The 57671-nt window shown below is 32.9% G+C and carries 49 protein-coding genes (1 of these 49 only partly in view); 20 read left to right on the top strand and 29 right to left on the bottom strand.

Annotated elements, in window-relative coordinates; all coding sequences use genetic code 11:
- Both AAFP94_RS02900 and AAFP94_RS02905 read right to left on the bottom strand, forming a co-directional pair.
- Window positions 1-328, bottom strand: the 5' end (the start) of a protein-coding gene (locus AAFP94_RS02900; RefSeq protein ID WP_316660601.1) for a sulfotransferase family protein. 1061 nt of this gene lie to the left of the window's left edge; 328 of the gene's 1389 nt are visible here — the first part of the coding sequence; it begins with the start codon at window positions 326-328; its stop codon lies off the left edge, out of view.
- A gap of 145 nt (window positions 329-473) precedes the next feature.
- The gene (locus tag AAFP94_RS02905; protein ID WP_316660600.1) at window positions 474-1781 is read right to left on the bottom strand and encodes an arylsulfotransferase family protein; all 1308 of its coding nucleotides are present in this window, start codon (window positions 1779-1781) and stop codon (window positions 474-476) included.
- Window positions 1782-2187: 406 nt separating this feature from the next.
- On the opposite strand from AAFP94_RS02905, the gene AAFP94_RS02910 reads away from it, so the two are divergent.
- The 4 genes from AAFP94_RS02910 to AAFP94_RS02925 all read left to right on the top strand — a co-directional run bounded on the left by AAFP94_RS02910 (window position 2188) and on the right by AAFP94_RS02925 (window position 8548).
- The gene (locus AAFP94_RS02910) at window positions 2188-4938 is read left to right on the top strand and encodes a TonB-dependent receptor (protein ID WP_316660598.1); all 2751 of its coding nucleotides are present in this window, start codon (window positions 2188-2190) and stop codon (window positions 4936-4938) included.
- A 4-nt stretch (window positions 4939-4942) separates the two neighbouring features.
- Window positions 4943-6577, top strand: coding sequence for a G-D-S-L family lipolytic protein (locus AAFP94_RS02915; protein WP_316660597.1), 1635 nt, complete (start codon window positions 4943-4945; stop codon window positions 6575-6577).
- Between the two features lie 168 nt (window positions 6578-6745).
- Window positions 6746-8254 carry a F0F1 ATP synthase subunit beta gene (gene atpD / locus AAFP94_RS02920; protein ID WP_316660596.1) on the top strand — a complete coding sequence of 503 codons (1509 nt, stop codon included), beginning with the start codon at window positions 6746-6748 and terminating at the stop codon, window positions 8252-8254.
- Window positions 8255-8266: 12 nt separating this feature from the next.
- The gene (locus tag AAFP94_RS02925) at window positions 8267-8548 is read left to right on the top strand and encodes a F0F1 ATP synthase subunit epsilon (protein WP_316660595.1); all 282 of its coding nucleotides are present in this window, start codon (window positions 8267-8269) and stop codon (window positions 8546-8548) included.
- 56 nt (window positions 8549-8604) lie between these two features.
- On the opposite strand, the gene AAFP94_RS02930 is transcribed toward AAFP94_RS02925, so the two are convergent.
- From AAFP94_RS02930 to AAFP94_RS02960, 7 genes are all read right to left on the bottom strand, one after another.
- Window positions 8605-9339 (bottom strand): MIP/aquaporin family protein, encoded by a 735-nt coding sequence (locus AAFP94_RS02930; RefSeq protein WP_316660594.1) that lies wholly within the window; start codon window positions 9337-9339, stop codon window positions 8605-8607.
- 15 nt (window positions 9340-9354) lie between these two features.
- Complete coding sequence (gene glpK, locus AAFP94_RS02935; protein ID WP_316660593.1) at window positions 9355-10851, bottom strand: glycerol kinase GlpK; 1497 nt, start codon at window positions 10849-10851, stop codon at window positions 9355-9357.
- Window positions 10844-12424 (bottom strand): glycerol-3-phosphate dehydrogenase/oxidase, encoded by a 1581-nt coding sequence (locus tag AAFP94_RS02940; protein ID WP_316661270.1) that lies wholly within the window; start codon window positions 12422-12424, stop codon window positions 10844-10846. Before AAFP94_RS02940 ends, glpK begins: the two co-directional genes overlap by 8 nt.
- 93 nt (window positions 12425-12517) lie before the next feature.
- Complete coding sequence (locus AAFP94_RS02945) at window positions 12518-13600, bottom strand: acyltransferase family protein (RefSeq protein WP_316660592.1); 1083 nt, start codon at window positions 13598-13600, stop codon at window positions 12518-12520.
- A gap of 10 nt (window positions 13601-13610) precedes the next feature.
- Window positions 13611-14939 (bottom strand): sugar MFS transporter, encoded by a 1329-nt coding sequence (locus AAFP94_RS02950; protein WP_316660591.1) that lies wholly within the window; start codon window positions 14937-14939, stop codon window positions 13611-13613.
- 60 nt (window positions 14940-14999) lie between these two features.
- Window positions 15000-15545: a GNAT family N-acetyltransferase gene (locus tag AAFP94_RS02955; protein WP_316660590.1), complete on the bottom strand. Its 546-nt coding sequence runs from the start codon at window positions 15543-15545 to the stop codon at window positions 15000-15002.
- Between the two features lie 9 nt (window positions 15546-15554).
- A complete protein-coding gene (locus tag AAFP94_RS02960; RefSeq protein WP_316660589.1) occupies window positions 15555-16319 on the bottom strand; it encodes an XRE family transcriptional regulator in 765 nt (254 codons plus the stop codon).
- Window positions 16320-16388: 69 nt separating this feature from the next.
- Here AAFP94_RS02960 and AAFP94_RS02965 point away from each other — a divergent pair, with 69 nt between their 5' ends.
- The 4 genes from AAFP94_RS02965 (at window position 16389) to AAFP94_RS02980 (ending at window position 23429) form a co-directional block, all read left to right on the top strand.
- Window positions 16389-19361: a DNA polymerase III subunit alpha gene (locus AAFP94_RS02965; protein ID WP_316660588.1), complete on the top strand. Its 2973-nt coding sequence runs from the start codon at window positions 16389-16391 to the stop codon at window positions 19359-19361.
- Window positions 19358-20578 carry a DNA polymerase IV gene (dinB, locus tag AAFP94_RS02970; RefSeq protein ID WP_316660586.1) on the top strand — a complete coding sequence of 407 codons (1221 nt, stop codon included), beginning with the start codon at window positions 19358-19360 and terminating at the stop codon, window positions 20576-20578. The genes AAFP94_RS02965 and dinB overlap by 4 nt, the downstream gene beginning before the upstream one ends.
- Window positions 20579-20656: 78 nt before the next feature.
- Window positions 20657-22474: a TonB-dependent receptor plug domain-containing protein gene (locus tag AAFP94_RS02975; protein WP_316660585.1), complete on the top strand. Its 1818-nt coding sequence runs from the start codon at window positions 20657-20659 to the stop codon at window positions 22472-22474.
- A gap of 88 nt (window positions 22475-22562) precedes the next feature.
- The gene (locus AAFP94_RS02980) at window positions 22563-23429 is read left to right on the top strand and encodes a cupin-like domain-containing protein (protein ID WP_316660584.1); all 867 of its coding nucleotides are present in this window, start codon (window positions 22563-22565) and stop codon (window positions 23427-23429) included.
- Here the strand turns inward: AAFP94_RS02980 and AAFP94_RS02985 are convergent, their stop codons facing one another.
- On the bottom strand, window positions 23430-23903 hold the full coding sequence (locus AAFP94_RS02985) for a regulatory protein RecX (RefSeq protein ID WP_316660583.1): 474 nt from the start codon (window positions 23901-23903) through the stop codon (window positions 23430-23432).
- 112 nt (window positions 23904-24015) lie between these two features.
- Between AAFP94_RS02985 and AAFP94_RS02990 the strand changes: the two genes are divergently transcribed.
- The gene (locus AAFP94_RS02990; RefSeq protein WP_316660582.1) at window positions 24016-26391 is read left to right on the top strand and encodes a T9SS type A sorting domain-containing protein; all 2376 of its coding nucleotides are present in this window, start codon (window positions 24016-24018) and stop codon (window positions 26389-26391) included.
- A 7-nt stretch (window positions 26392-26398) separates the two neighbouring features.
- Here the strand turns inward: AAFP94_RS02990 and AAFP94_RS02995 are convergent, their stop codons facing one another.
- The 4 genes from AAFP94_RS02995 to gdhA form a co-directional block, all read right to left on the bottom strand.
- Window positions 26399-28810 carry a TonB-dependent receptor plug domain-containing protein gene (locus AAFP94_RS02995; RefSeq protein WP_409628023.1) on the bottom strand — a complete coding sequence of 804 codons (2412 nt, stop codon included), beginning with the start codon at window positions 28808-28810 and terminating at the stop codon, window positions 26399-26401.
- Between the two features lie 19 nt (window positions 28811-28829).
- On the bottom strand, window positions 28830-29549 hold the full coding sequence (gene recO, locus AAFP94_RS03000) for a DNA repair protein RecO (protein WP_316660580.1): 720 nt from the start codon (window positions 29547-29549) through the stop codon (window positions 28830-28832).
- Window positions 29549-31894: a type IX secretion system anionic LPS delivery protein PorZ gene (gene porZ, locus AAFP94_RS03005; RefSeq protein WP_316660579.1), complete on the bottom strand. Its 2346-nt coding sequence runs from the start codon at window positions 31892-31894 to the stop codon at window positions 29549-29551. Before porZ ends, recO begins: the two co-directional genes overlap by 1 nt.
- Before the next feature lie 120 nt (window positions 31895-32014).
- Complete coding sequence (gdhA, locus tag AAFP94_RS03010; RefSeq protein WP_316660578.1) at window positions 32015-33355, bottom strand: NADP-specific glutamate dehydrogenase; 1341 nt, start codon at window positions 33353-33355, stop codon at window positions 32015-32017.
- A gap of 214 nt (window positions 33356-33569) precedes the next feature.
- Here gdhA and AAFP94_RS03015 point away from each other — a divergent pair, with 214 nt between their 5' ends.
- Window positions 33570-34403 (top strand): THC0290_0291 family protein, encoded by an 834-nt coding sequence (locus tag AAFP94_RS03015; RefSeq protein ID WP_316660577.1) that lies wholly within the window; start codon window positions 33570-33572, stop codon window positions 34401-34403.
- Between the two features lie 6 nt (window positions 34404-34409).
- On the opposite strand, the gene AAFP94_RS03020 is transcribed toward AAFP94_RS03015, so the two are convergent.
- Entirely contained in the window at window positions 34410-35549 is a 1140-nt protein-coding gene (locus tag AAFP94_RS03020; protein ID WP_316660575.1) for a cystathionine gamma-synthase, read from the bottom strand.
- A gap of 86 nt (window positions 35550-35635) precedes the next feature.
- Between AAFP94_RS03020 and AAFP94_RS03025 the strand changes: the two genes are divergently transcribed.
- The 6 genes from AAFP94_RS03025 to nadD are packed head-to-tail and all read left to right on the top strand — an operon-like array spanning window position 35636 to window position 39650.
- Window positions 35636-36352, top strand: coding sequence for a DUF3298 and DUF4163 domain-containing protein (locus AAFP94_RS03025; protein ID WP_316660574.1), 717 nt, complete (start codon window positions 35636-35638; stop codon window positions 36350-36352).
- Window positions 36353-36709 carry an arsenate reductase family protein gene (locus tag AAFP94_RS03030; RefSeq protein ID WP_316660573.1) on the top strand — a complete coding sequence of 119 codons (357 nt, stop codon included), beginning with the start codon at window positions 36353-36355 and terminating at the stop codon, window positions 36707-36709. It begins immediately after the preceding gene.
- A complete protein-coding gene (locus tag AAFP94_RS03035) occupies window positions 36699-37592 on the top strand; it encodes a DMT family transporter (RefSeq protein WP_316660572.1) in 894 nt (297 codons plus the stop codon). The genes AAFP94_RS03030 and AAFP94_RS03035 overlap by 11 nt, the downstream gene beginning before the upstream one ends.
- A gap of 33 nt (window positions 37593-37625) precedes the next feature.
- Window positions 37626-38483: a YicC/YloC family endoribonuclease gene (locus AAFP94_RS03040; RefSeq protein ID WP_316660570.1), complete on the top strand. Its 858-nt coding sequence runs from the start codon at window positions 37626-37628 to the stop codon at window positions 38481-38483.
- Window positions 38483-39058, top strand: a complete 576-nt coding sequence (gene gmk / locus AAFP94_RS03045) for a guanylate kinase (protein ID WP_316660569.1) — start codon at window positions 38483-38485, stop codon at window positions 39056-39058. The genes AAFP94_RS03040 and gmk overlap by 1 nt, the downstream gene beginning before the upstream one ends.
- A gap of 10 nt (window positions 39059-39068) precedes the next feature.
- Window positions 39069-39650 carry a nicotinate (nicotinamide) nucleotide adenylyltransferase gene (nadD, locus tag AAFP94_RS03050; RefSeq protein WP_316661269.1) on the top strand — a complete coding sequence of 194 codons (582 nt, stop codon included), beginning with the start codon at window positions 39069-39071 and terminating at the stop codon, window positions 39648-39650.
- A 45-nt stretch (window positions 39651-39695) separates the two neighbouring features.
- Here the strand turns inward: nadD and lysM are convergent, their stop codons facing one another.
- Together lysM and AAFP94_RS03060 are read right to left on the bottom strand one after the other, a co-directional pair.
- The gene (gene lysM, locus AAFP94_RS03055; RefSeq protein WP_316660568.1) at window positions 39696-40181 is read right to left on the bottom strand and encodes a peptidoglycan-binding protein LysM; all 486 of its coding nucleotides are present in this window, start codon (window positions 40179-40181) and stop codon (window positions 39696-39698) included.
- Window positions 40182-40369: 188 nt separating this feature from the next.
- Window positions 40370-41335 carry a nicotinic acid mononucleotide adenyltransferase gene (locus AAFP94_RS03060; protein ID WP_316660567.1) on the bottom strand — a complete coding sequence of 322 codons (966 nt, stop codon included), beginning with the start codon at window positions 41333-41335 and terminating at the stop codon, window positions 40370-40372.
- A gap of 125 nt (window positions 41336-41460) precedes the next feature.
- Here AAFP94_RS03060 and AAFP94_RS03065 point away from each other — a divergent pair, with 125 nt between their 5' ends.
- Both AAFP94_RS03065 and AAFP94_RS03070 read left to right on the top strand, forming a co-directional pair.
- Window positions 41461-42462 carry an NAD(P)H-dependent glycerol-3-phosphate dehydrogenase gene (locus tag AAFP94_RS03065; RefSeq protein WP_316660566.1) on the top strand — a complete coding sequence of 334 codons (1002 nt, stop codon included), beginning with the start codon at window positions 41461-41463 and terminating at the stop codon, window positions 42460-42462.
- Between the two features lie 97 nt (window positions 42463-42559).
- The gene (locus AAFP94_RS03070; RefSeq protein WP_316660565.1) at window positions 42560-43459 is read left to right on the top strand and encodes a metallophosphoesterase family protein; all 900 of its coding nucleotides are present in this window, start codon (window positions 42560-42562) and stop codon (window positions 43457-43459) included.
- A gap of 23 nt (window positions 43460-43482) precedes the next feature.
- Here AAFP94_RS03070 and pheS read toward each other — a convergent pair whose 3' ends face one another.
- Entirely contained in the window at window positions 43483-44502 is a 1020-nt protein-coding gene (pheS, locus tag AAFP94_RS03075; protein WP_316660564.1) for a phenylalanine--tRNA ligase subunit alpha, read from the bottom strand.
- A gap of 37 nt (window positions 44503-44539) precedes the next feature.
- On the bottom strand, window positions 44540-44896 hold the full coding sequence (locus AAFP94_RS03080; RefSeq protein ID WP_316660563.1) for a hypothetical protein: 357 nt from the start codon (window positions 44894-44896) through the stop codon (window positions 44540-44542).
- 77 nt (window positions 44897-44973) lie between these two features.
- Between AAFP94_RS03080 and AAFP94_RS03085 the strand changes: the two genes are divergently transcribed.
- A complete protein-coding gene (locus AAFP94_RS03085; RefSeq protein ID WP_316660562.1) occupies window positions 44974-45489 on the top strand; it encodes a CvpA family protein in 516 nt (171 codons plus the stop codon).
- Between the two features lie 81 nt (window positions 45490-45570).
- Here AAFP94_RS03085 and AAFP94_RS03090 read toward each other — a convergent pair whose 3' ends face one another.
- The 9 genes from AAFP94_RS03090 to AAFP94_RS03130 all read right to left on the bottom strand — a co-directional run bounded on the left by AAFP94_RS03090 (window position 45571) and on the right by AAFP94_RS03130 (window position 55853).
- Complete coding sequence (locus tag AAFP94_RS03090) at window positions 45571-46332, bottom strand: tetratricopeptide repeat protein (RefSeq protein ID WP_316660561.1); 762 nt, start codon at window positions 46330-46332, stop codon at window positions 45571-45573.
- A 16-nt stretch (window positions 46333-46348) separates the two neighbouring features.
- Window positions 46349-48121 carry a BatD family protein gene (locus tag AAFP94_RS03095; protein WP_316660560.1) on the bottom strand — a complete coding sequence of 591 codons (1773 nt, stop codon included), beginning with the start codon at window positions 48119-48121 and terminating at the stop codon, window positions 46349-46351.
- Window positions 48121-48960 (bottom strand): tetratricopeptide repeat protein, encoded by an 840-nt coding sequence (locus AAFP94_RS03100; protein ID WP_316660559.1) that lies wholly within the window; start codon window positions 48958-48960, stop codon window positions 48121-48123. The genes AAFP94_RS03095 and AAFP94_RS03100 overlap by 1 nt, the downstream gene beginning before the upstream one ends.
- A gap of 50 nt (window positions 48961-49010) precedes the next feature.
- Window positions 49011-50048: a VWA domain-containing protein gene (locus AAFP94_RS03105; RefSeq protein ID WP_316660558.1), complete on the bottom strand. Its 1038-nt coding sequence runs from the start codon at window positions 50046-50048 to the stop codon at window positions 49011-49013.
- Window positions 50049-50050: 2 nt separating this feature from the next.
- Entirely contained in the window at window positions 50051-51055 is a 1005-nt protein-coding gene (locus AAFP94_RS03110; RefSeq protein WP_316660557.1) for a vWA domain-containing protein, read from the bottom strand.
- On the bottom strand, window positions 51055-52713 hold the full coding sequence (locus AAFP94_RS03115; RefSeq protein ID WP_316660556.1) for a hypothetical protein: 1659 nt from the start codon (window positions 52711-52713) through the stop codon (window positions 51055-51057). Before AAFP94_RS03115 ends, AAFP94_RS03110 begins: the two co-directional genes overlap by 1 nt.
- 2 nt (window positions 52714-52715) lie before the next feature.
- Window positions 52716-53582: a DUF58 domain-containing protein gene (locus AAFP94_RS03120; RefSeq protein WP_316660555.1), complete on the bottom strand. Its 867-nt coding sequence runs from the start codon at window positions 53580-53582 to the stop codon at window positions 52716-52718.
- Between the two features lie 49 nt (window positions 53583-53631).
- Window positions 53632-54633: an AAA family ATPase gene (locus AAFP94_RS03125; protein ID WP_316661268.1), complete on the bottom strand. Its 1002-nt coding sequence runs from the start codon at window positions 54631-54633 to the stop codon at window positions 53632-53634.
- A 152-nt stretch (window positions 54634-54785) separates the two neighbouring features.
- Window positions 54786-55853, bottom strand: a complete 1068-nt coding sequence (locus tag AAFP94_RS03130; RefSeq protein WP_316660554.1) for a DUF4382 domain-containing protein — start codon at window positions 55851-55853, stop codon at window positions 54786-54788.
- Between the two features lie 258 nt (window positions 55854-56111).
- Here AAFP94_RS03130 and AAFP94_RS03135 point away from each other — a divergent pair, with 258 nt between their 5' ends.
- Window positions 56112-57245 carry an ATP-binding protein gene (locus AAFP94_RS03135; RefSeq protein WP_316660553.1) on the top strand — a complete coding sequence of 378 codons (1134 nt, stop codon included), beginning with the start codon at window positions 56112-56114 and terminating at the stop codon, window positions 57243-57245.
- Here AAFP94_RS03135 and AAFP94_RS03140 read toward each other — a convergent pair.
- Window positions 57242-57607, bottom strand: coding sequence for a hypothetical protein (locus AAFP94_RS03140; RefSeq protein WP_316660552.1), 366 nt, complete (start codon window positions 57605-57607; stop codon window positions 57242-57244). The genes AAFP94_RS03135 and AAFP94_RS03140 overlap by 4 nt on opposite strands.
- Window positions 57608-57671 lie beyond the last annotated feature (64 nt).

The raw sequence follows: 57671 nt of genomic DNA on the forward strand, positions 1-57671 counted from the left end.
TTCCAATAGATAGAAACAAAACAAAACCAACAGAATTAAAATCTAGATACCCATAAGGTATCTTATTAATTTTTGCGAAAAGAGCAATAGGTAAAGTTGTTACAAAAATTACAAGCCCAATAATAACTAATGAAAAGATTAATGAAATCAACATTTTTTTTAATGCCTGTATTAATCGTTTCTGCTTTACTAATTCTACTTCATCAGAAAGTACAGCATTAGATAATGCCAGTGTTGTTTCTAACGTTTTGAAAAAATGCCTTCTGAAATATATAAGCAATGCAGAAAAAATTACACCTGAAATTCCTGCAAGCAAAAAGTAAGTCATTACTGTTTTTTGAAAATTCTTCTAAATAAACGTTTAATCGGAATCCAAAGCACAACGCCAAAAGAAAATATAACTAATAGAATGATAAATAGAATAATTAAAAGTGTTCCAACACCTAATCCAGGGCCAATATATAATAACATAACTAAAGGTTTAAGGTTTCATTTGTATAAGTTGTTGTCCAATTGGGTAAATAATGGTAGCCTTCTATGTCGCTTTTAAGAGTTGTTTTCAACACGACACCATCTTTATTTACAACCCATAAAATTCCAGGTCCTTGTTCTTCAAAAAACAAATCTCCATTGGGCAACAAATTATATAATCCTTCGGCATCGGTAAAAATTCCATTCTTAATGAATATATCTTCGTACAAAGGCTTAAAGCTACCTTCTTCAAAGTTATAAATAAGTACATTCGAATGGTTTATTTTTCGCTCAAAAGTTTGATTTGTTGGTTTAAATTCAAAATCATATCCTTTACTCTGGTGCGCAATTGTATTATTATTTAATAAAGCAATAGAATTGTTGGAAATAATATCTACATCATGCTGAAACAGAAATGGTCCTTCAATAATTCTAACAACATTATTAGTTGAAGGTCTAAATTGCATGATCATAGACAGATGTCTAAAACTTAAGAACAAATCGCCTTCATTAAAATAATCTGATGTGATTGTTGCAGGTTGTATATCATTTAAATGAAAAGGGTCTATTGGATAAGCACTTTTGTTTATCTCATCTTCCAATCCGTTTTCCATAAAAATTTCTGTAAGAGATTTATAGTACATTGTTTCTCCTGAAGTTGCGTTTACCTTAACTATTAGATCGTCCCTATAATAATGTTTATGGCTATCTATTGAAAGTAAGTTTGGTGTAATAATTCCTTGATCATGTTTTGCCGCTGGAATCCAAATATTACCAACACTATCAAGGTTTATAGCGTGATGAAAAATAAAATCATTATTGTACCATTTTTGAGTAGATGTTGAATCAAGACGAATAAGCCCAGGTTGTTCGTCACAAGATACAATAATGTCCAAATTTTTTAGTAGAGACACAGGATACAATCTGTCGTTTTGATTCATATTATAATGTTTTAATAAGTCCTTAACCTCAACTTTCCAAGTATGTTTTATGTTATCATCCTTAAAATTTTTTAATTCTATTTTAAATTTGTCCCCACTTCTGTAGGAATAAATTCCATACAAATCGTAAGTAAGTTTATTAATCTCTTTCAAATCTGCTTCACTAGTCTTTAAATAATAACTTGGTGCTACCAAATAATGAGTAAACGCCATTTTCATATCTGAAAGCATTTCTGAAAAAGATTTTATCGGCTTAACTAAAACGCCTAATGTTTGTTCTCCTAAAGTAACATTTCTAACGATGCCACTCCATACCATAAGAAAAAACAGAGCAATAATAGTTAGGGCTATTTTTTTTAAAATTTTCAATAATAATTGTTTATATACTTTTTAAAGGATTAAAAGTAATTCAAAATTAGTTTTTATACCAAAAAAACAAAGCTCAATTGTAATTAGTATAATTTTTAAATAAAACTATATAGGATAATATTAAAGATGTCCTAAATTATACAAACTAGATGTTTTTGGATATCTTTTATATGTTTTCGGACATCTGTTAAATACAGATAAGTATCTTTAACCTAGATTAAAAAATGTTAAAAAAATATTGGTTTAATTTATCAATTTTACAATTATTGATTCTCAATTCATTAATAATTTATTATTTTATAATTTAATATTATTTTATTATGCGTGCATACTTTTAATATTTCTTATATTGTATAAACATTTTTAATTTTTATATTGCTCAAAATAATTAACTTAATTTATTCTAATGAAAAAATATCTTTCTATTTTCATGGCTCTTATTTGTGGGTTAACTTACTCACAGACAACCATTTCAGGAAGTGTAGTTGATGATAGTGGCCAACCTCTACCTGGTGCAAATATTATTGTGTTAGGAACATCTTCAGGCACGGTAACAGATTTTGACGGAAATTTCACATTAACGTATGGCCAAAACCCTCCTTTTACGGTTCAAGCTAGTAGCGTGGGATTTGAAAGTGCAAGTGTAGAAGTAACTTCAAATGGTCAGGTTATAAATTTTATTTTAGCCGAAGGAACTTCATTGGATGAAGTCGTCATTTCTGCATCCAGAACACCTGAACGTATTTTTGAATCTCCTGTAACAGTAGAAAGATTTGGCTTGAAAGAAATAAAAAATACAGCATCTGCAGATTTTTATGACGGTTTAGAAAGTTTGAAAGGTGTAGATATTAATGTGAACAGTTTAACATTCAAAGCCATTAATACAAGAGGGTTTGCAACCTTTGCCAATAATCGTTTTATGCAATTGGTAGATGGCATGGATAATTCAACTCCAGCATTGAACTTCCCTATAGGAAATTTGGTAGGTATGATAGAAACCGATGTTCAAAGTGTTGAGCTATTACCTGGTGCTGCATCTGCACTTTATGGCGCCAATGCTTTTAATGGTATATTGTTCATGCGAAGTAAAAATCCTTTTGATCATTCAGGAGTTAGTGCTCACTATAAACAAGGTCTAACCTCTCAAGAATTTCAAGGCGATAATACCTACACCGATTTTGGTCTCAGAATGGCTTATAAATTCAGTGAAAAATTCGCTGCAAAAGTTAATTTTGGATATTTAAAAGGAACCGATTGGGGTGCTAATGATTATAGAGGAAAGCCAGGAACAGGACCAACTGGTACAAGAGCAGATGTAGGATATGATGGTATAAATGTTTATGGTGATGATTTTAACGCTAATATAAGAGCAGAATCTGGTGGTTTAGGTATCATCCCTGATGTATTAGTGACAAGAACAGGTTATAATGAAGAAGATCTTACAGACTATAATGCAGAAAGTGTCAAAGCAGATTGGGCATTACATTATAGGCCTTGGGCGACAGACTTTGAAATCATTTATCAAGGAAAGATTGGTAAAGGAACTACAATATATCAAGGATCTAACAGATATAATATTGATAATTTTACCCAAAATCAGCATAAGTTAGAATTTAAAAGTGATAATTTCTTTTTAAGAGGTTATGTGGTATCTGATGACGCTGGAGATTCCTATGATATGTTGTTGACTGGAATCCAAATTCTGAATTCTTGGAAACCTCATGAGCAATGGTTTGGAGAATATATTACCACATATGCTACAGCCACTTTGGGTGGCGCAACAGATCCCGAGGCCCATGCAGCAGCAAGGGCTCAAGCCGAAACAGGAAGATATGAGCCTGGTACACCAGAATTTGAAGCAGCATTTAATAGGACTATCAACGACCCAAGTCTAATTACAGGTTCTAAATTTCAAGATGCATCCAAATATTACCATGGAGATGCGAATTATAATTTTAGTCACTTAATAGATTGGGCTGAAATTCAGGTTGGTGGATCATACAGAAAATATGATTTAAATTCTTTCGGCACAATTTATACAGATGCTAGTGGATCTATCAAATACTCTGAATTTGGTTTGTATACACAAATTCAAAAATCATTTTTAGATGATCGCTTGAAATTTACAGGTTCTATACGTTATGATAAGTCTGAATTATTTGATGCCTTCTTTTCTCCAAGAGTTTCTTTCATGTATTTTGTTGGAGATGATGATGATCATAATATAAGAGCTTCGGTACAAACAGGGTTTAGAAATCCTTCTACACAAGATTTATACATAGGTCTTGATGCTGGTCCATATGTATTAATTGGGGCTTCACCAGATAATTTAGACAGATATTCTAAAAGCCAATCTGTTTCTGCAGCAGGACAAGCTTTGGGAGCACCAGCTACTGTTAATCAGTCAGGAGGTGCTGCTTATACAAATTCTTATCAGCTATCATCTGTTCAAGCATTTGGTGAAAGTGGTAACCCTGCAGATTTAGAAATTGGTAATTCTCCTTTAATTCAGCCCGAAAAAATTACGTCTTATGAAGTTGGTTATCGTGGAAAATTTGATCAATTAATTATTGATTTGAGTGTGTACTACAATCAATATAAAGATTTTAGCGCTAACGAACGAGTTGTCGCACCATACTATGGTGAAGTAGGCGATAATTCTTTGTCATTGGCAGCCATAGCCAATGGAGATTATCAGGTTTTTCAAACCTATACAAACTCTGAAGTACCTGTAAACTCCTATGGAGGATCAATAGGAGCTTCAATAAAAGTTTTAGGTGGTTTTGATTTAGGTGCAAATTATACCTATGCAAAAGAAGATTTCGATGCAAAGAAATATCCAAATTTCAGAACCAATTTCAATACACCAGAGCACAAAGTGAAAGCCTCTTTTGGAAACACTGATTTATTTGAAAACTTTGGCTTTAATGTCTCATGGAGATGGAGTGATAATTACTACTGGCAAAATGCCTTTGCCGATGGCCCTATTCCAGCATATCATGTGATAGATGCGCAAATAAATTTAAAAGTTCCTAGCCTTAAATCAACGTTTAAAGTAGGTGCTACGAATGTTTTAGGAGATGAATATACTTCTGCTACGGGAACTGGGTTTGTAGGATCAATGTATTACGCTTCTTTGACAATTAATAATTTATAATATCATGAAAAAGATTAATATAAACACAAAATATATATGGTTACTTGCTGTTCTTTTAACATTTACAGCTTGTGAAAGTGACGACGATTCTACTGATGGCGGTATGGTTGATCCATTACCAGCATTAATTGCTGGATCTGCCAATTTTTCTAACTATGTCGCTTTAGGAGATTCTAATACTTCAGGAATGACCGATGGCGCTTTATTTGTTGCTGGACAGCAAAATTCTTTTCCTAATTTGTTGTCGCAAAAATTTGCTTTGATAGGTGGAGGAAGCTTTGCGCAACCTTTAATGAACGATAATACAGGTGGGCTTTTATTAGGAGGTAATCAAATTGCCCCTAACCGATTAGTAGTAACTGGATTTGACGCGCCAATACGTCTTGAAGAAGCGATTGGACCCGTTACTCCAACTACCGATTTATTAGTGAATAATCCAACAGGCCCTTTTAATAACATGGGAATCCCTTTAGCAAAAAGTTTTCATCTTTTAGCGCCTGGTTATGGCAATTTAGGTGGTTTATTTACCAGTCCTGCTACAGCAAATCCATATTTTGTGAGAATGACAGGTACTACACCAGATGCAACTGTATTAGAATTAGCAATGGGACAAAACCCTTCTTTCTTTTCATTATGGATTGGGTCTAATGATGCTTTAGGTTATGCAACCAGTGGAGGAGATGGATCAAGCCCACTAACCGATCCAGCACTTTTTGATACAGTTTACAATGGTCTGGTTGCGACATTAACCTCTGGTGGCGCTCAAGGTGTCGTGGCTAATATCCCCTACGTTACAGAGCTTCCACATTTTACGGCTGTTACTCATGATCCATTAGATCCTTCAGATCCTAATTTTGGACCTTTAATTCCTACTCTGAATACTCTATTTGGAGCATTAAATCAGGTGTTTACTATTTTAGATAGACCAGATAGGTACATGCAATTTTCAACAACTGCAAATAGTGCAGTGGTCATTAAAGATGAGACATTAGATGATTTATCTGCTCAAATTACTGCTGTGTTAAATGCAAATCCAGATTTTCCTGCATTTCTTGCTCAATTTGGAGTTCCTGCAGTAGCAGCTCCAGCAGTTGCAAATTTGTTAGGAATTATGTATGGCCAAGCAAGAAAGGCGAAGTCTTCCGATTTATTAACTTTATCAAGTGGTTCAATAATTGGAACTGTAAATGCTGATTTTTTCGCATTTCTTCAGTCACAAGGATTATCTCCAGAAGTAGCAGGTCAATTTTCTGTCGAGGGAATAACTTTTCCTTTAGGTGACACATGGGTATTAATACCTAGTGAACAAGATGAAATAAAAACAATGATTGATAATTATAATACTACTATCTCAAGTGTAGCAACAGCCGCTGGCCTAGCCTTTGTTGATGTTAAATCCATTGTTCAGGAAATGGCTGAGTCTGGCTATGCTTCCGATGATTTTATTTTTACAGCAGAACTAGTTTCTGGTGGCGCCATCTCTGCAGATGGTCTTCATGGAACGGCAAGAGGTAATGTTATTGTTGCCAATGAGATTATGAAAGCAATAGATGCTACTTATGGATCTAATTTTGAAGCTGCTGGTGAATTATTAGATGTTGGTGATTATCCAACAAATTATTCTCCTTTACTTCCATAGCAAAATTTATAATATATAATTAAAAACGTCTTCAATATGGAGACGTTTTTTTATATCTAAAAAAGCCAAAAAACAGCTTTAATTTTAAATTAAAAAATATATCTTTGCAGCCGAAAACAAAAAGGCGTTTTCTTTAAATTAAATCGCATAATATTAAATACATAAGTAATGTCAAAAGTTACAGGTAAAGTTGCACAAATAGTAGGTCCAGTTATTGATGTTGAATTCGGAGCTGGTGCTGAACTTCCAAAAATTTATGATTCGTTAGAAATTAAAAGACCTGATGGTTCTATTTTAGTACTTGAGGTACAATCTCATATTGGTGAAGATACTGTACGTACAGTAGCAATGGACTCTTCTGATGGTTTAAGTAGAGGAACAGAGGTTGTTGCAACTGGTGCTCCAATTCAAATGCCAATTGGAGAAGACGTTTACGGGCGACTATTTAATGTGATTGGAGATGCTATTGATGGTATTGGCGATTTACCTAAAGCTGGAGACGCTGGATTACCAATACATAGAGCAGCTCCAAAATTTGAAGATTTATCGACCTCTACAGAAGTTTTATTTACAGGTATTAAAGTAATCGACCTTATAGAACCTTATGCAAAAGGTGGTAAGATTGGATTATTTGGTGGTGCTGGTGTAGGTAAAACAGTATTAATTCAGGAGTTAATTAACAACATTGCCAAAGGTCATGGTGGTTTATCAGTTTTTGCTGGTGTTGGTGAAAGAACTCGTGAAGGAAATGACCTTTTAAGAGAGATGTTGGAATCTGGAATTATCAAATATGGTGATGATTTCATGCACTCTATGGAAGAAGGTGGATGGGATTTGACTAAAGTAGATAAATCTAAAATGAAAGAGTCTAAAGCTACTTTTGTATTTGGACAAATGAATGAGCCTCCAGGAGCACGTGCTCGTGTGGCTCTATCTGGTTTAACTATTGCTGAATATTTTAGAGATGGTGCTGGAGATGGACAAGGTAAAGATGTCTTATTTTTCGTAGATAATATCTTCCGTTTTACACAAGCTGGTTCAGAAGTGTCAGCACTTCTTGGTCGAATGCCTTCTGCGGTAGGTTACCAACCTACATTAGCAACCGAAATGGGTGCGATGCAAGAGCGTATTACTTCAACTAAAAGAGGTTCTATTACTTCAGTACAAGCGGTTTATGTGCCTGCGGATGATTTAACTGATCCAGCTCCTGCTACTACCTTTGCGCATTTGGATGCTACAACAGTATTGTCTCGTAAAATTGCAGAGTTAGGTATTTATCCTGCGGTTGATCCATTAGATTCAACTTCAAGGATTCTTACTGCTGATATTTTAGGTGCAGAGCATTATGATTGTGCTCAAAGAGTTAAAGAGTTGTTACAACATTATAAAGAATTACAAGATATTATTGCTATTCTTGGTATGGAAGAGCTTTCTGAAGAAGATAAACTTGCTGTTGGTCGTGCTCGTCGTGTACAACGTTTCTTATCTCAACCTTTCCATGTAGCAGAACAATTTACTGGAATACCAGGAGTATTAGTAGATATTAAAGAAACTATAAAAGGTTTCAACATGATCATGGATGGCGAATTAGACCACTTACCTGAAGCAGCATTCAACCTTAAAGGTACGATTGAAGAAGCTATTGAAGCTGGTGAGAAAATGTTAGCCGAAGCGTAAAATTAATAAATTATGTATTTAGAAATTGTAACACCTGAAGCTACAATGTTTAGCGGAGAAGTAGAGTCTGTATCAGTACCAGGAGTTAATGGTGAATTTGAAATGTTAAGAAATCACGCGCCAATTGTATCTATTCTAAAACAAGGTTATGTTAAGATTTTTGGTGACAATGTACAGTTTGATGAAGAAGTAGCTGATAAATTTATTAAAGGCGAAAAAAGAGGACGATGGTTGTCTATAGACTCTGGAACGATTGAATTAAAGGATAATAAAGTAATCGTTCTAGCTGACTAAAGCTATCACATAAAATTAAAAAAAGCCAAACTAAAGTTTGGCTTTTTTTATACTATTTATTGTAACATAATGTATAATAATGCTGCGATAACTCCACCTGCAATTGGTCCAAAAACTGGAACCCAAGAGTAACTCCAATCACTATCTCTTTTCATTTTCATTGGGAGTAACGTATGAACTATTCTAGGACCCAAATCTCTTGCTGGATTAATGGCGTACCCTGTTGTTCCACCCAAACACAGACCAATAACCCAAACTATAAAAGCCACAGGAATAGCGCCTAATGATCCCAAACCAAAATTAACATTTTGGCTTTCAATACTTAACTCTGGAGCAACAATATAAAGCACTGCAAAAACCAAAACAAAAGTACCAACCGCTTCACTCAAAAAATTAATTGGTATATTTCTTATCGCTGGAGAAGTACAAAATGTAGCCATGACCAGATTTTTGTCTTCAGTTATTTTGTAATGGTTAATATGCACTATCCAAACCGCAAAAGTTCCAAACATAGCACCAATAAACTGAGCTATTATATACGAAGCTACTAGAGACCATTCGAACAGACCACTTACGGCCAATGAAATTGTAACTGCTGGATTTAAATGAGCTCCACTATAAGGTCCAGCAACAAGTACTCCGGTATAAACGGCAAGAGCCCAACCTGTAGTAATTACAATCCAACCTGAACCATGACCTTTAGTTTGCTTTAAAACAACGTTAGCTACAGCACCATTCCCTAATAATATCAATAAAAAAGTACCTAAAATTTCTGCAATAAATGGAGTCATAAATTCTGATTTTAGTTATTCTTCGATCCAATTTTTTGATCTTGAAACGGCTTTATGCCATTGATTAATAAGACTCATAACTTCTACTTCTTCGATATTAGGCTCAAAAACTTTATCAACAGACCACTGGTTTTTAAGATCTTCTACACTATCCCAAAAACCAACAGCCAATCCTGCCAGGTATGCAGCTCCTAAAGCTGTAGTTTCTAAAAAATTGGGCCTAATTACTGGAAATTGAAAAATGTTTGCTTGAAATTGTAATAACAAATTATTAGCTGTTGCACCACCATCTACTCTCAATTCAGTTCCCTTTGCATTGGCATCTGCTTCCATCGCCTTAACAATGTCATAAACCTGATAAGCTATACCTTCAATTGCTGCTCTAGCAAGATGTGATTTATTGCTTCCTCTTGTGATTCCAACTATTGTTCCTCTAGCATAAGAATCCCAATATGGTGCTCCCAAACCTGTTAAAGCAGGTACAAAATAAACGCCTCCGTTGTCTTCAACTTTATTCGCCAGTTCCTCAATTTCTGCTGCATCATCAATCAAGTTTAAACCATCTCTTATCCATTGTACAACTGCTCCTCCAACAAAAACACTGCCTTCCAAAGCATAGTTCGTTTTGCCATTAATTGTCCAAGCAATTGTTGTTAGTAAATTATTATTAGAGTAAACTGGTTTTTCTCCAGTATTCATTAATAAAAAGCAGCCCGTGCCATACGTATTTTTTACCATTCCCTTTTCGGTACATAATTGTCCGAAAAGTGCTGCCTGCTGGTCTCCAGCTATTCCTGCTATTGGAATCTTTACATTAAAAATACTTTCATCTGTAAAACCATAAACTTCACTACTTTGTTTTACATCTGGTAAAATACTTTTAGGGATATCAAATAATTCTAGAAGTTCGTCATCCCAAGATAATGTCTTGATATTAAATAACATGGTTCTACTTGCATTTGAAACATCAGTCACAAATACCGTCCCATTGGTAAGTTTCCAAATGAGCCAAGTATCTACTGTACCAAAACATAATTTATTAGATTTTGCTTTGTCCCTTGCACCATCAACATTATCCAGTATCCATTTCAGTTTTGTTGCAGAGAAATAAGCATCTATTATTAATCCTGTTTTCTTTTTTATTTTATCAAGGAACCCTTTTTGCTTAAGTGAATCACAATATTTGGCAGTTCTTCTGTCTTGCCAAACAATGGCATTATAAATAGGATCTCCTGTCTCTCTATCCCAAACAACAGTAGTTTCTCGCTGATTGGTAATACCAATTCCAGCAATATCTTTAAACTCAACATTTGTTTGCTTGTTAATGTTAAGAGCAGATTGTATTTGTGAATCCCAAATATCTTTTGGATTGTGTTCTACCCAGCCTGGTTTTGGAAATAATTGTTTAAAATCTTGTTGTGTAGTGGTAATATTTTTACCTGAATGATCAAATAAAATAGCTCTTGATGAAGTTGTGCCTTGATCTAATGCTAAAATAAAGTTTTTACTCATAATAATAGTCTATGACATATTTTTCAGCAACTTTTTTAAATTCTTCATTTTGTTCATCAATCCAAGTTGCGTCTTTATTAAGTTCCTTTGCCATGACTTTGGCAACAAAACGTGATGATTCAATAGCTGCTTTAGCATCCAAAAACAAGAGTCTCACTCTGCGTGCTAAAACATCTTCTAACGTCCTTGCCAATTCATATCGTACAGCCCATACAATTTGTCCGGCTGTAAAAGGGTAATTTACATGAATTTTTTTAGAATATAAAATATTAGATTCTTCAAATTCTTTTATGTATTTAGCATCGGAACCATAGACATTTAGGCGCTTTTCTTTAAATGTTTGTGTTTCCTTAACATTACCATGAATCGGAAGATTTTTGGTTCTTGATCTGACATTTTTATAATTATGCAGTAGAATAGATTTATCAACTACTTCTTCAGCCATTTTTCTATAGGTTGTCCATTTACCTCCAACAATACTAACAAGGTTGCTATCTGAAACTATTATTTTATGGTTTCTAGACACTTCTTTGGTTTTTGTTTCATTTTTTCTTGGTGCTGCAAGCGGTCTTAAGCCTGCAAAAACAGAAAGAATATCTTCCTTTTTTGGAGGCCTTTGAAAATATTGAGCCCCATTTTGAAGGATAAAGTTTATTTCTGACTTTGAAGCAACAGGATCTAAAGTTTTCTTTTTAACTGGCGTGTCTGTTGTACCCACCAAAACTTTATCATGCCAAGGAATAATAAATAAAACCCTTCCATCTGTAGTTTTGGGTATCATAATGGCATAATTGCTATTCAAAAGAGATTTATCAAACACCAAATGAATTCCACGACTAGGCACTACTGTTTTTTTATGTGTTGGATCGTTTATTTTTAGAATCCTATCTGTAAAAATTCCTGTTGCATTGATAATACATTTAGACTTTATATGATATTTTTCACCGGTTTCGTCATCAATAACTATGACTCCTTCATTTTTACCATGCTTATCTTTTAAAATATCAATGACTTTAAAATAATTAAGTATTGTAGCTCCTTGTTCAATTGCGGTTTGTGCAAGATTGATTGCGAGTCTGGAATCATCAAACTGACCATCATGATAGACAACACCATTTGAAAGATTCGCTTTTTTTAGATTTGGGAGAATATTTATGACTTTTGAGCCTCTAATTAGTTCAGATTTTCCCAAACTTAAATTTCTGGACAGTAAATCATATATCTTAAGCCCAATGGCGTAATAATATCCTTTCCACCGATTATAATTTGGAATGACGAAGGATTGATTCCTGAATAGGTGTTTGGCATTTTCTGCTAGAATACCTCTTTCTTGAAGTGCTTCAACAACTAAACCAATATGGCCTTGTGACATGTATCTAACGCCTCCATGAACTAATTTTGTGCTTTTACTTGACGTACCTTTCGCAAAATCATTTCCTTCAAACAATACTGTTTTAAAACCTCTACTGGCAGCATCAACTGCTATTCCCAAACCACTTGCTCCACCACCAATGATTATACAATCCCAGTTTTCGGTTGCCTTTATTTTAAGAATTTGTTCTTCTCTTGAAATCATACTATACAATTGGCGAAATACTTCAACAAAAAATCCTGTTCTAAATCTTTAGTTTGCAGGTATCAATTAAATAAACATGTTACCAATGGATTACACTTTAATGAATATTTTTTTTCTATACAAAGCATACCCAAGAGCCAAATAAAATGTTACAACAAATAACGCATATAAGAATGATGCCATTTTATCTGTTAGAAAAGATTGCATTGCCACATTTTTGTATAACCAATAATGAATACTTGACCCTCCAATTTTTACTAATCCAAAGGTTTTGGCAATAAAACTTGACATAAAAAAAATAGTAATGGCATTCATGCCAACATATTTAAAAATAGTGCCAACTGCTATCTTTTTTACATCAGTAAAATAATAAATAACTGCCAAAATCAAAGTTGCCCAACCACTGGTTACCAAAACAAAACTACTGCTCCAAAGTGCTTTATTAATAGGAAACCATATGTCGAACACATATCCTGAAGCCAATAATAAAATTGAAGCCCCAAACAACCATCGTACATCTTTCAAGTTATGCAGTAGTCGCCCAATAAGGATTCCCGAAATGCAGGTAGCAATGGCTGGCAATGTGCTTAAAAGACCTTCTGGATCGTAATCTTGTTTCCACATATGTTCACCTAAAATATGAAAATCGACAAACATCGTCCAATTATTTGGTGCTCTATCAAACGTTGGCATTGTCCCATCGGGCATCGGAACAAACCCAAGAAGCATCCAATAGCCAATTAAAATCAAAAACCCAATTCCAAAAAGAGTTTTAAAATTGACATTCAAAAAAAGTATTGTAGAAATTAAAAATACAATGCCAATGCGCTGTAAAACACCAGGAATTCGCAGTGCTTCAAATTCTTTTAAAAAGGGAGTATAGGGTAAGAATGCATTTAAAAACAACCCCAACCCTATAAGCTTAAAACTCCTTATTAAAATCTTTTTATAGGTTGCTTTAGTTGATGATTTGTTTTTGTATGAAAAGTAAATGGAGATCCCTACAATAAATAAGAAAAAAGGGAAAATCAAATCCGTTGGTGTAAGTCCATGCCATTCTGCATGTAGTAAAGGCGAATATACACTACCCCAAGAACCTGGATTATTGACCAAAATCATTGCTGCAATGGTAAAGCCACGCAGTATATCGACAGACTCTATTCGGTTTACCATAAATACCGTGCTACTTTTTTAAACCCAATTTATGGCCTGAAATGGCATAGTACAGAATGATTATATAACAAGGAAGTAAAATCCAATAACTCTTTGTCGAAGCACTTGCCGCTGCTTCCATTTGGTTAAGCCCTTCTGCAATGAGTTCGTGCTTTGAATTATCTACCAGTCTTCCATATAATGGTGGAATAATGGCGCCTCCCGATATTGCCATAATCAATAAAGCAGAAGCTGTTTTGGTAAACTTTCCTAGTCCAGCTAATGTTAAGGGCCAAACAGCTGGCCAAACTAAAGCATTTGCAATACCAAGTGCTGCCACGAAAAGAACCGAAGTGAACCCGGTGGTAAATAAAATACACACGGTAAAAATAATTCCCAATACAGCGCTAATCCTTAACGCCTTTCCTTGGCTCAAGAATTTTGGGATTAAGTAAACACCTAACGCATAGGTGGCTACCATGGCCATTAGTGTAAAGGTCGTGAAAAATTTGGCGTCTTCGGCAGGAAAACCCAAAGAAATACCATAAGCGATAATAGTATCTCCTGCAATAACTTCGGCGCCGACATAGACAAATAAAGTCAATACGCCTAACCATAAATGTGGAAATTGAAAAATACTCGTTTTGGCAATTTCTCCCTCTTTGGGCGCTTCTATAGGTGTTTCTTCAACATGGGGCAATGGCGCTTTTCTAATTAATATTCCCAATAAGACAAGTACTACTGCCATAACTATGTAAGGGGTAACTACGCTGTCTGCCATAGTATCCAATAATTGAGTTTTTTCTTCGGTAGATACCGTACTTAATTTTTCCTTTATTCCATCGATACCAGAAAGTAAGATGGCGCCAAAAATCAAAGAGCCTAAAGAACCCGCAACTTTATTTGCAATTCCCATAATGGCTATTCGCTTAGCGCCACTTTCTATAGGTCCCAAAATTGTGATGTACGGATTTGCCGCCGTTTGCAATAAGGTCATGCCCATACCTTGAACAAAAATACCACTTAAAAACACCCAATATGTTCTGGCTTCAGCTGCTGGAATAAAGATCAATGCTCCTATAGCCATAACAATCAAACCTAATGACATGCCTTTTCGATAACCTATCCGTTTTAAGATATACGATGCCGGTAAAGCCATTGCAACAAAGGATATATAAGATGCTGTCGCAACTAAATAGGATTGAGCATCAGTCAATTCGTTTATGGTCTTCATAAACGGAATAAGTGCTCCGTTGATCCATGTTACAAAACCGAAAATAAAAAAGAGTCCCGCGATGATCATGATAGGGACTAACGTGGTGTTCTTTGTTGACGACGATTTTGTTCGGTTTTTAGACATGGTAGTTAGCTATTATTATTTTATTAATTGGCTTTTAGGTAAGCGAAAGATAAAATAATTTTAACTCCAATCCCAAAAAATCAATACCCAATCTTGATTGTTGGAACTGTAAAAACATAATGGCTTAAAGCCTACTGCATAATGTGCATGTAACGAGCGACTATTTGCAACATCAACTTCAGTAATTACCATATCAAATTTTGATCTTAATTGTTGTTTCATTTCATTGTACAGCCCTCTAAATATGCCCTGCTTTCTATAACTTTTATCTATACATATTTGTCCCATGACAATATATGCTTGATTAGATTTTAAACAGTTTTCTATTTGTTGAAACATGGGTTTTAAAACCTCTATCTTATTTTTAAACGCTTTGAGCATACAAAGAGCATAGCCTACAACTTTTTTGTTATGCATTGCTAATATATGAGGGCATTTATCATTCATCCTCTTAAGCAAATTGAAATCATGCCTTACGGTAACAAATCCTTCTTTAATTCGATCTTCTTCAGAAACAGAAGTTAAGTAATTTGCACTTTGGAGTAAAAGAATTTCATGTAGTTCTTGATCTGAATTGGCTCTTTTATAAATAATATCCTTTAACAAAATTTATATCTAAATTTTTATAGATTTTAACTCGACCTTTAAATCTTGAAACATACTGATAATACTACTCATTTTTAATTCATTTTCATCATATTCTTGAGTATTAATACAACATGTAAACTCCCATAATTCAAGAATGTTTTCAATTTCAACCTCATAAGGCTTATAAGTCTTATTGTCGCTGCTTAATAATAACGTATTATTCTCTTTAATAAGATTATAAATACGTTTATATACCAACCCATCGTCCTTTGTTAAGACAATATAAGTTTTTCCATTTTTTACATCACTGATACTTTCTAAAAATTTTCCGACTACAAAGGCTCCATCCTTTACGGGCAACATAGAATCTCCTTTAATGGGAAAGGCGCGATGTGTACCGGTTGGAAGAAAGGGAAGTTTTATTTTTTGGAGTTTTTCTATATATTCTGGATCGTCATAACCACTCAAATATCCTGCTGAAGCTTTTGCGGGAATAATTTCAATAAGATCTTCATTACTCTCATTAACTGTTATTGGAAACAATACACGCTTATTTCCTACCTCTATAAACGAAGTATCTTTAGCCAATCGTAAATCATGCTTAACCAAAATATCAATAGGAATATTAAAATAATTAGATAAGTCTATTAATCTATCTATTGGTGGTTCTGACCTTCCTTCCTCATATGATCCTATCATAGATCGGGACCAACCCAGTTCTTCAGCAAAACGCTCTTGAGATATTTTCTTGAGAGTTCTCAAATGCTTTATATTTCCTTGAATAGGTTTCATAATTTAACATTAATTACTACAAATATAAGCAATAATAACTACATATTGTAGCTTATATTTGTAAAAGTTATGTATCTAAATTGTCACTCATATTACAGCTTACGCTATGGCACTATAAAGCCCGAAAGACTGCTTGCTGTTGCTTCAAAAAATGGAATACAAACATTGGCATTGACCGACATTAATACAACCTCTGCATGTTTAGATTTTGTACGTATTTCATCCAAATATAAAATCAAACCTATTTTGGGTGTAGACTTTAGAAGTGGTGCTAAACAACATTTTATTCTTATCGCAAAAAACAATAATGGATTTTATAATATCAATCAATTCCTTTCTGTATTTCTACATAATGCAGATTTAAAAATCCCAAATGAAGCTCCAGTACTTGAAGATACTTTTGTAATATATCCTTACGAGCATGATAAACTGTATAGCTTAAGAACAAATGAGTTTGTAGGTATTAAACCACATGATCTAAATAAACTAAAATTTTCTAAATGGAATATCTTTCGTAGTAAATTGGTGATCTTACAAACAGTTTCATTTGAAAACAAAAAAGGATATAATATTCATCGTTTATTACGCGCCATTGATAACAATTCACTGTTAAGTAAACTTCCAAAAAGTGAACAAGGCCAAGAAACAGATATTATGCTTCCTTATGATGAACTATGTAAAACATATCAAGAGTTTCCAGAGCTTTTGAAAAACACAAAATCACTTTTAGACGACTGTTTTATTGAGTTTGATTTTTCACAAGAAACACCAAGCAATCAAAGGACATTTACTTCAAATGAAGATTCAGATTATGGGTTATTGGAAAAACTGACTTATGAAGGTATAGCATATCGTTATCAAAACCCTGATAAAACAATTTATAAGCGAATTGAAAAAGAGTTGCAAATTATCAAAGAAAAAAGCTTTGTGTCTTACTTTCTTATTAATTGGCATGTCTTGGTATATGCGCGTAGTAAAGGTTATTTTTATGTGGGCCGTGGTAGCGGAGCTAATAGTATTGTCGCCTATTTGTTACGTATTACTGATGTTGACCCTATTGAGTTAGATCTCTATTTTGAACGTTTTATAAACCTGTTTCGAAAAAATCCTCCAGATTTTGATATTGATTTTTCATGGACAGATCGTGATGATATTACCCAATTTATTTTTAATAATTTTAAAAATACTGCACTTCTCACCGTTTACAATACTTTTAAATTTAGAGCTTCTGTTAGAGAGCTAGGAAAAGTATTTGGTCTGCCAAAAGCCGAAATAGATATACTTGTTAGAGGAAAATACGATATTAAAAATTTAGACAAATTATCACAATTGGTAATAAAGTACAGTGCCTATATTCAAGGATTTCCAAACTATTTAGGCATTCATGCTAGTGGTATTATTATTTCAGAAAAACCCATTCACTATTACACAGCAACATTTATACCTCCTAAAGGGTTTCCAACAACGCAGTTCGACATGGTGGTAGCCGAAGATATTGGTCTTTATAAGTTTGATATTTTAAGCCAACGTGGATTGGGGAAAATTAAGGATACTCTAAAAGTAATAAAATATAACTACCCAAAAAAAATACCAATAGACATCCATGACATCAAACAATTTAAACGGGATAAGCGTATCAAATACCTATTGAGAAATGCCAAGGCTATTGGTTGCTTTTATGTAGAATCTCCTGCTATGCGAATGCTTTTAAAAAAGCTACAAGTAGATAATTATTTAGGTTTGGTAGCTGCCAGTTCGGTTATTCGTCCTGGTGTCGCTAAATCTGGTATGATGCGCGAGTATATACTACGATATCGCTATCCTGAACGTAGAAAAGACGCACATTCTGTATTGCTAAACATTATGCCAGAAACTTTTGGAGTTATGGTCTATCAAGAGGATGTGATTAAAGTAGCTCATCTTTTTGGAGGCTTAACTCTAGGAGAAGCCGATAGATTACGTCGAGGCATGTCAGGCAAATTTCGATCAAGAGATGAATTTTTAATCGTGAAGCAGCAGTTTTTTAATAACTGTAAAAATAGTGGGAAACCGGAAAAACTTACTGCAGAGATTTGGAGACAGATCGAGAGTTTTGCTGGATATGCATTTGCTAAAGGTCATTCGGCTTCTTATGCGGTAGAAAGTTATCAATGCTTGTTTTTAAAAGCCTATTTTCCTTTAGAATATATGGTAGCCACTATCAACAATTTTGGAGGGTTTTACCGAACCGAACTCTATGTACACGAAGCCAGAATACATGGTGGTATCATTGAGCCTCCTTGTATAAACAAAAGTTTTGATGTAACAGTCATCTATGACAAAACTATTTATTTGGGATTTATGTTCTTACAATCGCTAGAGTCAAAAACCATAAAAAAGATAATTACAGAGCGACAAAAAAATGGAATGTATAAAAGCTTGGATGATTTTATTGAACGCATCGCTATTTCTGTTGAACAAATCTCCATATTAATAAAGATTAATGCTTTTCGATTTACTGGAGTCAACAAACGCGAGCTGCTTTGGGAAGCACACCTCAAAATCAGTAAAACACTTCCTGAAGAACACACAGCAACATTATTTCAAACAAATCGAATCAACTATAAAACACCAGAATTACCAAGCACTTCTTTGGAAAATGCTTTTGATGAAATGGAACTATTAGGGTTTCCACTTTGTAGTCCTTTTAAATTATTAGCAAAACCACAAGGAAGCCCTTTAAGGGCCAAAGAACTTGTATGGTATAAAAATAAGATCGTTACTATAGAAGGTTATTTAATTACCAGAAAAAACACATTAACAAAAAATAAAGAAGCCATGCATTTTGGAACCTTCTTGGATTACGATGGAGATTTTATAGATACCGTTCATTTTCCTCCAGTTGCCACTAAATTTCCATTTAGAGGGCCAGGAGTTTATAAGATTACCGGAAAGGTTATTGAGGAATTTGACTGCGTCAATATAGAAGTCATCTCCATGTATAAATTGGCAGTTATTGAGGACCCAAGGTATACTGATGTAAGTAAAGCCGTTGAGGTATGATTTTGGAAGACAGGGCTATTGTACATATGGATTTAGACACTTTTTTCGTGTCCTGCGAGCGGTTAATTGATAGTCGACTTATTGGCAAACCAGTACTTATTGGAGGTACGAGTGATCGTGGCGTGGTAGCCTCGTGTAGCTATGAAGCTCGTAAGTTTGGAATACACTCTGCTATGCCCATGCGAATGGCAAAAATACTTTGCCCCGAAGCTATAGTCCTTCGAGGAAATTCTGGAGTTTATACCAATTTTTCAAAAGACGTTACTGAAGTTATTAAAGAAAGTGTGCCCCTATATGAAAAAACTTCTATTGACGAATTTTACATTGATCTTACAGGAATGGATAAATTTTTTGGATGTCATAAATTAGCTTCTGAATTGAGACAGCGCATCATTAAAGAAATAGGATTGCCCATTTCATTTGGGCTTTCCGTTAACAAAACAGTATCTAAAGTTGCGACTGGAGAAGCCAAACCTAATAATCAACTACAGATTATAAAAGGTGCTGAAAAACCTTTTTTGGCTCCATTATCAGTTCGAAAAATCCCTATGGTTGGCAAAGTTACCTATAAATCACTATGCGATTTGGGAATAAAGCAAATTCAGACCATACAAGAGATGCCTATGGATTTAATGCACAGGGTTCTTGGAAAAAACGGATTAACTATTTGGAAAAAAGCGAATGGTATCGACAATAGTCCTGTAATCCAATACCATGAACGTAAATCAATTTCTACAGAACGCACATTTGACAAAGATACTACCGACGTTGTCAAACTAAAAGGAATAATCATTGCTATCGCAGAAAATTTAGCATATCAATTACGTCGTGGCAACAAATTAACAGCCTGTATTACTTTTAAAATAAGGTATTCAGATTTTCAAACCTATACACAACAACAGCGTATTCCATATAGTGCTTTAGATCATAATATTATTCCAGTAGTGTTAGAATTATTTCAAAAACTTTATAATAGAAGATTACTCGTGCGCTTAATTGGTGTTAAATTTAGTCACCTTGTTGAAGGAGGGCATCAAATTAATTTATTTGAAGATAATGAAAAGCTCCTTTATCTATCTCAAGCTATTGATAAAATGCGTGAACGATATGGTGACCGTTCTGTTATATGCGCCGCTGGAATACACGCAAAAAGCATCAGCAGGTGGAATCCATTTACCGGAGAACCTCCACCACTATTAGCTAACAGGCGACAATAAAGTACTTGCTCAAATACCACTAAAAAGGTGATTGCATTTAAAGTATTTTTCTACTTTTGCTCACATATGGTAAAACACATGCAACTTAAGTCAGTAACTATTTTAGTTGGATTATTCATTTTAACAAAAGCATATTCACAAGAGATAACAAAACAGCAAGAACTAGATTCGATTGTAATAACATCTAGTAGAATTGACTTACCTTTTAAAGAAAATTCAAGAACCATAACTGTTATTACTTCAGAAGACATTAAGCAAAGTACAGCAACTAATGTTGCCGATTTGCTGCAACAAGTTGCTGGTATTGATGTAAGACGACGAGGTGTTAATGGTATGCAGTCAGACCTGTATATTCGAGGCGGAAGTTTTGATCAGACTCTTTTGCTCATAGATGGCATTAAGGCCGAAGACCCGCAAACGGGCCATCATACCATGAATATGATTTTACCCATAGAAGTTATTGAACGAATCGAAATTATAAAAGGCCCAGCTGCTCGTGTATTTGGCCAAAATGCGTTTACTGGAGCTATAAATATTGTTACCAAAACGAATGCAGATAAAGTGAATGAAGTTGGATTTCAAACTGGTTCATACGACCAGCAAAACTTTAATGCTACGTTAGGAAAAGATTTTAAAAGCAGTTCACTTATTGCTCATACATCTATAAACAGCTCCGATGGCTACAGATATAATACAGATTTTGAAAACCAGAATTATTTCTTAAAAAGCAGCTTCAACAAAAACAAATTGCCGATAAGTATTTTAGGTTATTTTACCCAACGTAAATTTGGTGCTAATGGATTCTATGCTTCACCAACAGCAATAAATCAGTACGAAGAAACACAAAGCAGTTTGGTTGGCGTGTCGACAATTTATAAAACCAAAAGCCTCACCTTAAAACCACGACTATATTGGAAACGGAATCAGGATATGTACTTGTTTGTAAGAAATAGACCTTCTATTTACAGAAATTTACACATTTCAAATAAAGTTGGTGCTGAAGTGAATGCGTCCTTAATTTCTAAAGCAGGTATTACAGGATTTGGGATAGATATAGCCAAAGTATATTTGTCAAGTAACAATCTTGGAGGTAGAAATCGTGATATGATAACCATGTTTTTGGAACATCGCTTAAAACTTATAGATGAAAAACTTGACGTTACTCCAGGAATAGCCGCAACCTATTTTTCTGATTTTAAGTTTCATGCCTTTCCGGGAATTGATGTAGGGTATAGAATAAATGACACATTTAAAGTCTATGCCAATGCAGGATATACCTACAGAATTCCAACATATACAGATTTGTATTATAGTGACCCAACAACGCTGGGTAATGAAGATTTAGAACCAGAAGAAGCCATTACAGAAGAAATTGGGCTTAAATACTCAAACAACAGCATTAATGGATATGTGGCTATTTTCAATAGAAGCTCAAGAAATCTTATTGATTATGTGAAAGAAAATGAAGACGACCTTTGGCAAGCCACTAATATTCAAGATATAAATTCCTTCGGATTTGAAACCAGCCTGTCATACAATTTCAAAATGTCTGACCATAATCAGACTCTTAATTTTGGATATAGCTATTTAGATGAAAATTTAAAAGATATAAATAAAAGCTTTTCAAGATATTCTATAAATTCATTAAAACATCACTTTACAACAACATATCATTCACGGTTTTTCCGACATATCTCTCAAGACATTACCTATAAATATGCAAAACGTACCACTGGCGAAAGTTATGGAATCGTAGATGTAAAGGCTACTTTGTCTATTGAGTCCTTTAAATTTTCAGTTATTGGGAACAATATTTTTAACACAGAATACACCGAAACCAATTTAGTGCCAATGCCCAAAAGGAATATACTATTGGATTTAAAGTACATTTTTTAGCTATGAGTTTTTAGTTGTGAAATCTCACAACAATTAAAATTTAGTAACTATTTCTTAACTTTAGCTCCTTTATAAAAAACAGACGATATTGAAATTAAATCTTCAAGAGATTCCTCGATTAAAGACTATAACCAAAGAGGATTTTATTAAGCATTATTTCAAACCACAAAAACCTGTGGTTATTGAGCGCTTTATTGAAGACTGGCCAGCCTATTCTAAATGGAACCTGGATTATATGAAGGCCATAGCAGGTGATAAAATTGTGCCACTTTATGACGACAGACCTGTAGATTATAACGACGGATTCAATGAACCTCATGTCACAATGAAAATGAGCGATTATGTGGATCTTCTTAAAAAAGAACCCACACGATATCGTATTTTTCTTTGGAATATTTTAAAGGAAATCCCTGAACTTCAGCAAGATTTTAAATTTCCAGATTTTGGCTTAAAACTTATGAAAGGATTACCAATGCTGTTTTTTGGAGGTGAAAACTCATATACTTTTATGCACTACGACATTGATTTGGCCAATATTTTTCATTTTCATTTTCAAGGTAAAAAGCAAATAATCTTGTTTGATCAAAAACAGAATAATTTTTTATATAAAGTGCCTCACTCTCTAATAACCAGAGAAGATATAGATTTTTCCAATCCAGATTTTACAAAATGGCCAGCCTTAAAAAAGGCAAGAGGTTATACTACCCAACTAAACCACGGTGAGGTCTTATATATGCCTGAAGGTTTTTGGCATTATATGCGCTATGTCACACCAGGTATTTCTATGAGTTTAAGAGCTATAGCTAGAAAACCCAAAAACCTGGCTCAAGCCATTTATAATATTTTTATTATGAGGCATTTTGATAATACCATGCGCAGTATAAAAGGGCAACAATGGATAGATTGGAAAAATGAGCAGGCCATTGTGAGAACTCACAATAATCACAATAAATAGTTAAGGTATTAATTCATTGACTTTATTATAAACCAAAAAAGATTCCCAACCTCTGTACAAAAGATAATCTACAAGTTTCTTTTTCCGCTTTAATTTATTGGGCTCTTTAAGTTGATTTATTCTTTTTTCGACAAGTTTCTCAAAAATGTCGTTATACTCCTGCTCATTAATTTCATCAAGTGCTGATTTTATATTATGTTTGGAAACATCTCTTTTCTTTAATTCCAAAGTGAGGCGATTCTTACCCCAATATTTTTGCCTTAACTTTCCGCGTACATATGCTTTGGAAAAACGTTCCTCGTTAAGATAGTTATGTTTAATAAGGTGACCCATAGTTTGGTCTATAGCTTCAGGTATCATGTGCATGCTCTGAAGTTTTTGCCTAACGTCTTGATGACATCGTTCTTGATAGGCGCAGTAGTTTTCGAGTTTTTTTTTAGCTTCTTCTACAGTATATGACTTATGTTTGAGCATGTGTAAAAATAATAACAAAATGTTAATAATAGCAGAAATGCAAGCCCTTGATTTTTAAGTAAATTGAATTATATTTGCTAGATTTTATAAAAAATTGAATTCATTACTCCTTATGATCAAGAAACAAACCCTCATTGTTTTAATCTTCTTATGCATTAATTTTTCGGGGTTTGGGCAAGTAATATTTTCCAATCTAATAACTGGTAACAATCCAAATAATTTTGACCCTTATATTAATGGGCAAATAATTGACCCAAATATTACTGTTTCAGGTATAGGCAGGGGAACTGGAATCAATGGTTTCAATGGTAACGATAGGTATAATGCAAGAGATTGGAATTTATCTGCATTAGATATTGATGATTATTTTTATTTCACCATTACACCTAACACTGGTTATGAGATTGATTTTATAAGTTTTGAATATACAGGTCAAAGCTCTCAACAAGGTCCAGTAAATATTGCTGTCAGAAGTAGTTTGGATGGCTATACAAATAATATTGGAACTGGAATAATAGCTGGTGCAGTTATTGATCTTTCTGCTCCCGCTTTTCAAAACATAAATTCAACGATAACTTTTAGAGTTTATGCTTGGGGTGGAATGAATAATAATGGTACGTTTAGTATTAATGATTTTGCTTTTAATGGGAGATTAAATACTTTTTGTAGCTCAACATCTACTTGGGATGGAGCTTCTTGGAGCTTGCCTCCAAGCTTATCTACACATGTAATTATAAATGGAGATTATAATACTACTACAAATGGAAGTTTTAGTTCATGCAGTTTAATTGTAAATTCTGGTTCAACTTTAATTGTTGATGATGGTAGTTATGTTCTGGTTGAAAATGATGTGACCATTTATGGCGATATTATTGTAAGAACTTCAGGCTCTTTAGTACAAGTGAACGATTCAGGAACTTTTACGCTTGATCCAAGTGGCAATGCAACTGTAGAAAAAGAAACAGCAGAAATGAAACAGTGGTACGAGTATACTTATTGGAGTTCTCCTACAGAAACTGAAACGGTTGGTGCAGGTTTATCAGATGCTCAATCAAATAGGCGATTTGGTTTTAATGGAGCTAACTATTTAGATAGCCAAAAGGAAATTGGAAACAGTAACAGCTACACTCCAGGTCAAGATGATATAGATGACAATAATAATGATTGGTTCATTTTGTCTGATTCAGACCCAATGGTTCCTGGAATGGGTTATGCGTCTACACATAATCAGGTAATATTTAATAGCTCTCCTTGTTATACTGATAATAATCCAACTACACCATGTCAATTTACCTATACTTTTGAAGGCGCTTTTAATACAGGAATTATTAGTGTTCCTGTTTATAGAAATGACTCTGAACTCAATGACAATAACTGGAATTTTATTGGCAACCCTTATCCTTCAGCTATTGATGCGAACTTATTTTTAGCTGCCAATTCTGTAATTGATACGGTTGACCAAGGAGGTATTGATGGTGTTATTTATTTTTGGTCACAAACAACACCGCCTTCAAGATCAAATAACGGTAACCAGGTTGAGAATTTTTCTCAAGCAGATTATGCGATTATTAATGCAAGTGGTGAAAATCCTGGTGGAGATAATGTCACACCAGATAGATTTATACCGTCTGGACAAGGATTTTTTGTTGCTTATTCAAATTCTGGAGCTGTTGATTCCACAAATGGTAGTATTAAACAAGGTACTGTAACTTTTAATAACGCAATGAGAGTTAATGGAAATAATACTCAATTTTTTAGAAATTCAAACTCAAAGGAAAATTCAGAACCTAATAAACTATCCATAAAACTGACGTCTGATAATGGAGTTTTCAATCAGATTTTAGTTGCCTATGTAAATGGTGCTTCAGATGATTTTGATGGCCTAACTTATGATGCGCCTAGAAACCTTTCTACAGGAGCTTACTCTATTTTGTATTCTATTATTGAAAATAATGATAAGAAGTTCGCTATCCAAGGTAAAGATCCTAATAGTCTGGATTTGGATGAAACCATTGCTATAGGCTTTGATACTTCTATTGATGTTGCCACATTATATACTTTATCTATAGCACAAATAGAGGGCAACTTCTTTAACAATAATACGGTTTACTTAAAAGATTATGACATGAATACCATACATAATCTTTCCGATTCTGATTATACGTTTACCTCTGAAGTTGGCGAGTTTAAAGATCGTTTTGAAATTGTATTCAATGATGCCTCTTTAGGTATTAATCAAAATGATATAGAGGCTAATACTGTTACAATTATTGAATTAGATGCTGACCATGTAAAGTTTAAGGCTTCAAATAATCTGAATATTTTAAATGTACAATTGTTTGATGTTTTGGGCAGACAACTCTACAATTTTAAAGGGAACAATAATGTTGAAATTTATAATCTGTCTTCATTAAGTCAAGCCACTTATATTGCAAAAATAGAATTATCTAACGGCGCCATTGTTACCAAAAAAGCTGTTAAAAAATAATGACTTTTTAAAGTTCAACTTTTAAAGCTAATATTAAATTTCTCCCTGCTGCTGCTATTCCAGACGAATATGTTTTATATCGTTGGTTTGTTATATTCTCAAGATTTGCGGTAAGTGTAATTGATGGATTAATTGAGTATTGTGTTCTTAAGTTTAAGGTGTACCACGATGGTGAATACGGATTTCCATTTTCATCCAAAGCGTAGATATAATCCTTTTCAATTTCAGAAGGCGCTAACTGATTGAAAGATAATTCCTGATTGTAGTTTGCAAAGACATCAATTTTAAAATTATTAAAACTCCAAATTAAATGCGTGTTTCCAAAATTTGGTGCTACGTGCCTAATAGGCACTTCTATATCATGATCTTCTTCTGTGCCTCCGATGGCATTATATTGTGATGTTAACTTAAGATGTTCACTAAAGTTTATTTCCATTCCGAACTCAAAGCCATAAATCCATGCCTTTGATGCATTCTGTATCGCCTGAACATTACTTAATTCGCCATCATAAATAATTTCTGTTTCGCCATTTATCATATAATCTCTTCGTACCAATGCATTGTCTAAATATGTATAATACGTACTAAAATCTAAAATAACTTTATTACTGAAGTTGAATTTTAGCCCTAGTTCACCACCGTAAGCATATTCTGGTCTTAAATTTTCATTTGGAACAACAACAGATCCAGGTTCAGAATCAAAGACTTTACCTATGTCATCAATGTTTGGAGCTCTAAAGGCAGATGATGCATTTAATTTCCATTGTAGAATGGCATTAGGAGACCAACTTATTCCAGCTGTTCCAGTTAATGCTCCTGCATTAATTTTGGAAGATTCAAATGGCAAGTTCAAATAGACATTATTTTCTTTAAAACTAGCTTTTGAAGAGACATGATTAAATCTTAAACCCGACTGAAAAACAAATCTTGGGTTGGGTTTGTACTTAATACTTGAATATATTGCGGCCGATTGCCAATTGGCTCCATTAGGATATCTTGAAATTGTTGGAAAGAGCGTATTTGATGTTATGTTCTTTTCATTTCCAACAGACTTTATGTAATTATATACATATTCTACACCATAAAAAAATTCTGTCTTTGTTGAAAGGTTTTTTTCAAAATCCATATTAAAAGAATACATATCAACAGCTTCTTCTCTAATATTTCTTATTTCAGATTGATAATCTCTATCTATCCTACTTTCTTGGAAATTTTGATATGCGACAGATACTTTAAAAGAATCGTATAAATTAGATCTGCTACTTAACCTGCTGATGTTTGCATTAGCCATAAACCAGCGTTGAGGTCCGTAATACCATTCGGCAGATCGTAAATTATCGCCTCTATAGCGTATAAGTCTATCATATCTTGGGTAATCTGAAGTTGTTGTATAATACAAACCCAAATCCAAACTTAAATTATCATAAGGTTCATACTTTATTTTTTGCATTAAATTAATTTGATTATATCCCGAAGGTACTTGAGTTCTTGGGTCCTTATTTTCAACAATACTGTCTACATTATTTATTGTTGTTACATATTCGGGCCTTAAGTATTCTTTAGGACCATATTTACCCATTCTTAAATCATTAAAAGCGTTAAAGCTAATACTTGACAAAAACGCTATTTTTTTCATTCCAAAACTAAAATCTAAATGGCCCGTTTTTTCGTCACTTGCAGAAGCATATCTACCTATAGCATCTGCTTTAAATGCTATGGAGTCTTTGTACGAAAGTTTTGGTTGTTTAGTGTAAAAACTCATAACACCTCCAACAGCATCACTTCCATAGATTACTGAACCTGCTCCTAAAGTTATTTCGGTGTTTTGAACGGAAAATGGGTCTATAGAAATAATATTTTGAAGATTTCCTCCTCTAAAAATAGCATTGTTCATTCTAACTCCATCTACCGTTATTAACAATCTATTGGTTGAAAAACCTCTGATCATCGGACTACCTCCTCCAAATTGGCTTTTTTGTATGTACACGTTCCCTGTGTTTTCCAATAAATCTGCACTGGTTTGTGGGTTTATAAACTCAATGGTTCTAGAGCTGATACTAACTATTTTTTGTGGAATATCTTTTTTGCTTTGCTCAAACTTTGAAGCGGATAAGACAATTTCTTCTAAATCTTCAACCTTCTGTTCTAAATAGATTACATTATTATTAGCTCTAATTTGCTGTTTATTCAACTTTATATTCACATGAAGGATATGTTCAAAATAAATGTCTTCAGTATCAGAAAATCGGTCTAAATTAGCAATTCCATTAATGTTGGTTATGGTATAAATATTTTGTTCAGAATTATAGATCGCAACATTTGAAATGGGAGTATTTGCAATTTTTACAATGACCTTAACTTCCTGTGACCACAAGGATAAGGAAAAGCTAAGCATGTAAAAAAATACTGTAATTTTCATCAAGGTTGGTTAAGGGTTGTTAGTTGAATACTTGGTAAAAAAGCTGTAATGATTTAGGTTCTTTAAAACCAGATAAATGTAAATCAAAATACAATAACATTATTTTTAAAAAAGATTGTCTTTGTTTTGAGTTCAGTTTTATAGTATTTAACTCATCAAAATTTATGCCTAACAGACGTTTTAAAAGTACTAAATTTTGTCCTGAAATTGTATACAACCCTGTTTCTGAGTCTTCAAATTTGCCTTCAATGAGATTGAAAAAATCAAAATCAATATTTGTTGTATCCGGATAGAACCCTAAATACCGCGATAATTTTAATAAAAACAGTAGGTGAAAGTTTGAGAGATTATCATGCTGATCCAACCATAAAAAAGCAGTTTCAATGTAATTATACAGTGTTCTATTCTTTTCTTCTTCAATCAAACAACTTGAAAGAACTTCAGCCAAAAACATTACAATTGTACTCTTTAAAACATTGGTGTGCAAACTTACATACATATGATTCATCCTTAAGTCTTTGATACTTTGAAAGGATCTGTTCGCTCTATGTATAGTCTCTATATCTAATTGAGATAATAATTGAAAATATGCTGTTTTTACCTTCCCTTTTTTGCTTTTTAAAACTCCTTTAAGCATGTAGCTCACCATACCCAACTCTTGAGTGTAGCATTTTACAATAAGGTCACTATCTCCATATTTGATTTTTGAAATTACAATGGCCTTTGTAGAAATAACCATTATCTAACTACCATTATTTTTAAAACTTTGGTCTCAAATGTATCCAGATCGGACAACATGACCAAATAAACTCCAGAAGCCACTATATTGTTTGCGAGATTTTTCCCATTCCAATAAGCTGTTCCGCCAGCTATTTCAAGATTAAAACCATTGTATCTTAAGTTTGTTCTTGATTGAGCTTCTGCTACAAGATTGCCTTCAATATCCGTGATTTTAATATTTACATTATCTGATATTCCACTTATTTTAACTTTTTCATCAACAATATTAAAACCAGGCCTAACAGGGTTAGGATAGACATAGGCGTTTTCTAAATCATCAGATACGCTAGATCCTCCTGCTCTAAATGATACTAATCCTCTTTCGGTTGCTATATAAACAACTCCTTGGGATGAATCTATTGACACGTCAGAAATATTATCTGAAGGCAATGGTGAGTTGTCTTGTGTAAAATGAAATATTGTTTCTTGACCATCTGACGAAAAATAAAACAATCCTGCTCCTATAGTTCCTACCCATTTGTTATTAGATCCATCTACTTCAATATCTGAAACAAATTGTTGAAATAAAAGTTCTTTTGCCGTGCCATCTTCAAGAATTATTATCTCTTCTACCTGTACATTATCATCAGTGAAAAAATTGGATGTATTGTATAATACTCTCAAACCTCTAAAAGTACCAATCCAAAGCCTGTTTCTATTATCTATTGCTAAAGCTGTCGTGTAGTTAGATGGAAAATTATTTGCTTCATCTTTTAGTTTTTTTAATGCCATCCCATTATTTTCATTAAAGCCAATTATACCTTGTTCATAACTAGCAATCCACTTTGTTCCATCACTACCAATTACCATATCTCCAAATCCCAAATTATCGTCTAAACCACTAGGGATAATGTCTGTAAAGCTGTATGATTGCCATTGATTTGCACTTGGGTTATAAGATTTTAGAGGACTATCTACTCTGCTCGTTACAGTCCACAACAAACCATTTCTATCAAAAACAGAAGGCCCTACTCTTATATCTACGTAATTAGGGTTATTTGGGAAAATTAATGATTCTAAACTGCTGTTTGTTTGATTATAAAGTATAGTAGGTATCTCATCATTTACCTCTAATAAGCCGCTAAAAAATGAACTGATAAATACTTGATTATTGTTGAATGGATTTATAGCGATATCATTTAAGGATACCGCTCCAAAAACATCTTCAAAAGGTGTGTTAATCCAATCTTCATCATTCAAGTGGCTAAAGCCTCTTCTATTTAGAGGATAAGGGTTGTAAAACAAATCATATTCTCCAAAAGAAACCCATACATTGTTATTTTGCGCTTCTAGTGAAAAAGAATTATTTAATAATGGCCCTTGTGGATGAATCTCTTCAAAAGTAGTAGGGTTATTAATTGGTGTTTTTAAAACTCCCAGAGTTTCTGTCCCAATATAAATATATTCAGAATCTATGGTTGCCGAGGTAAATTTTGTTTGAAATTCTGAAGTAGGAGATACTTGAGAAAGTAAATTAAAATTTGAATCATAAACAAACACATTATCTGCTATTGTAACTATTAAAAAGCCATTTACTCCACTAACATTTACTGGTAGTGTATTGTAATTAATTAATGATATAAAACTGTCATTAATTACACTATAAATATTTCTATTGCCTCTTACGGCATATAGTTTATCATTCACAGACTCAATAGCACTCCAATTGCCACCAATTAAGGTCTGCCATTGCTGATAGTCTATTAAATTGTTACTCGTAGACAATGCTTTTTTAACACCACTAGCACCAAAACAAGCAGCATAGATAAAGTCTTGATAAATAGCTGTTTGTCTAACAGGTATTTGGCTCCCGAAATCACCAATAAAATAAGTGTCTCCAAACTCTAACCTCTCTAAATCGTAAACTGAAATACCATAATTTGTAGAAATATAAATCAAACCATTATATTCATTAAAATGATTGATCTTTTTAAGATCTGGTGAGATTGTGGCTTTCTCTAATATATCTACAACAGACAAAACATTATCATCAGAATTAAAAACTATTTCCATTAATCCATTTTCATAACCAATAACCAACAATCCGTAGGTTTCGCTATAATGAATAGTGGAAATAATCTCTCCTGAAAGCCCTTGAACTGTTGTTATTTCTTCTATTTCATTTGTCGTAGTATCAAACACAAAAATCGCATTTTCAGCAGCAGCAAAAATTTTATTATCTCCTTGTGAAGTGTCTTTGATATTATAATAAGAAAAATGTCCTTCCCAAAGTGCAGAAAAATCTTGTCCACTGTGAATTAACGGAAACAAGCAAAATAAATAAAGTATTATTCTTTTTATCATGCGTTTTTAAAACTTTCAAATATATTTATAACAAACGAGTTTTACTTTAAAATAATATATTTAAAACAAAAAGCTTTCTGATTTTCAGAAAGCTTTTTTAAAATTTTGATTCAAGTAAAATTAAACTACACCTTGAGCTAGCATTGCATCTGCTACTTTAACAAATCCAGCTATATTGGCGCCTTTCACATAATTTACATAATCTCCTTCTTTACCGTATTCGATACATGAATCATGAATATCCTCCATAATACCTTTAAGTTTATTATCAACCTCATCTCTTGTCCAACTTATTCTTAACGAATTTTGTGACATTTCTAATCCTGAAGTTGCTACTCCACCAGCATTTGAAGCTTTCCCAGGAGCAAATAGAATTTTTGCATCATGAAAAGCATGAATGGCTTCCGGTGTTGATGGCATATTAGCTCCTTCTGCGACACAAATGCATCCATTATTTATAAGCATTTTTGCATCATTCCCATCAAGTTCATTTTGGGTTGCACAAGGTAAAGCAATATCACATGCTACAGACCATGGTCTTTCTTCTTCAAAAAATTGTGCTGAAGGATATTTTTCTAAATATTCAGATATACGCACTCTTTTTTCATTCTTTAAATACATAATATGAGCTAGTTTTTCGGCATCTATTCCATCTTTATCATATATATATCCTGAAGAGTCTGAAAGTGTAATCACTTTCCCTCCTAATTGGGTTGCTTTTTGGGTGGCATATTGAGCAACATTTCCAGAACCAGAAATTGTAACTGTTTTACCTTCAAAATTTTTGCCTTTTGTTTCTAACATACTTTGGGCAAAATATACAGTTCCATATCCTGTGGCCTCTGGTCGAATTAAAGATCCTCCCCAAGAAAGACCTTTGCCTGTGAGCACTCCAGTAAACTCATTCCTCATTTTCTTGTACATACCGAACAAAAACCCAATCTCACGTGCCCCAACTCCAATATCTCCAGCTGGAACATCTGTAAATGGCCCGATGTGTCGGCATAATTCTGCCATAAATGCATGGCAAAACCTCATAATCTCACCATCACTTTTCCCTTTTGGATCAAAATCAGATCCTCCTTTACCTCCACCCATTGGAAGTGTTGTTAATGAGTTTTTAAATACTTGCTCAAAAGCCAAGAACTTTAAAATACTCATATTAACAGAAGGATGAAAACGTAAACCTCCTTTATAAGGACCTATTGCAGAATTCATCTGGATTCTGTAACCTCTATTTACTTGAATTTCTCCTTGATCATCTACCCAGCAAACTCTAAAAGTTATAACCCTTTCTGGCTCTACCATTCTTAACAAAATGTTTTTGCCATGATAAATATCGTGCTGAACGATATATGGAAGTACGGTTTCAGCTACCTCCTCAACTGCTTGTAAAAATTCAGGTTCGTTACCATTTCTCTCTCTTACCAGATCAAGAAATCCTTCAATGATGTCTTTCATTTATAAAAAATTATGATACTATTATTAATGTTATAATTTTAAAGCACAAATATACGTTATCTTTAAAAATTACTATGTTTTTTTTACAATTTCGCAATATTAATTTTTTTTAAAAGAACCTATTGAACTTTTTGTTAAATTACATTTGTTTGCATCTTAAATCTGTTTTCATATATTTGTTAGCAATAATGCCTCAAAAAATAACACCTTGATTATGCTTAACTTTAAACATTTAGCTTTAGTCTTATGTTTTTTAGTAGTTAATCCGGCTACTTTTGCTCAATTAGGCTTTTCTCACGAAATTGGTGTTATAGTTGGTCCTGTAGAATTTAGATCTGACTTCGGGAATAGATATGATGAGCCTACAAACCTTGGAAACTCTGGTATAGGTATTGGTATTATTCATTATATCAATTTTTCTTATCGTGCAGATTGTAATTGCTACTCTACCGACACCTATTTTAATGACCATTTTAAACTGCGTAACGAGGTATCCTGGAATTACACAGACCTTGACCACTTTGGAAGATGGGTTGCACCTAACAAAACAAGTACAAATGCTGATAAGTTAAGAGCTCATCATGGCGTTGCAGAAAATTTTGATATTGGTACTCAATTGGAGTACTTCCCAAAAAGTATTAGATCATTTCAAGGGTTTGCTTATAGATTTGCACCATTTGTGAGTTTGGGCATTCACTATACTTCATATTCTCCGCAAGCCAGTACAGATTATGGTGATAAAAATGTTTACAATCCAAATAATATCTATTCTTATTGGTATGCAGACGATCGATTTCTACCACCTGTGCCTGCTGGTGAAACTAGAAAATATCCAATTGATTTAGACAAAGGAGACAGTTGGTCTATGGTAACGAGTGTTGGTGTAAGATATAAACTCGGCCCTCTTTCAGATTTAATGCTCGATTTAAGATGGCAACTTTATTTTAGTGACTGGGTTGATGGCTTTAATCACGAATTAAAAGATTTTAATAAATACAACGATTGGTTAATCTGGTTGAATTTTGGTTATATTTATTATTTGGATTAATTGTTTTTAACCTATTGCTTGCCTAAGATCGGCAATTAAATCGTCAATATCTTCTATACCTACACTTAACCTGATTAAAGAATCCACAACCCCTGTTTTTTCTCTTTCTTCTTTAGGAATACTAGCATGTGTCATGCTCGCTGGATGACCTGCAAGCGACTCTACTCCTCCAAGAGACTCCGCCAAAGTAAATACTTTGAGATTTTCAACTATTCTAATAGCATCTTGGTAGTTATTACCTTTAGTAACAAAAGACACCATGCCTCCAAAATCTTTCATTTGTGATTTTGCAATTTCATGATTTGGGTGACTTTCAAAACCTGGCCAATATACTTTTTCAATCTTCGGATGAGAATTTAAATATTCTGCTACAGTTTTCCCGTTTTCACAATGGCGTTGCATTCTTATATGCAATGTTTTTATACCTCTTAAAACCAAAAAGCTGTCTTGTGGCCCACAAACTGCTCCGCTAGCATTCTGAATAAAATAAAGCTTGTCTGCTAATTCTTTGTCATTAACCACTAAAGCACCCATAACAACATCGCTATGTCCTCCAAGATATTTGGTTGCTGAATGCATAATAATATCTGCTCCTAAATCTAAAGGTCTTTGTAGATAAGGTGTAGCAAAGGTGTTGTCAACCGCTAAAAGGATATCATGTTTTTTTGCAATTTTTACTGTTGCTTTTATATCAATGATGTTCATCATTGGATTTGTAGGTGTTTCAACCCAAATAAGTTTTGTTTTACTATTTACAAAATCTTCAATATTTGTGGCATTTTGCATTCCGATAAAGTGGAACTTAATTCCAAATTCTGAATAAATTTTTGTGAACAGTCTGTAAGAGCCTCCGTATAAATCATTGGTAGAAATCACTTCATCTCCAGGTTTTAATAATTTTATGATGGCGTCAATTGATGCCAGTCCTGAACCAAAAGCTAATCCATAATTCCCATTTTCAATACTTGCAAAAGCTTTCTCAAGAGCATGTCTTGTTGGATTTTGTGATCTTGAATATTCGTATCCTTTATGTCCACCCGGTGTACTTTGAGCATAGGTTGATGTTTGATAAATAGGAGGCATAACTGAGCCATAAGCTATGTCATGTTCTTGACCTCCATGTATAGTTTTGGTATTGAATTTCATCTTATAGATATTTGGAACAAAAATAGCCTTTAATTCGGTGTATTCAAATGCAATATTTACCTTTATGCCATCTTTAACATAAATCTATGAAGTTTTATTTATTTTCTTTTTTATTGGGTGTTTTTTTAATTCTTACCTCCTGTGTTGAAGAAAGTAAAATCACATTTAATGAGATTGAAATTTCTGCTGAAGGTAATTCTATAGTAAGTATTAATATTCCTAAAGCTGAAGGAGACAACATCATTTCAGATAATATAAACACTACAATTTACTATACAATATCGCAAAGCTTAAGTTTTGGAGAGGAACATGTAAATTCAGAAAAAAGTCTTGAAGAACAAATTTTAGAATTCAATACTGAATATAATTCTTTTAAAAAAGACTTTCCAAATAGCGCTCAAGAATGGGAGGCGCAAATTGACGGAGATTTAATTTATCAATCAGAAGAAATTATTAGTATTGCCATTTCATCTTATTTAGATACAGGTGGTGCACACGGTATTCTCACCATAAGATTCCTGAATTTTGATCCAGAAACTGGTTTAAAAATAGAAAATGATAAACTTTTCAATGACATTAAAGCTATAAAATCGATTGCTAAATCTTATTTCGAAGAGTTTATAGCCGAAAATGAATCGGAAATATTTGATACTGATGAGTTTTTACTTGCTCAAAATATTGGCCTTGAATATGAAGGCGTTGTAATACTCTATAATGTTTATGAAGTTGCACCTTATGCCACGGGAATTATTCAATTTACAATTCCTTACAACGAAATTTCATCTTATTTAAATTACAACTAAATGAAAAAAGTTTACTATTTAAAAACATGCAGCACCTGCATTAGAATTTTAAGAGAACTTAATGTTCCTTCAGACTATCTAATGCAAGACATTAAAACTGAAGAAATAACAGTTCAACAATTAAAGCAAATGAAAGATCTTGCTGGGAGTTATGAAGCTTTATTTAGTCGTAAAGCAAAGCTTTATAAAGACATGGATTTGAAAAACGCATCTTTAACAGAAAAAGATTATAAACACTACATTTTACATCATTACACATTTTTAAAACGCCCTGTTATTATATGTAATAATTCAATATTTATTGGAAATAGCAAAGACGTTATTAAGTCGGCAAAATTATGCATTAATGAGCAATAGAACACTTGCTTTTCTTGCTGCTCTAGTGGCTACAACCATATATGGATTAAATCATACCATTGCGAAAGGCCTAATGCCAACTTACATTAAACCTTTCGGGTTAATTCTTGTGAGAGTTATTGGTGCATCAATATTATTCTGGTCAATTTCTCTATTTGGACCAAAAGAAAAAATAGCTGTTGGACATTGGAAACGTATTTTTATATGTGCGTTTTTTGGTATGGGAATAAATATGCTCGCCTTTTTTAAGGGCTTAAGTCTTTCTACTCCTGTAAATAGTTCTATAATAATTACAGTGTCACCTATTTTAGTGTTTTTAATGTCTGCTTTTATTGTAAAAGAGAAAATTACTTTAATACGATATTTTGGAATAGCATTAGGGTTTAGTGGTGCTCTAGCATTAATCTTTTTCAGTAATGAAACACAACTCAATGCTCCTAATATTCCTGTTGGTAATATGCTGTTTGTTGTGAATAGTGCAACTTACGGGCTTTATCTCATTTTGGTAAAACCACTGACTAACAAATATCATCCATTCACCATTATGAAATGGCTTTTTTTAATTGGTATTTTTATAAATTTTCCAATAGCTATATCAGAATTTATAGAAATAGAATGGTCTTCACTACCTTTTGAAGCCATTTGGAAAATATGCTTTGTAGTTGTTGGAACAACGTTTTTAACGTATTTGCTAAATATATATGCGCTCAAAGAATTGAAAGCTTCTACACTTAGTGTGTTTATTTATTTACAGCCCATTATTGGCATCCTATATGCAATAATAATTGGTGCAGACTCTTTAAATTCATTAAAGATTATAACCGCCTTGTTTATTTTTGCTGGAGTTTATTTGGTAAGCAAAAAACCTAAACTAAAGGTTTAATTTTTAACTTTGTACAACTTTTAAAATAGGTTTATGATATATTCTATGACAGGTTACGGTAAATCTGTGTTACAATTACCAACAAAAAAAATCACTATCGAAATCAAATCGCTTAACAGCAAGAATCTTGATTTAAACGTGAGAATGCCATCTATATACAGAGAAAAAGAGCTTGACATTAGAAAATTAATTGCTGAAAATCTAGTTCGTGGTAAGGTAGATTTATCGATATATGTTGAAATTACTGGTGAAGAAACTTCAACACAGATCAATGCTCCTGTGGTAAGGCAATATATTAAAGACCTCAAAAAAATTGTTGATGGAGATGATACAGAGTTGCTTAAAATGGCTGTTAGATTTCCTGATGCATTAAATACAGAAAAATCTGAAATTGATGAAAACGAATGGAACTCTATTAAAAGTGAAATAGATTCTGCTTTAGAAAGTATCACCAAATACAGATTGGATGAAGGTAAAGTTCTAGAGCAAGATTTTAAGATAAGAGTGGAAAATATTGACAAGCTTCTTGAAGATGTAATTGCAATGGACCCTGAAAGAGTTGAAGGTGTGAGAGAGCGATTGCGCAAAGGCATTGAAGAGCTAAAAGAGAAATATGATGAAAACAGGTTTGAGCAGGAACTCCTTTACTACATAGAAAAGTTTGACATCACAGAAGAAAAAGTTCGTTTAAAAAACCATTTGGATTATTTTATAAAATCTATAGATTCGGTTGATTCTAATGGTAAAAAATTAGGTTTTATTTGTCAAGAAATAGGACGGGAAATTAATACTATTGGATCTAAAAGCAATTATGCACCAATGCAAAAACTGGTTGTTCAGATGAAAGATGAACTTGAAAAAATTAAAGAACAACTCTTAAATGTTTTATAATGAGTGGAGGTAAACTAATTGTATTTTCTGCGCCTTCTGGCTCTGGTAAAACAACAATTGTAAGACATTTATTAAGCATTGAAAAATTAAATCTTGCTTTTTCAATCTCTGCGACATCGCGTGAAAGAAGAGGTGAAGAAGTTGATGGAAAAGATTATTATTTCCTGTCTTCAAAAGAATTCAAACAAAAAATTAAAAATGGAGAATTTCTAGAATGGGAAGAAGTTTATAGAGACAATTTTTATGGCACTTTAAAAAGTGAAGTTGAACGAATATGGGCTTTAGGTAAACACGTTATTTTTGACATTGATGTTTCTGGAGGTTTAAGAATAAAAAGAAAATTCCCTGAACAAACTTTGGCTGTTTTTGTAAAACCGCCAAGTATAGACGAGCTTAAAATCCGATTAAAGAAAAGACAAACAGAAAGCAATGACAAAATCAATATGAGAATAGCCAAAGCCTCTGCAGAGCTTGCTACAGCTCCTTTATTTGATGTTATTGTTGAAAATGGCAATTTAGATATTGCTTTAACTGAAGCTGAATCTTTAGTCTCGAATTTTCTAAATATTGATTGAGAAAATAGATATGAAAGTTGGTTTATACTTTGGCACATTCAACCCTATTCATGTAGGTCATCTGGTCATTGCAAATCATATTGTAGAGTATAGCGATTTAGATCAAGTTTGGCTTGTTGTTACACCTCATAGCCCTTTTAAAAAAAAATCATCTTTATTAGACAATAATCATCGTTACCAAATGGTCGATCGCGCTTTAGAGAGTTATGACAAATTGCGAGTTAGTGATATTGAGTTCAAATTACCCCAACCTAATTACACCATAAATACATTAACCTATTTAGAAGAAAAATATCCAGACTATAATTTTTCCATTATCATGGGTGAAGACAATTTAAAGAGTTTTCATAAATGGAAAAACTATAATATCATTTTGGAGAACCATGATATTTATGTCTATCCTAGAATTTCAAAAGGTAAAGTAGAATCAGAACTTGTTGACCATAAAAATATTCATTTTATTAATTCTCCTATCATGGAGATTTCTTCAACGTTTATAAGAAAGGCAATTAAGGAAGGCAAGAATATTCGTCCGTTATTACCAGAAAATGTATGGCAGTATTTGGACGAAATGAACTTTTATAAAAAATAAAGGCGATGTAAATATCGCCTTCATTGATTAACATAAGTAAAGTGCTTAATCTAAAGTAGGGATTCTTAATACTTGCCCAGGATAAATTAAGTCTGGGTTTTTAAGCATAGGCTTATTAGCTTCAAATATTACTGGATATTTCATAGCATTGCCGTAATAGGTCTTTGCGATTTTACCTAAAGTATCACCACTTACTACTGTATGAAATTGAGCTTCAGGTTGAACGTGCTCAACAGTCATTTGGTCATCAACTATTGCAATGCCATTAGAATTTCCAACCACTAATACAACTTTTTCTTTTGTTGCTTGATCATAGGCTGCTCCTGTAATTGTTGCTCTATCGTCATCAATATGGACATTTAAGTTTTCAACTTGTAACTGCAAGTCATTGATTGTTTCCTCAAGTTTAGCAGCAGCTTGTGCTTCTGCTTTAAGTTTTGCCGCAGATGCTTCAGATGCTTCTTCAGCATCTGTTTTTCCTATGCCAAAAATTTTAGCTCCTGCATTTTTAATAAATGAAAATACTCCCATTGTGTTTTGTTTTAATTATTAAGATTAATGTTAACTAACTTTTCAAATTTAATGATTTACTGTGAGTCTGTCGTTAATAAATTGTTATACTAATTAGACACAGTGAAAGCAAAAAGTCACAGAAAAAAAGAAACTGTTCAAAAAAGGATTCCTGAACAGTTTCTAAACTAACTAACCAACCAAAATTTTTATTGTTCTCTTGTGTTTTCTCTAATGTTTTCTTTTTTAGGTGTTCTTTGTTTACGTTTTTTTAGAACATTAGATTGAGTTTCTGTTTTGTCTTTTGTATTTGCACTTCTTAAGTACTCAATATAACCTCTTCCGGTAAACTCATAAGCAGTACCAGAATCTGGATGGTACAACTCAATTTTACCATCATTAATAATATCTAATTCAAAATATTCATTTGCAAAATAATCATAATCTAGTGTCAACGTTTTTAAATACATGTTATTAGCTATATCTCCTACACCATAAATTCCTGTGTAATCCCAATAGATATTCCCAATTGATGTTCCTGGTAAATCTTGCGAACTTCTAAATGTAATATCATCTCCTCCTGCTAAAAACTGTAAAAAGTTTTCGTTATCAAATTCATTCAGTGCCCCATAATTACTGGTATATATTTTTTCCCAAGCTTCATATTCTTGTAAGAAATAATGAATATTATCATAAAAAACATAGTCATAATCAAAATTACTACGCTGGTAACCGTCTAAAAAGTATGACGTGTCTTCATAAGGATTGTAAAGCTCAATAGTGTTGCTATCTATTTGATATATGTCAAATGTTTGGAAGCCATCAATATCATGGTTTACATCAAGAATCATATCATACGCATCATAAACACCAACAGGAATTCCAAAACCATTACCTTGACTACCAATACCAACTAAATTATTATTTGCATATAAGACACCGTTTCTGAAAGATAATGTGAAAGCTATTTCCATAAATGGCGTACTGCCATAACCGGAAGTCTGATTAATGTCTATATACCAAAGTTCATAAGAATTCAAAAGTTGATTTAATGTAATTGCAGGAGGATTGTTGGGGTAATCATCATAATACTCATCAACAACAACTTCTGTATAACAAGAAGTAAAAAGTGTAGCTATTAAAGCAAATCCTGTAAGTAATTTTATCGTTTTCATATGCCAAAGTTTTATCATTTATTATGTTCTTTTCAAAACACGTGCCAAAAATGGATTCGTTAAATTTTATAAGGCCTTTTGTCTTTTAATATTTTATGTACTTTTGAGTGGTATAATTCCATTTTATGAACACTGATTTAAAGTATGCCGTTTTTGGTGCTGGTAGTTGGGCAACAGCCATAGTTAAGATGCTCTGTGAAAACCTGGATGAAGTTGGATGGTATATGCGAAGTGTTTATACCAAAGAACATTTGCTTAAAGAACAACATAATCCTAATTATTTGAGTTCTGTTGAATTTAATTTGAAACAATTAAAGTTAAGCAATGACATTAATGAGATGGCCAATTATGCTGATGTCTTGATTTTTGTAATCCCTTCAGCGTTTATGCATTCTGAATTAGAAAAACTAATGGTAAATATTTCAAAAAAAATAATTGTTTCTGCGGTAAAAGGCATCATGCCAGAATCGGGATTGCTAGTAGGCGAACATTTTCATGACATATACCATGTCCCTTTCGAAAACATTGCGGTTATAGCAGGACCATGTCATGCCGAAGAAGTCGCGTTAGAGCGTCTGTCTTATTTAACTATATCATGCGCTGACGCCGAAAAAGCAAAAGCCATAGCAAATAATTTATCAAGCGATTATATTAAAACCAAAATTAGTGATGATATTATTGGAACAGAATATGCAGTTATGTTGAAAAATATCTATGCTATTGCTGCAGGTATAGCTCACGGCTTGGGTTATGGAGACAACTTTCAGAGTGTACTTATGAGTAATGCGATACGTGAAATGAAGCGTTTTATTAAAAAAATGCATAAAATGAAGCGCAACATTAACAACTCTGCGTATTTAGGTGATTTGTTGGTCACAGGATATTCTACATTTTCCAGAAACCGAATGTTTGGCAACATGATAGGCAAAGGCTACACTGTAAAAAGTGCTATGATGGAAATGAATATGGTTGCTGAAGGTTATTATGCAACCAAAAGCGCAAAACAACTTAATGAAAAGAACAAAAAGAAAACCCGCTTGCCAATCATCAATGCTGTTTATGACATTTTGTATGAAGGTAAAGATGCTAAAAAAACCTTTAAAAAACTGACTGAACAATTGGATTAAACAATTGTTCGTCGATGTATTTTATTTTACAAATTTGTATATTTAAAATAGCTTTAATTACTTAAACTAATCATCTACTGCAATTTCAAATAGAATCATGCGATTGTTTATCTGTTATATATCAGCAATTTTTTTATTTAGTTGCACAACTGTTGATCTGATAGATCCTTCGGGAATAAATGTACACATTGATGCTGATGATATACGTTTCGCTGCTTTTGGCGATTATGGAGATGGTAGTAATAATGAAGCCAAGGTTGCCGAATTAGTGCATTCTTTAAGTCCTGATTTTGTTATTACACTAGGTGACAATAATTACCCAAATGGAAGTACTTATACTCTAAACGAGCATATTGGAAAATTTTACTGTGATTATATTTATAATTTCGATGCGTCAATTGAACAGCAATGTAAAGGTCAGGCATTTGAAGAACGCCTTAATCGATTCTTTCCTAGTTTAGGAAACCATGATTATGAGAATACCACTAATCGAATTCCATATCTTAATTATTTTACATTGCCAGGAAACGAAATTTATTATGATTTTATTTGGGGGCCAGTTCATTTTTATGCCATCGACAGTAATTACGATTTAGAATCACAACGTATTTGGTTAACAAAAAAAATAGCTGAAGCCGTAGAACCATTTAATGTAGTATTTTTTCATCATCCTCCATATTCGAGCGGTAATCATGGAAATAATGTACGCATGCAATGGGATTTTGAAGGTGTAGATCTTGTGTTAAATGGCCACGATCATATTTATGAACGTAACATAAGTATAACAAAGCCATTACCAGTGTATATTATAAGTGGTCTTGGTGGTAAGAGCAAACGTTTATGTTATAAAAACTCTAAAAACCAAAACACCTTTAACAGCATTTGTTACGACGAAAATTATGGAACTCTAATTGTTGAAGCATCGCAAGATGTAATGGATATTAAATTTATTTCTGTTGAAAATGAAATGATTGATCATTATATAATTGAAAAGTAAAAAATTAAGTGAAACTGTCAATATCAGAAGGCAGATTTAAACTGCTTTAAAAAACGTACATCGTTTTCACTCAATAATCGAATATCACTTATTTGGTGCAATAATAACGCTATTCTGTCTATGCCCATACCAAATGCGAAACCAGAATATTCTTTAGAGTCAATACCACAATTTTCTAACACATTAGGATCTACCATTCCGCAACCCATAATTTCCAGCCAACCTGTGCCTTTGGTCATTTTGTAATCGGTTTCGGTTTCTAGACCCCAATATACATCGACTTCAGCACTTGGTTCTGTAAATGGGAAATACGATGGGCGCAGACGAATTTTTGATTTACCAAACATCTCGGTTGTGAAATATTGTAATGTTTGCTTAAGGTCTGCAAAGCTTACGTCCTTATCTATGTATAATCCTTCTACTTGGTGAAAAAAACAATGTGATCTTGCCGATATTGCTTCGTTTCTATAAACTCTACCTGGCGAAATGGTTCTAATTGGTGGCTTGTTGTTTTCCATATAACGTACTTGTACAGAACTTGTATGCGTGCGTAATAAAATATCAGGATTGGTTTGAATAAAAAACGTATCCTGCATATCTCGAGCTGGATGATGTTCTGGTAAATTTAAAGCTGTAAAGTTGTGCCAATCGTCTTCAATTTCTGGGCCTTCACTGACATTAAAACCAATTCTGGAAAAAATATCTATAATCTGATTTTTTACAATAGAAACTGGATGTCTTGCGCCAATCTCTATAGGTTCTCCAGGCCTTGATAAATCACCATAAATACCTGCTGATGCGTGGTTACTTTCTAATTCTGCTTTTAGTGAATTAACTTTGTCTTCAGCAATTTTCTTAAGCTGATTTATGGTTTGCCCAAATTCCTTTTTCTGATCGTTTGCTATGTTTTTAAACTCCTTGAAATAATCATTCAGCAAACCTTTTTTACCTAAATATTTTATTCTGAAAGCCTCAACTTCTTCTTGAGATTGGGCCTTAAATTCTTCTGCTTCAGTTATTAATTCTTTTAACTTATCTATCATGATATATCTTCAAAATATTGGGCAAATTTAACAAAAGTTATTCTATAAATTCGGTTTCAACAAAATAGTTTACTATGGCTTCTTTCATGAGAACACTTTGCTCTCCAGCCTTTAAGAAAGGTAATTGTTCCTTTACTTTATAATGTGGCCAGCCATCTTCATCAACAAAATCGAACTCATAATAACCATAAGGTGTTAAGAGTTTACAAATGGCGACATGCATTAAGTCTAACTTCTGATCTTTTTTGTATGGTCTGTGCAACTGACCTAACTCTTGCACACCAATTAAGTAGATAATGGCATCAAGGTCTAAACTATCTCCATCTGCAAATTGCTGCGATAATTTTCCTACTACCAAATCCCAACGTTCCTTTAATTGCTTATCTCTTGACATAATAATTTTAAAGTTGTAAAGTTAATAAACATAGTAGTGACTATTATTATTTTATATTTGATAAATTTCAAGCACGAATGAATGTTTTAGACATTATTTTAGGGTCGTTAATTCTCTTGGGTCTTATAAGAGGTTTGATGAGAGGTCTTTTTGTTGAGCTGGCTTCTATAACTGCTTTGATAGTTGGTGTTTATGGGGCTATTCATTTTAGCGATTATGCTGCAGCTTTTCTTGAAAATAGGGTGGCTTGGGAAGAAAAATATATTAACATTATCGCTTTTGCCATAACCTTTGTGATACTTGTTTTAGCTATTGCTTTGGCTGGAAAAGCTTTGACAAAACTTGCCGATTTTGCAGCTCTTGGAATTATAAACAAATTGCTTGGAGCGCTATTTGGTGCATTAAAAATTGGTTTTATTTTGAGTATCGTCTTAATCATTTTTAATAGAATGAATAAAACCATCCCTTTTTTAGATGATAATACATTGGAAAGTTCTGTTCTCTATGCTCCTATTAAATCTTTAGTACCCATGATTTTTCCTAGTATCGAAGATATAGAAGAAGAAATGGAAGAAGAAAATGTTATTATTTAAATTTCTTTCCTAATCTAGATGATAGATTTCCATGATGTTCTAGCTAATGAAATAAAATTAGCAATGATTAATCGAAGTTAATTAAAGTTCTTTAATGTCATCGTTAGATATCCATCCAGATTTGCCGTCGGCGAGTTTGACTTTCTTCCAATTGTTTACGGTGTCTAGAATTTGAACTTTAGTGCCTTCATGAAGCTTAAAAGCTTCAGAGCTTCTTAAATTAGGTTCACTTTTAACTTGCGCCTCTTTTGCAAAAACAATGGCTGGTCTATTGCTTTTATCTAGATTGAATTTCTTAAAAGCCAAAGTCACTGTCACAATCACTAAAAAAAGTGATAGAAAACTTCCAACAAATGCCAACCTTTTCTTATTTCCTGCATAAGTGAAATAGTAAATTAGAAACAGAATGACGAAAAGAATGACAAATACAATTGAAAATTTTGCCCAATTTTCAAAGCTAGTGAGATTAGTAATGTTATTTATGATTTTTGAAAACCCAGCTTCTGGTATGACATCAATAGCATCGATGGTCATATTTTGTGCAAATGCAATATTATTTTTTATCTCTTTATCATTTGGAGAAAGTTGAAGTGCCTTCTCGTAATAATAAATACTTGGTGCAATATTATTTAATTTGTAATGAGAGTTTCCCAAATTAAAATATAAAGCAGCCGAATGTTGACCAGAATCTAAAATTGTTGTGTATTTATCTATTGCATCCTGATATTTACCTTCATTATATAAAGCATTAGCCTCTTTAAATAATGCTTCATTTTGAGCCATCAATATCGAGCTCAATAAGATAACTAAAATGTATATGGTGTTTTTAAAAAAAGTCTTCATTGTATTTAAAACAATTTTATCTTATTTCTTTGTCAATTACTGAAATTGTTTTGGCAGCTTTATCATAATCATTTTGCATTTCAACTTGCGTAATTGGAGTATACCTTGCCAACTCACAGTTTTTTAATAAGCCCATAAACTCACTAATCGTTTCCTTATTAATCTGTTTTTCAGTTAAAAGATTAACTATTTTTTCTTTACTAAAATCTGTAGTTTCAATGTGCAACTTTGCTTTTAAATAATTATGTAATGCTTTTTCCAAAGCAACATAAAAAGCTTCTTTTTGACCTAGTGCTTTTTTTGCATTACCTAAATATTTTCTTGCTAATTTATTTGCTTTTCTAATTCTATTTCCAAATACATCAGCATCCATTTCAGCTTTTTTCTTTCGAATAACAATAGCCAAAGGAATTGCCAAAAGTGGTAAAAGTAATGCGCTCCAAAATAAGTTAGTATTAAAAAAATAAGATGGTTTAATACTTACTAGATTAGCATTGGTTTTAATAAACGCAAACTGATCATTGCTCAAAACAACTCTTTGTTTACCATTATTAGAAGATGCTAAACTGTTATCCTGAACGGCATTATTAATTGGGCCTTCAAACACATCTATAACAATTTCATCAGAGGTTAATCTTTTATAGCTTTCGGTTTTTAAATCGAAATAAGAGAATGAAATACTTGGGATAGGATATTTTCCCTTGAACTGTGGAACAATAGTATAGCTTTCACTTCGTGAGCCTTTCATTCCTTCTAAAGTTGTTGTGATATTTTCATTCTTTTCAGGTTCATATACTTCAAGTGAGCTTGGTACATTAAGCTCTGGAAGTTCAAATAATTTTAAGTTTCCATTACCTTGAACTTCAATTTTGGCAAGTAAAGATTCTGTTGCTTTTAAAACTTTTTTAGAAGTTGTTACTTTAAAATCAAAACTTCCAACTGCTCCCGTAAAATCGATAGGTTTTCCTTTTTCGGGAAGAGGTTTTACATTAATACTTCTGTTTCCTGCTGATACTGTTTTATGAACTTGAGTCATTAATCTACCTCCAAAAATATCTCTTCTATTAGTAGGAACATCTACAGTAATATCAAGACTTAATGGTTCGATATCTAATTTTCCCGTTTTTTGAGGATATAAGACTGTTTTTCTTAAAACAACATAACGATAATCTTCTCCCTTATAGGTTCCGTTTAAAACTTTAAGCCCTTTAATATCTATGTTTTGACTCCAAAAATCATTAAAACGAGGTGTGTTAATTTCTCTCCAATTACTTACTCCGGTATTGGGAGAAACGTAAAGTTTATATACTACAGTAATGGCTTCATTTAAATACGGATTGGTTTTAGAAACTTCTGCAACCAGATGAATGTTTTCGTCAGCAATATAATCTACATTATTGGGGTCGTTTGGTCTATCCACTGCTGCAGTAACAGTAACTGTTACGACTTGAGTTTTATATACTTCTCCATCAATTTCTATAGTAGCTTGTTTTATGGAGAAATTTCCTTGCTTTTTTGGAGCTAAAAAATAACTGTAGGTTTTTTTATACGAACGAACTCCATTGACCCAAGAATTGCTTACGGATGTATTTGGACCACCTACCACTGTAAAATTTTGAAAATCTGGTGGATTAAAATTATCTCCATCTTTGTTCATTTCAAAATCAACACGAAGGCGTTCATTCACCCCAAGTTTATTCTTACTCACTTTAGTTTCGAATGTAATCTGTCCAAAAGTGAGTTGTGAAGCAAACAGTAATAAAGCTATTATATAAGCCTTTCTCTTCATTACCAATCTTTATCTGTTTCTAATTTAACCCCTTTTACTTTTTCGGCATTCATTTTCTCTTGAACCTTTTGTTCTTGATTGTTCATTGCCTCTAAAAGGTTCTTTATTTGTTGGGGTGACATTTGACCTGGTTGTTGTTTTGGTTGTTGTTGTTCTTTTTTCTCCTGATCTTTTTTACCTTCTTCATTTTTTTCGTCTTTTGGTTTTCCGTCTTCATCTTTCTTGTCGTCACCTTCCTTTTTATCTTGATCCTGATTTTCCTGATCTTGATTGTCCTTATTGTCCTTGTTCTCGTCTTGGTTGTCTTTTTGATCCTGGTTTTCCTTATTCTGATCTTGATCTTGACTGTCCTGGTTTTGATCGTCTTGATTTTCGTCTTTCTGCTGTTCAGCACATTCTTTCGCTAAAGCTAAATTATAACGTGTTTCATTATCTGTTGGATCATTACGCAATGCACTTTTAAAAGCTTCAACAGCTTCCTTACACTTTTTATTTTGCATCAGTATATTGCCAATATTATGATACGCTTTGTGCTTTTCAGACTTATCTGTTGCGTTTTGAGCAGCTTGCTCATGACGATATAGGGCTTCATTGTAATTGCCTTTCGCATAATATGCATTCCCTAAATTATAAGCTCCTGCAACATTATTATTTTGCTCCGAAATAGCTTTTCTATATTCCATTTCAGCTGAAATAAATTCATCATCATTCAACTTTTCATTTCCTTCATAAACAAAATCGTTGGCTTTTTTTAACGCCAATTGTTCTTCTTTGTCCTTTTCTTGAGAAAACAGAGAGAATGTTGTTAAAGTCAATAAAAGAAATACTAGATTCTTCATTTTACACCATTGAAAACTAACGAATATTACTAAATTTTTGTCTTTTTTTGTCATAAGTTTTCGTTAAATAAGTTCAACTTCTTTAACCATTCTGTCTTACGCTCCAAAAGGAAAATATCTATAAATAAAAAGAAAATAGCAAAAGCCAAGAACCATTGAAACTGATCTTTAAAATCTGCAAACTGTTTCGCTTCAAATTCCTTTTTATCCATTTGGTTTAAAATATCACGAATATTCTCAACTACATCATTGGTGATTTTTCCATTGATATAAGCTCCATTTGCTTCTTTTGCTATGTTTTGTAAGGTTTCTTCATTAAGCTTGGTGATAACGGTTTCGCCATCTTTATCTTTTTTATAATTCATTACAACACCATTATATTTTAAAGGAATTGGCCCTCCTTTTACATCACCTACTCCTATAGTAAAAATACGTATCCCTTCTTCATGAGCTTCTTTGGCTACCTCGGCTGCTTCTTCGCTATGGTCCTCACCATCAGAAATAATGATTAAAACACGATTTGTTTGTTCTTCATCATTATAATAGGTTTTAGCAAGTTTTATAGCCTCATTTATTGCTGTACCTTGTGAAGATAACATATCTGTATTCATGTTCTGAAGAAACATTTTAGCTGAAGCGTAATCTGTTGTAATTGGAAGTTGAGGAAATGCCTTTCCGGCATATGCAATAATTCCTATACGATCACTTGCTAAATTGTTGATAATTTGAGTAACCAACTGTTTTGCCTTTTCTAGCCTATTTGGAGCGATGTCTTCAGCCAACATGCTTTTAGAGACATCTACAGCAAAAACTATATCAACGCCTTCGCGCTTTACAGTTTCTAGTTTTGTGCCAATTTTTGGATTAACTAATGCTATAGACAAGCTGGCAAAAGCCAAACTTAGAACAGCTATTTTTAATACTGCTTTAAATAAGGAGCGATTAGGACTTAATTTATTTAGTATTTGTTTGTTTGCAAATTTGTTTTGTGTTTTATATTTCCAAACTTGTAATATGAAGAAGAACATTATTATTACTGGAATAATAAGTAAAACCCAAAACCATATTTTTTCTTCTAATTGATACATCTTTATATAAAACTTCTAAAAATTGTTATTCTGCCCAATAACTCTATAAGTAAAAGTAATCCTGCAAGTAACACAAGAGGTCTGTACTTTTCTTCATAATTATAGAACTTAAACTCTTCTATATCTGTTTTTTCAAGCTTATTTATTTCATCATAAATTTCTGCCAGCTTTTTATTGTTTGTTGCTCTAAAATATTTGCCTCCTGTTACTGAAGCTATTTCTTTCAACAAATCTTCATCTATTTCAACTGGAACTCTTGCGTATTGAAAGTTCCCATTAGGTAAAATATTGATTGGAGATAATGCCATTCCATTGGTGCCTATTCCTATGGTATACGTCTTAATTCCATATTCTACAGCCAACTCGCTTGCAATTTTAGGGTCTATAAATCCAGAATTGTTTACACCATCTGTAAGTAAGATAATAACCTTGCTTTTTGCTTTGCTGTCTTTCAATCTGTTTACAGATGTGGCAAGTCCCATGCCAATGGCAGTGCCTCCTTCTATTATAGTATTGTATTTTATATCTTTTAAGGAGCGTAAAACAATAGCTTTGTCACTTGTAATTGGTGTTTTTGTATAGCTTTCTCCTGCATATTCTACCAAACCAATTCTATCATTTGGTCTGCCTTTTATAAACTCTGACGCCACATCTTTTAACGCTTCGAGTCTATTAGGTGCTAAATCTTTTGCCAACATACTTGCAGATACATCTATTGCCATGACAATATCAATTCCTTTGGTGGTTTTGGTCTTTGTAGAAACATCAACAGTTCTTGGCCTTGCCAACGCTGTGATTAATAATGCTAAAGCCAATAAACGTAATACAAATAAGAAATGCTTAATTTTTGGAAGCCAAGAGTTGCTAATTTTAAAGCCTTTAAGACTTGATATTTTTAATTCAGCGGTTTGCTTTTTGTACTTAAATACATACCAAAGTATTGCTACCGGCAGCAACATCATGAACCAAAATAATTCTTTATTTAAAAATTCAATTCCTTCTAACATTATTCTTGTGCTGGTTTTAATTCAATGGAATTTAAAATACGTTCAACTATTTGGTTAGCGTAAACATCATTATTTCTCCATGTTAATGATATCTGTTGTATAATATTCTTGGCATTAAATATTAAAAACGTGTATTCGCCTTCAATTAATTTATCAGAACCTTCAGACAATGGCATGCTTAAAGTACCAAATACTTTTATCCCTTCGGCCCCATTTGGTGTGACAAACTTTTCGTTTTTGGTAATAATATTTTGAGCTCCAGCCTTTTCAAGTGTCTGTAAATTACCTTCTATAGCTTGATTGATATCTGGTTCTGCTTGGCCTTCGGGTAACAGTGTTGTAGAAACCGCAATAGTCAGATTTTTCTTTTCCTCAAAACCAAAAGCTGTCATTTTAATTTTATCTTTTAGCTCTTCTGGTAAAGGAACATCTTGCCTTTTTAAAACCACTGGTGTTGAAATCGTAATTGGTGGAAAACCATATTCACTCCTTACCCAATCACCTTCTAAAAGTTCTTTGCTTTCATGACCAATAATGGTGTCTTTGACATAACTGAATCCATACTTAATTGAGAATGCTCCAATAATCAACATAATTAAAAAGAGTGTTGCGGCTATAGAAATGATTATTTTTTTGCGTTTCTTTTTACGCTCTTGTTCTTCTTTATATTGTTGGTCAAGAAGTTTTTCTTCTTCTGAAGGTTCGGGTAAAATCTCTTTAACATGATCTATTTCTGATGAAACAGTATTCATATCAAGTTCTGCCAATGCCACATCTGGTTTGGACTTTGCAAATTTTACCAAATCTGCTCTCTTTAATATGGTTTCTAGATTCTTAATAGTTTCATTACTTAAATCAATCTGATTGCCATCTTTAAGTAATTTCAACCTGTCTATTAGTTCTTCGGTGGTACTTTCAAGAGAATGGTCATATACTTTCTCATCCAGATATTTTCTAACAATTAGTGTTAGCTCTGAATAATATTCTTTTAACTCTGAATGTTTTAAATAATCGCTTTCCTCTAATTTTTTCAAAGCCAATTTGGCACGTTGATATGGAGGAAGTAAAGCAATTTGCTCTTCTTCCGTTAGTGGTTTTTTTCGCCAAACAAACCAATACAATAAAAACCCAACAACACTTAATATAAGTAATATGACTAATACATATTTCCACCAATTACTTGAACTTTTTTCAACTTCAATAATTGGTTTAATATCATACAAACCTTGCTTTGTGGTATCAACTTCAATGTTGTTTACTTCTACTTTTAAAGAATCTGTGAAAAACGTTTTATCCCCAATTATAATTTTTTGTCTTGGAATAGTATAAGCGCCAGAATCAAATTGAGTTAATCCGTATTTTTTAATCAATTGAAGTTTGTCATCCAGTTTTGTCGTATCTATCTCATACGACTCTATCATTTCTAAAGGCATGAACGTTTGTCCTTCAGGAAAAACTACCAAATTGGTTGTGTCTGATTCGACTTGAATCTTATATGTGATTTGTTCGCCTATTTTGATTGAAGTAGAATCTATAGAAGATGTTACTTGTGCAACTAAAAATAAAGGAAAGACTAAAAAGCATAAAGACAAAAAGACCGAAGTCTTTTGAAAATTTGCATTATTTATTCTTGATATATCTCTTAAGCTACCCAACATTTTTAATTTCTTCTTTTAAAATATCCTAAAAGCTTTTTAACATAACTGTCATCAACTCGACAATCAATAACACCTGCTCCTGATTTAGTAAAACTATCTTTGTAATAGGCTACTTTATCACGATAAAATTTAGAATAATTTCGTCTTACCTTTTTTGAAGTTGTATTGACTAACATTAACTCTCCTGTTTCTTCGTCTTGCATCTGCACAACTCCAAGATTTGGTATTTCTTCCTCATGCTTGTCATAAACACGAATGCCAGTAACATCATGCTTTCCAGATGCAATTTTTAAAGTGTGCTGGTAATCATCAGTAATAAAATCTGACAATACAAATACAATAGCCTTTTTCTTCATGACGTTTTGCATGAATTTTAAGGCTTCGGCTAAATTGGTTTGCTTGCTTTCTGGCTCAAATTCAATTAATTCTCTAATAATTCGAAGTACATGAGAGCGTCCTTTTTTTGGAGGAATATATAATTCTACCTTATCTGAAAATAATATTAACCCAATTTTGTCATTATTTTGAGTAGCAGAAAATGCTAAAGTTGCTGCTATTTCTGTAATAACTTCATTCTTAAATTGTGTTTCTGTTCCAAAAAGCTCTGAACCAGAAATATCTACCATCAACATCATTGTAAGTTCTCGCTCTTCTTCAAAAACCTTTATAAATGGTTCATGATAGCGTGCTGTAACATTCCAATCTATGTTTCTAACATCATCACCATATTGATATTGACGCACTTCACTAAAGGTCATACCTCGTCCTTTGAATGTAGAGTGATACTCACCTCCAAAAATATGATCAGACAGCCTGCGTGTCTTAATCTCAATTTTTCGAACTTTTTTCAGTAATTCTTTAGTATCCATTTTTTCAGTCGACAGTAATCTATATTCAGTTAACAGTAAATGGGAAACTTTAAGGTACTTCTATTTCGTTTACGATTTTATTAATGATGTCTTCTGAAGTCACGTTTTCAGCTTCTGCTTCATAGGTTATTCCTATTCTATGACGAAGCACATCATGCACAACAGCTCGAACATCTTCTGGAATGACATAACCTCTTCGTTTAATAAAAGCATAACATTTTGAAGCCATAGCCAAATTGATACTTCCACGAGGAGAAGCTCCAAACGAAATGAGTGGTTTTAAATCGGCTAGTTTATATTTTTCTGGGTAGCGTGTGGCAAAGACAATGTCTAAAAGATACTTTTCTATTTTTTCATCCATATAGACATCTCTAACGGCTTTTTGAGCATCCAGTATTTGCTTTATAGAAACTACAGGATTAACCTTTTCAAAGCCATCCTTTAGATTAGAACGTACTATTAGTTGTTCTTCTTGCATTTTTGGATAATCTATAACGGTCTTCAACATAAAACGATCCACTTGTGCTTCAGGTAATGGATATGTACCTTCTTGCTCCACAGGGTTTTGAGTAGCCATGACTAAAAATGGTTTGTCTAATATAAACGTCTCGTCACCAATGGTTACTTGTTTTTCCTGCATGGCTTCTAGTAGGGCAGATTGTACTTTTGCCGGAGCTCTATTAATTTCGTCAGCAAGAACAAAATTGGCAAAAATTGGTCCTTTTTTAATTGAGAAATCATTCTCTTTAATGTTGTAGATAAGGGTTCCTACTACATCCGCAGGCAACAAATCTGGTGTGAACTGAATTCTACTAAAGCTACCATCTACAGCTTGAGATAATGTATTAATGGCCAAAGTTTTTGCCAATCCTGGAACACCTTCTAAAAGAATATGACCTTGTCCTAACAAGCCTATAAGTAGTCTTTCGACCATATGCTTTTGTCCAATAATTACTTTATTTATTTCAAGTGTCAATAAATCTACAAAAGCACTTTCCTTTTCAATTTTTTCATTAATGGTCTTAATATCAATTGTACCTGTTTCTTCCATCATTTTTATTTTTTTAAACCTCGAATATACTGTCCTTATTTGAGCATTGCAAGTTGTTAAATTATTTTATGCAATGCTGTTAACAATTGGTTAAAAAAATAAAGCGTGATATCAGTAATATCACGCTTTAAACAAATATTATTTATGAGAGTTTACTCTATGGTAATTTCTCCTAATTCTGTTGTTTGGTTTGCCATAACTTCAACATCCATTATTTCTAATGGAGATAATCCTGAACCCGTATCTGGAGTTAAAGTAACTGTATATGTGCCAACTGGTAGGTTCTCTAATACGAAAATTCCTGAAGCGTCTGTACTAGCAGTAACTTCAACTCCATCAACCATAACAGAAGCTTCAACTGCCAAACCTTCATTTAAAATTGTTCCGGTGATTGATCCTGGTAAGAGCTCCAATTCTATAGTACCAACATTAGTAATTTGGCCATTTACAACATCAACGCTAATAACTTGACCAGCATAATTTGATGTAGGGTCTGGAGTAATAGTCATATCGTAGGTGCCTTCTGGAACACCATAAATCATAAATACACCTGCATTTTCTGGGGTTGCATAGCTGGTAATTGTTTGATCACCTACCATCACTGAAATTTCGGTCTCAAAATCACTTGGACTTATAGTGCCTTCAATAATTCCTGAAGCAGCTTCTAAACTTGCATTGATGACTGGTTTTAAAATAATATTCCCTGAATTTCCTGCATCAACAATAGATTCGGCAACATTAAAATCTAACACAAAGCTATAATAATAACCTCCTTCAACTTCTTGGTTAATTTTTAATTTTAACCCAGATTGTTGCGCACTTGGAGTTTTTAGTTCAAATTCCTCATCGCCTTTTACAACATAATTGTTTTCGCCTAGAACTAATCTGATTTGGCTCAATTCGCCTTCCAACACTTCATAATCATCAACTAATACAGCACTTTCGCCACCTGTTAATTCTAAAAGATCATATTGTCCTGCATTCGTAGGAACACTTACCCATCCGTCTTCTCCATCACTATCATCATCCATTTTAATTCTAATGTCAATAACATCAACAACAACCTTATCATAATCGCCTGGCGCATCGACAAGTTTTATTGAAAAACGAGCCATTTCCGAATCATTCATTGAAGTGGAATTGGAATCATTATTACAGTTAAAGAATAATATTAAGAGAGGTAGAAGAATTAATGATTTGAATTTTTTTAATGCTTTCATAGAATATTATAGTTTTTATGTTTGTAATTTTATATACGCGGAATACTTAAAAAAAGACTTTATAATTTCCCTTTATCCTTAAAGTCTTATTTTAAAATATTTATATTCAGGAATTAAACAATAAATCTTTTTTAAGATCCAAGATTAAAGATACGTGATTAGATGTCTTTTATGTATTTTTATGTTTGAATTGCAAGAAAACATCTATAAACTGCACCTTTTATTTTTTGATAATCTACAAATGCCTCAATAATATCGATGATTAACAAACGTCTCCTAATAAAGAACCTCCTATCACATAATGATGAAAACAGTTTTTATGACAAAAAGCGTAAAATTGATATCAGCCAAAAAGAAGGGAAAGCAAAATTTTTAAAACACATTTGTGCTCTTTCTAACAGCAATCCAAAAAACAACTCATATATTGTTATTGGTGTTGAAGATGAGGATAATAAGATTGTAGGAGTTGATTTTTTTGATGATAGTAAAATTCAAAACCTTATAAATGCCTATCTAACAAATCCACCAATTGTACAATATGAAAATATTCCTTTTCCTCATTTACAAGACGATAGAGTTGTTGGACTTGTGACCATTCGACCTATTAACCAAATCACCTCATTAAGGAAAAATATTTGGAAATATTACGGCGGTTCTGTTTTTTTTAGAGACGGAAGTATGAGTATGCCTAAAGTATTCGATATTGAATTAAAGGATGTAAACTCAAAAATTGTAGCAGCCATAGAAAATCATGCTCAAAATAATATTGAGCATACTCTTGATGGTGTCTTTTCTTTTTTAAATAAGCGACAAGATTTCAATCCTCAATACAAGGTTTTTAAGGAATATTTTGTGCTCTGTTGGGCAGGACAAAAAAAGGAAATAAAAGATGAGTTTTTCTTTTCAAGAGTGGACATAGAATTGATTAATGAGCAAGTGCGTTTGTTTTATTCAGATCTGGATGAAGTTTCTATTGAATATGATGACAATAGATTTAAAATTGTTGAGTATGTGCATTTAGGATTACAAAATTCATACAAATACTACAAGTTGGAAGAAACATTAATAAAATTTGAAGATAATGCTAATTATACCATTAACACTAAATTACTATTTGAGCCTCCAGAATTCGATAAAAAAGTCTTGTTTCACATCTACAATTCAAATAACGCTTTATTGGAAAAATTAAAGAAAGGGTTAAGCTTAAACAAAAACGAACAGCATGACATAAAGAATTTGCCTGCTACTTATCTTATTTGTTATTTGAATTTATTTCATGAAGCTATTGATAAGCTTAATGAAGCAAAGCCGTATTTGAAAGACTACAGTGATGAGGTTTACAATCTTTATAAAGAATCATTAAGAATACTTAGAAAGGTTAAGTATAGTTAGTTAGGTTGCAAAAAAAACTCTAAAGATTTTGGTATGACATGACACTCGTCTGATCCAACCAATATTGTTTCTGAAATATAGGTTTGATAATTATCTGATGTCACTATAATAATATAACTACCTGGTCTTTCTCCAGCTCCAAAAAAAGAGTCATTCCCTTCAATATTCATTAAAGATTCTTCATAATCGCCATCTCTTATAGTTACGATAATATTTTCTGTGATTACATTATTGGTATTAGCATCTTTTACAATTACATTCAAACCATAGACGAATTGTTCTGTGCAAAAAACTTGATCGTTGTCATCATTAGTATTACACATTGCTAAAAACAACACTAATGAGAATAAAACATATTTCATTTTCTAGCCTTTTATTTATAGATGATTTAAATTATAAATGGTTGCTTAAATACACATAAAAAGT

Source organism: Gilvirhabdus luticola (assembly GCF_040117515.1).
GTDB lineage: Bacteria > Bacteroidota > Bacteroidia > Flavobacteriales > Flavobacteriaceae > Gilvirhabdus > Gilvirhabdus luticola.

Coding starts and splice junctions, on each gene's coding strand:
- AAFP94_RS02910 (WP_316660598.1), top strand. CDS start 2,188: ATGAAAAAATATCTTTCTATTTTCATGGCTCTTATTTGTGGGTTAACT.
- AAFP94_RS02915 (WP_316660597.1), top strand. CDS start 4,943: ATGAAAAAGATTAATATAAACACAAAATATATATGGTTACTTGCTGTT.
- atpD (WP_316660596.1), top strand. CDS start 6,746: ATGTCAAAAGTTACAGGTAAAGTTGCACAAATAGTAGGTCCAGTTATT.
- AAFP94_RS02925 (WP_316660595.1), top strand. CDS start 8,267: ATGTATTTAGAAATTGTAACACCTGAAGCTACAATGTTTAGCGGAGAA.
- AAFP94_RS02930 (WP_316660594.1), bottom strand. CDS start 9,339: ATGACTCCATTTATTGCAGAAATTTTAGGTACTTTTTTATTGATATTA.
- glpK (WP_316660593.1), bottom strand. CDS start 10,851: ATGAGTAAAAACTTTATTTTAGCATTAGATCAAGGCACAACTTCATCA.
- AAFP94_RS02945 (WP_316660592.1), bottom strand. CDS start 13,600: ATGGTAAACCGAATAGAGTCTGTCGATATACTGCGTGGCTTTACCATT.
- AAFP94_RS02950 (WP_316660591.1), bottom strand. CDS start 14,939: ATGTCTAAAAACCGAACAAAATCGTCGTCAACAAAGAACACCACGTTA.
- AAFP94_RS02960 (WP_316660589.1), bottom strand. CDS start 16,319: ATGAAACCTATTCAAGGAAATATAAAGCATTTGAGAACTCTCAAGAAA.
- AAFP94_RS02965 (WP_316660588.1), top strand. CDS start 16,389: ATGTATCTAAATTGTCACTCATATTACAGCTTACGCTATGGCACTATA.
- dinB (WP_316660586.1), top strand. CDS start 19,358: ATGATTTTGGAAGACAGGGCTATTGTACATATGGATTTAGACACTTTT.
- AAFP94_RS02975 (WP_316660585.1), top strand. CDS start 20,657: ATGCAACTTAAGTCAGTAACTATTTTAGTTGGATTATTCATTTTAACA.
- AAFP94_RS02985 (WP_316660583.1), bottom strand. CDS start 23,903: ATGCTCAAACATAAGTCATATACTGTAGAAGAAGCTAAAAAAAAACTC.
- AAFP94_RS02990 (WP_316660582.1), top strand. CDS start 24,016: ATGATCAAGAAACAAACCCTCATTGTTTTAATCTTCTTATGCATTAAT.
- AAFP94_RS02995 (WP_409628023.1), bottom strand. CDS start 28,810: ATGAAAATTACAGTATTTTTTTACATGCTTAGCTTTTCCTTATCCTTG.
- recO (WP_316660580.1), bottom strand. CDS start 29,549: ATGGTTATTTCTACAAAGGCCATTGTAATTTCAAAAATCAAATATGGA.
- porZ (WP_316660579.1), bottom strand. CDS start 31,894: ATGATAAAAAGAATAATACTTTATTTATTTTGCTTGTTTCCGTTAATT.
- gdhA (WP_316660578.1), bottom strand. CDS start 33,355: ATGAAAGACATCATTGAAGGATTTCTTGATCTGGTAAGAGAGAGAAAT.
- AAFP94_RS03015 (WP_316660577.1), top strand. CDS start 33,570: ATGCTTAACTTTAAACATTTAGCTTTAGTCTTATGTTTTTTAGTAGTT.
- AAFP94_RS03020 (WP_316660575.1), bottom strand. CDS start 35,549: ATGAAATTCAATACCAAAACTATACATGGAGGTCAAGAACATGACATA.
- AAFP94_RS03025 (WP_316660574.1), top strand. CDS start 35,636: ATGAAGTTTTATTTATTTTCTTTTTTATTGGGTGTTTTTTTAATTCTT.
- AAFP94_RS03030 (WP_316660573.1), top strand. CDS start 36,353: ATGAAAAAAGTTTACTATTTAAAAACATGCAGCACCTGCATTAGAATT.
- AAFP94_RS03035 (WP_316660572.1), top strand. CDS start 36,699: ATGAGCAATAGAACACTTGCTTTTCTTGCTGCTCTAGTGGCTACAACC.
- AAFP94_RS03040 (WP_316660570.1), top strand. CDS start 37,626: ATGATATATTCTATGACAGGTTACGGTAAATCTGTGTTACAATTACCA.
- gmk (WP_316660569.1), top strand. CDS start 38,483: ATGAGTGGAGGTAAACTAATTGTATTTTCTGCGCCTTCTGGCTCTGGT.
- nadD (WP_316661269.1), top strand. CDS start 39,069: ATGAAAGTTGGTTTATACTTTGGCACATTCAACCCTATTCATGTAGGT.
- lysM (WP_316660568.1), bottom strand. CDS start 40,181: ATGGGAGTATTTTCATTTATTAAAAATGCAGGAGCTAAAATTTTTGGC.
- AAFP94_RS03060 (WP_316660567.1), bottom strand. CDS start 41,335: ATGAAAACGATAAAATTACTTACAGGATTTGCTTTAATAGCTACACTT.
- AAFP94_RS03065 (WP_316660566.1), top strand. CDS start 41,461: ATGAACACTGATTTAAAGTATGCCGTTTTTGGTGCTGGTAGTTGGGCA.
- AAFP94_RS03070 (WP_316660565.1), top strand. CDS start 42,560: ATGCGATTGTTTATCTGTTATATATCAGCAATTTTTTTATTTAGTTGC.
- pheS (WP_316660564.1), bottom strand. CDS start 44,502: ATGATAGATAAGTTAAAAGAATTAATAACTGAAGCAGAAGAATTTAAG.
- AAFP94_RS03080 (WP_316660563.1), bottom strand. CDS start 44,896: ATGTCAAGAGATAAGCAATTAAAGGAACGTTGGGATTTGGTAGTAGGA.
- AAFP94_RS03085 (WP_316660562.1), top strand. CDS start 44,974: ATGAATGTTTTAGACATTATTTTAGGGTCGTTAATTCTCTTGGGTCTT.
- AAFP94_RS03090 (WP_316660561.1), bottom strand. CDS start 46,332: ATGAAGACTTTTTTTAAAAACACCATATACATTTTAGTTATCTTATTG.
- AAFP94_RS03095 (WP_316660560.1), bottom strand. CDS start 48,121: ATGAAGAGAAAGGCTTATATAATAGCTTTATTACTGTTTGCTTCACAA.
- AAFP94_RS03100 (WP_316660559.1), bottom strand. CDS start 48,960: ATGAAGAATCTAGTATTTCTTTTATTGACTTTAACAACATTCTCTCTG.
- AAFP94_RS03105 (WP_316660558.1), bottom strand. CDS start 50,048: ATGTATCAATTAGAAGAAAAAATATGGTTTTGGGTTTTACTTATTATT.
- AAFP94_RS03110 (WP_316660557.1), bottom strand. CDS start 51,055: ATGTTAGAAGGAATTGAATTTTTAAATAAAGAATTATTTTGGTTCATG.
- AAFP94_RS03115 (WP_316660556.1), bottom strand. CDS start 52,713: ATGTTGGGTAGCTTAAGAGATATATCAAGAATAAATAATGCAAATTTT.
- AAFP94_RS03120 (WP_316660555.1), bottom strand. CDS start 53,582: ATGGATACTAAAGAATTACTGAAAAAAGTTCGAAAAATTGAGATTAAG.
- AAFP94_RS03125 (WP_316661268.1), bottom strand. CDS start 54,633: ATGGAAGAAACAGGTACAATTGATATTAAGACCATTAATGAAAAAATT.
- AAFP94_RS03130 (WP_316660554.1), bottom strand. CDS start 55,853: ATGAAAGCATTAAAAAAATTCAAATCATTAATTCTTCTACCTCTCTTA.
- AAFP94_RS03135 (WP_316660553.1), top strand. CDS start 56,112: ATGATTAACAAACGTCTCCTAATAAAGAACCTCCTATCACATAATGAT.
- AAFP94_RS03140 (WP_316660552.1), bottom strand. CDS start 57,607: ATGAAATATGTTTTATTCTCATTAGTGTTGTTTTTAGCAATGTGTAAT.